The organism is Brumicola pallidula DSM 14239 = ACAM 615 (assembly GCF_000428905.1).
Classification (GTDB): Bacteria; Pseudomonadota; Gammaproteobacteria; order Enterobacterales; family Alteromonadaceae; genus Glaciecola; species Glaciecola pallidula.
The window spans coordinates 1-57671 of record NZ_AUAV01000016.1; the positions used below are offsets into that span (position 1 = coordinate 1).

Genomic DNA, 57671 nt, shown 5'->3' on the forward strand with positions numbered 1-57671 from the left:
CATGTTTTAATGAATTTCCCAACCCATAATCCACCAGTATAGCGTGCTGCCTTCTTAGTTGGTAGTGTATGGTTTGTGCCGATGCATTTATCGCCATAGGACACATTCGTTTCGGGTCCTAAAAATAAGGCCCCAAAGTTTTGCATATTGTCTTTGAAGTAGTCTATGTTTCTGGTCATTACCTGCACGTGTTCGGATGCAAGGTTGTTTGCAGCGTCTAGCATTTCTTCGTAAGTATCGCACAAAATCACCTCACCAAAGTCGCGCCATGCTTGTCCAGCAATCTCACCCGTGGGTAATATCGTTAACTGGCGTTCAACTTCTAACATGGTTTCTTTTGCTAGTGCTTCACTATTGGTTATCAGTACGACTGGTGAAGTTGGACCATGCTCTGCTTGACCTAGCAAATCTGCTGCACATAACTCGCCATCGACACTGTCATCAGCGATAACTAATGTTTCGGTGGGGCCAGCAAACAAGTCAATACCAACACGCCCGAATAGCTGGCGCTTGGCCTCTGCGACAAACGCATTACCTGGGCCAACAATCATGTCTACAGGGGCAATGGTTTGGGTACCAATAGCCATTGCTGCCACTGCTTGCACGCCGCCAAAGCAATATATTTCATCCGCTCCCGCCATGTCCATCGCAACGACTATGGCTGGTGATGGTTTACCATCAAAAGGAGGTGCACAGGCAATAACGCGTTTTACGCCGGCTACTTTAGCGGTCACTACACTCATATGGGCCGATGCAACGAGGGGATATTTGCCACCAGGGACATAGCAACCAACCGACTCCATTGGAATGTGTTTATGACCAAGGGTAACGCCCGGTAGGGTTTCTACTTCGACATCTTTCATCGAGTCGCGTTGGATTTGGGCAAAGTTCCTGACTTGTGCTTGTGCCCAACGAATATCGGAAATAACTTGCTCATCAAGTTCGGAATAACACGCTGCTATTTCCTCTTTTGAGAGACGAAATGAGGTGGGAGACCACTGGTCGAATTTTTCCGAATATTCTCTGACCGCTTCATCACCCTTGTTCTCTATATTGCTAATAATGTCCTCAACAATAGTTTGTACTTTTTTGTTTGACGCTACCTTCTCTTCTTGAGTAGGGCCTTTCTTTAAATACGTAATCATTTTGGTGCTCCAAAGCATAATTATAAACGCGTAATTTCAACAAATTCCTTGCTATTCAAATTATCCTACTCAATAATGACTTCGAATGCAAAGTATAATTTTAAGGTGAAAGGTAAACTGATGTCAGGGTTTAGCAACGATCTATTAGCAGGAAAATCGATTTTAGTCACAGGCGCAGGGAAAGGAATAGGCCGAGCGTGCGCTCTTTTGGCCGCACAATCTGGCGCTCATGTAATTGCGGTCGCTAGAACGCATGCAGACCTTGCTAGTTTGCAACAATTAGCGCCTCAAAATATCGAAATTTGGGAAGATGACGTTACTAACGATTCATTTATTCAACGAGTTCGAAAATTAAGTAAATTAGACGGCTTAGTCAACAATGTCGGCATTAACCGTGTGGCACCAATCCTTGAGCAAGAAGAGCAAGACTTAGACGATGTGGTTGATATAAACATTAAAAGTATGTACCGGACCGCAAAAGCGGCAGCCGCTAAGATGACAGTGTCTGGAGGTGCAATTGTTAATATGTCGTCACAAATGGGGTTTGTAGGTTCACCTAACCGCACTCTTTATTGTATGTCCAAACATGCGGTTGAAGGATTGAGCAAAGCCATGGCGGTTGAGTTGGCTGAAAAACGCATTCGCGTGAATACAGTCGCCCCCACATTTGTACTAACTCCGCTAACTGAGCCAATGTTTGAAAATCCAGAATTTAAAAAGTTTGTTTACGAGATGATCCCCATGAAATCATTGGCTAGCACAGATGATGTAGCGAATGCTTGTGTGTTTTTGTTAAGTAAATTATCGGCAATGATTACAGGTACCTGTATCAAAGTTGACGGCGGCTGGACAGCACGTTAGCTATTAAAAAGAGGAAAAATAATGTCTTTAAAAGAAAGAACAGTTCGTTATGACGAATTGAAAGCGTGTATGACAGCTTTCATAGATACACGCAGCCCAGGTTCAGATAAAAAAGAAAACTTTACGATAATCGGGCCGGGCGTGGCTGAAAATCCAGAACAACATGTGCATATTGGTATTCCCCACGGATTTAATATTGGTGGTGCGCGCCAACCTGCTGGATGTTTAAACTCTCAGCATAGTCACTTAACCGAAGAAGTATTTCTTGTACATACCGGTAAATGGGATTTTATGTCGGGCGTGGCGGGCAAAGATGGACGTATTACATTGTCAGCAGGGGACGTCATTTCAATTCCTACTGATATATTTAGAGGCTTTGAATGTATTGAAGGATTGCTAGACGGGCAACATAAAGGATTAGGGTACTTGCACGCAGTATTAGGAAAAGATGATCCTGGTCGCGTGTTATGGACGCCCGACGTTTTTGATTTGGCCACAGAATATGGACTTGTATTGCTAGCGGATGGTTCTCTGGTAGACACAAATAAAGGTCAAACCATTCCTGATAATAGTGTCCCTATGCCGGTTACATCAAAAGAACAGATTGCCACGCACCGTATAGTGAACAGCAAAGACTTAATTGACATCGTTCTGCATAAAGACGATTTTAGCTGGCAAAGTGATACGTTAATGTCTCAATTTGACGGCGTTGAAGAAGCATCACTGGTTGGTCTCGCTTCACCAAAAGAACATATCAAGGCATCTAAACTAAATTGGTCTCATGGCTTTGTGATGCGTGCTGTTAAGCTGCAGTCTAATGCACTTATTCAAGCACATACACGCTCAGAAGAAGAGGTGATTTTTGTCCATAAAGGTAGCTTGACGATGAAGGTAGACAATGAAGCTATTATGCTCAGCGAAGGTGATAATTTCAGCACACCAATCGGTAGTGTTCGTGACTTTGAAAATACAGGTAAAGAAGACTGTATCGTTTATATAACGAGGCGAGGGGACGTACCCGAGGTTCCTACTTTTATATGAATGAATTACGTGTTGAGCACGATATGGACGGCATGTTGTAATTGCATTGATTGCATCGTATATTAAATTGCTTCACCGCATTATATTAAAACCCACAAGCTTTTTGGTTTGTGGGTTTTTCATTATTAGAGTTCAACATTAATGACGCAATCTCATACTTCTAACGTGTTAGCAAAACGCACACTCCTGCTAGCGGCCGCAGCTATGGGTTTTGCGCAAACAGTATTATTTGCAATATTAGCCCCGCTTGGAAGAGAAATTGGCTTAATTGAAGTGCAAATTGGCGCTATTATTTCTGCCTCATCATTAACCCTTTTTCTGGTCAGCCCTTTTTGGGGACGTGCTAGTGATCGGTGGGGTAGAAGAAAAATTTTGCTGATAGGTTTGTTTGGTTATTCAGCAGGAACAGTGATGTTTGCGGGTGTGTTTCAAATTGCGCTTTGGGGTTACCTTGTGCCCTTAACCGCACTCGTTTTATTAATGGTGACTCGAGTTGCCAATGCAACGGTAATGGCAGCTGTGTCACCATCGGCTAATGCGTACATGGCCGACATTACGACCGTACAAGACCGCATTAAAGGTATGGGAGCTATCGGTGCCGCAGGAAATATTGGCTCGATATTAGGCCCCGCTGTTGGTGGATTACTCGCCAGTATTAGTTTACTAACGCCGCTGTATTTTTCGGTTTTGCTAACGCTAGCCGCAGCAGTGTTAACACTTTTTGCTTTACCGGAGTTGCCAAAAGTTAGCGTAATAAAAAAGCCACCGAGACTCAAATATTCTGATCCAAGAATTTTTCCGCTAGTGGTTGCTGGCGTACTTTTGTTTATGGGCTTTGCCATTATGCAACAAACTATTGCGTTTCGTTTTCAAGATCAGTTGGGCCTCAGTGGTATTGAAACTGCCAAAATTGTTGGGTTTAGTTTGATGTTTTCTGCCGCTGCCGCACTATTTGTGCAACTGCTAGTCATACCTCGCTTGTCTGTGAGGCCCTTCGTGTTACTTAGAATATCGATGCCTATAATGATGATCGCTTTTGCAATTATGGCTTTGGGTCACTCCCAGAGCATGTATATATTGTCTATGTGTATTCTAGGAATGGGTATGGGTCTCGCAGGGCCCGGATTTATGGCTGGCGCCTCTATTGCTGTCTCATCTGAAGAGCAGGGAGCCGTCGCCGGCATAGCTGGTTCCTGTCCGCCTCTGGGGTTCGCAATAGGACCATTACTAGGGACTTATCTATACTCAATAGATGGTGCGTTACCGTACTGGTTTGCCTTTGGAAGTTACTTCATATTGTTCTTCTTTACGCTTAAGTTTAAAGATAAAAATAAACTATAGTCGTTTGTTTAGGCATTATTCGAGATCTAATTTAAAGCTACTTGAGTATTAATTGCACATCAGTTGAAGGTGATATTTATGATTAAAACCGTGTCTGCGTGCGCAAGCTTGTTAATAGAGCAGTATTTGGTTATGACCAGAGACGTAATGCCTAAAATGGCACGTGAACCTACAAATAAGTGGCCGGTAAGACACGATCACTGTTTTCAGCGCATAGTGCTTGATTCAGTATGTCGAGGAGTATGGTATGAGAGCATTAAGCGTCCAGCATACAAACACTTGGATCACGCGCAGGCGAAACTTGCGGTCAATCTATGTAATCAAATTATTGCGGGTCAGGTTGACTTGTCTCGATTAAATTTACAGTCGCTTACTTGGCGTGGCAAACGCTAATTAATGTTTTAAATAACGACGGATAAGACGTTCCTATGCCCAAACGTACTTCACTAAAAGATGCCAAACTAATAGACGATGCCAGTGATGTTGAGGGCGTCGTATCTGATAAACGTTCAGGATGGCGCGCAAATGCGGCAACTGCGCGTCGCCGCCAGAGGCGCTACAAAAAGCGTCTGGTTGGTGAGTTGGTAAACCTAACACAAGAAAACGAGTTTGAACTTGGGGAGTAGTAAGGTCTCTTGTTTTGCATATTCGCTGTGTATATTTGCTGTGCACAATAGTGGCGAGGTCTAGCTTGCTCTATTGAGCAAGCTGTCTTATTTTTAGTGTAATAAAATCATATAGGTATTCGCCAGAAACCAATTTGAAATTTTGCGGTGCCATTGGCATTACATTTCTACCATCTTGCACTACCAGTATGCCTTTAGGAAACCTATCGCCTAGAGCAACACTAACCACTTCAATACCATCCGTTTCAGATACCCCATCAATACCTAAGGCTTTGTTTGCGCTTATCGCAAATACGCCCAACAGCTCGTTGTCAGCATCGATGCGATAAATAGCAAAACGATTATTTCCCTGGCTTGATACCACCAAAAACTTTTCGCCATCTATACTATAAATACCCATCCCTTCAATGTCTGGCTTAACAGGTGCGTGAGCTTTTGCAATAAGAACAGGCTGTTCATTGATGTTATCGAGCTGCATTTTCCAAACACCTGTCGATTCTTCACCAAAAAATAAGCGCTTGGTGTCGTCATCTACTACGCAACCCTCAGGCTGACTGTTGGCTCTGAAATAGTCAATTTTCTTCGCGCTAATATCGCTACTGTCGATGGCTAGTTGGTAGCGGTTAAATTGACCGTCCGTATCGTTAATAATTACCTCTAGCTGACCATCGTGCTGATACAAGCACAGACCATAAACATCATTTAAGTCTGTTGGAATATCGGTCAAGTGCTTGGCAACGCCGAACTCATTGATACTAAAAACCGTCATCGATTGATTTGAGCGATTGCTGGCCACCGCGATGTCTTTGTATTGGCCGTTGATCAATATGTTTTGACGAATATCGATATTATTTATTTTACCCACCGGTAATGTTTGCACCAACTCACCGCGTAAACTATAAATATTTAGTCCATACTTTTTATCGGTGCCAAATATCAAACTTTTGTCGGGTTGACTGGCATTAATCCAAATAGCGGGGTCGTCGGCAGCATCACCAAAGCGTTGCACCGAATCAGTTTCAGCAACAGCATAAAACGTCTCTACTGTATCAAAATCGGTTTGATGGGCTTGCGCCTGTTGATTCGAAAGCCCGCCTTGATTATGCTCTTCAGCCAGCCAATCAATTTCCACAGCGTACAATTGTTGCTTATTTTCATCGTATCCCCCGAGCAATAATTTAGCTGTGTTTGTCGCAATATTAATTGAGTTTAACCGGACATCGCTGGGTAAGCTGATGTCTGGACGGGCAGGTAGTAAATTAGTATCGTCATTGGGATCGAAGGCCCAAATTTTATCACTGCCAGGGCTCGCTGCAAAAACATAACCTGACGAATGCGTACTGATACTTTCCACCTCTCCGGGCGTTGTAAAAGTGATCAATTTACGTTCGTTTTCGCCTTCGCTGAGCGCATCATATTGCCATATTCCAATTTCTTCCTCTGCTATCAATAATTGATGTGTTTTATCTATAACCGCACAGTCAGACATATTAGGACCAATATTTAAAGATCGAATGGCTTGTAAACTGGCGGAAAATTGATTACCGATAAGCTCAATATCAATCGCGTGATGTTGCAGAACACCTAAAGTGTCAATTGAAAATAAAGACAAACCATCACTCGTGTTGCCAAGGCATAAGCCTTCAATATCCGATTCATTTGCATGCAAACTCCCTAATTCATTAAATGAGGCTTGCGCAAAATCATAATGTAGAAGATGAATAGTAGAAGTATCGTTGTCTAAGGCCGCAATTAATATCAGTTCTGGTTGCTGCACTGAAGAACGCCAATCAATAGTTGCCACCTTTCCCGCCCAACTGCTTATTGGCGTAAACTCCGGATCTATCCACGTTAGACCCTGAGCTGCATCGACAACTAACCAACCCTTGTTATCAGGTAAATAGACGGGATGCGCTTCTTGCCCCTGACTATTGATCTGCTTAAATGACAATATCTTGCTGGCCGTGGAATTTTGAACCGTGTTGATATGACAACCACTGAGCAAAATCAAAACTGATAAAAAGTAAATACATTGGGTTATTTTCATTTGGCTTCTCGCTCTATGTCGTAACGGTAAACAACGTTGCCGTTGTCAGCAATAAACTGCATCACAAGAGCATCAGTGCCAATAGACAGAGCTGCAAAACCAGCGCTAGAGGATGAAAATCGAGTGAAATCTACTTTTCCCGTCGGGCGTAATTTTGAGCCAGCGCCTGAAATAAAATGTTCAACGGTTTTACCCTCTACTTGGTTGTGCTGTAAGTCGTGTTCATGCCCTGCAAAATAAGCATGTACTCGGTACTTTTCTAAAATAGGTTCTAGTACTGATTTGATCCCGTCAGTTGCACCATAACGTTTACCACTTGAATACAATGGATGATGTCCAAACACAATGCGCCAGTCCGCTTTACTGCTAGATAAAGTTTGATGCAGCCATGCGAGTTGGGCATCGGCATCTTGTTTTTGAGTTTCTTGGTATTTAGTCTCACCCTGATAGTCAGGATTAAGTGGACTGGTATCAATAAACAGTAAATGTGCCTGCGTTCCGTCATCAAGCGTAATTAGTTTTTCATAGTACTGTGCTGGCAACTCCCAACGTCGACTCACTTGACTGTAGTCAATTTGAGCTTGCCAATTGCCTCTATAATCGTGGTTTCCTAAGGTAGGATACCAATCGATAAATAAATTAGGACCTTGGTAAATTTGTTCAAACGAGGTATTCCAAATGGGGTCGTCAATTGATGCCACTCCGTTATCGTAGAAATTGTCCCCAGTAGTAACTACCATTTCTGCATCTAGATAATGAGATGCAATATCCATCCATTTAGCCACTGAACGTTGCGCATAATGTCCATTTCTACCCCAGTCTCCCAGTATCAATAGATCAACATCCGAGTCGTCGGCATACAGTTGTTTGATTTCATGGGTTTGGTAATATTTATCATCATAGCTTTTTTTATATTGGCCTTGTTTATAATAGCCTTGCTCATTAGTTAATGGCTGCGTGGCAAACGTTGGCGTAATCGTGATCAACTGCCAAAAAGCAATCAATAGGTAAATCGAACATGATTTAGGTATCTGACTCATAAATTCCTCAAAATGATGCAAGTCATCAACTGGGCCGATGACTCGCTATGCTTGTTATATGTTTCGGTAACTTAAATTTACGTCAATTATAATTGCCAGCGAAATCCTATCTCGAAAGTGCGGCCATACTCTTCGAATTGGGCATTTCTATTGCGCATATCAAAGTAGTTATAGAAGCCCTCGTTGGTTAAATTAATAGCATTAACATAAATATTGATGTCGTCGTTAACGAAATATTTACCGGAGAAATCTATATGCTGATAATCATCTTCAATACGCAGCATGTCACCATCAATCTCTTCTAAGTTATCACTCTTATAGGACATAGTTAGGCGTAGAGACCACTTATTATTCTCATATCCCATGGTGAGATTACCTATCTTATCCGATTGGTTCGGTAAGTCGGTTTCAAATTTTTCACCGTTTAAGAAGGTCGTTGCATCTGTACTTGAGAAAGTTGCATTTGCGGCCAGTAATAAGCCATTATCAAACGCTTTTACCCAAGACAATTCCATTCCTGTTAACGTTGCTTTATCTCCATTAAGCGGCTGAAAAACTTCCTTAAAACCGCGCCATTGCTCAGTGCCTGCGACATCCGCAACGATAATAAAGTTATCAATTTCTTTATAGAACAGGCCCGCTGATAATACGCCAATAGTGCCGGGGTAGTATTCAAGTGATAAATCAAAGTTGTCAGACTCATAGGGTCGTAACTCTGGATTACCTACTTCAGCCTCGCGCTCTGTAACAAATTCACCATCATCTTCTTCTGTGTTTGACTCAATAACTTGAAACGCAGCAGATTGTTCAAATATTGGGCGTGAAATCGTTTGTGAAAATGCGCCGCGCAACACCACTTCATCGGAAAAAGCATAGCGGGCATTTACACTAAATAACAGGTAGTCATAATCTCGCTCAGTAACCGAGGGCGTGTTAACGACTTCTTCTACGTCATTTTCCTCATCATTTATTAGTTCGACACGCATACCGGAGGTGGTAAAATCGGTTTTCTCATATCGAATGCCGGCGATAAGTCGCAGTTTATTCCAATCAAATTGGCCCATGGCATAGGCCGCGAAAATGTCTTCAGTGCTGATATATGAAGCGCCATTGGATTCAACTTCTGAGTCTAATGCGTCAAGCTCCAACGAGGGTAGCTGTTGTGCAAAGTCCTCTCTGAGCAGCCCTCGGTTTAAACCAGGGCCGAAACTACCGAGCTCATAGTCAAGTTCATCGGTAGCGAATCTGCTCGCTTCTACGCTATCAAAGTCACCACCATAGATGCTTATATTAGCCCGTGCTGATTTCTCGCGTTGACGGTATTTAAGACCAGATTTAACTAAGGTGAGTCCATTTTTGTTTTCAAAAGACTTAGCGATATTCGCCTGAATGCTGGTCTCAATATCCTTCGCTAGATTTCCTTCAAAACTAATTTCATCAAGATCGTAATTGGCTAAATCGTTAGCCATCGCGTTAACCGAAATTTGTGGTATCTGACGTGCTAAGTTTGCCTCAACACTCGGATTGTCGGACACAAAAACGTAGTAAAGCGCGTTAGGGTCTTTTTCATCCGACTTTGCATAGCCTAGTTGATAATCCAGTAGCCAAGACCCTCGTTGATGCTCGCCGCCGGTTGATAGTGTAAAGATTGTCTGGGTTTCTTTGCGGTCTTTTGATTCACGTTCTATTTCAGAGTCCTCGCCATCCAGCTTAAAAATATTTGCTTGGCGGAATTCGTCGTCAGAAAATTCACTATACAATGTGCGCATGAAAAATTCGTCATTGAAATTGGGACGATAATCGAGGTTTATTGCTGTGCCCAAACGTTCCCTAGTGATACTGTAGTGACGTTGTTCGGCCTCGTCATCGCCATTTGATTCGATGTTATCAGAGCCAAAATCGCGTTTAAAATAAGACACTGCTGCAGCTACTCCAAACGTGTCATCAATCAATCGAGTTAGGGTAATAGATGCTTTGGGAGCAAGCTTATCACGCAGCTGATTTTGACTTAATCCACCTGAGATTATGGTTGTGTCTTGTGTACGGTCAAAAGCGCTAATACTTTTTACATTGATAGCACCACCAACTGCATCCGCATCCATATCCGCAGATATGGTCTTGGACACTTCTAAGGTTTGGATCAGCTCAGAGGGAATGACATCTAAGGCAACAGACCTTACACCTGCTTCTGGTGAAGGAATATTGAGACCGTTAATGGTGACGCTATTAAGGTTAGGGTCGATGCCTCTGATGCCAACAAAACGCCCTTCACCTTGATCTCTCTCAATAGAAATACCAGGCAATCGTTGCAATGATTCAGCGGCATTTTGATCTGGGAAATCACCAATCGCATCAGCTGACACTACCGATATAATATTACGTGCGTTGCGCTGTTGATTAAGAGCGGTCGCTTTGCCACTGCGTTGACCACGAACTATTATCTCGTCAAGCGCTGCTTCCTGCGCACGCAATTCAATTGTGGGTAATATGTTTTCACCCGAGCTTACAATCACCTTTTGAGTAATAGTTTGCGCGCCTAAATAGGTGATTCTTAATTCATATTTGCCTTCTGGCAGATTAGGAAAACGAAACGTACCATCAGTTCGAGATAAAGATGTGCGATTTAATTCTTCTATTTCTACTTTAGCACCTGCAAAAACCCGTTGGTTATTTTGGTCTGTCAATTTTCCAAATAGACTCGCGGTTTGCTGTGCCATTGCCAAAGAACTTACCGCCGCTAGGCCAAATGCCATAGCTAATTTACTCAATTTATTGCGCATACCTTTACCCTTATCTTGTGCATACGATATTAGAAAACGTCGCTCACACTAGAGGTGGATTATTACATTGAGGTGACAGTTATTTGACCGTATTACTACATTCTCTAGTTTATCTTTGATTCGTCCTCAGATTAGCTATCGATGAGCTAGAATGACCCCCTTCGAAAGCTCCACTGTGATTGCTCTACTCATATTTACGCTCAATTAATTGCAACATATTCATTTTTGTGTCACATAGCTGAGCCAATATGACCCTTCACAATGATAATTAAGCAGGTGAGGGTGTTTGCTGGATCTTGCAATAATTTAATTCTGTTAATGTGAGTAAGAAATATGAACGATTAATTCCCAGGAGAACACTGCATGAAGTTTGACCTCATTATGCAACATTCACGTCTAGTTATTTTCCACGTGAGCTTACTATTGATAGCAATATTACTATCTAATATTAGCGGCGAGTTGGTGGTTTTGGCAACGGTCGAATGGTCAGATGTTATAGGCGAAGGCAGCATTGCACTTCTGACCATATTCTGGACGTTTGCGGTTATGATGAGTCGTCCATCGGGTAAAGTAACAAATTTGCTTGTGATAGGACTGAGTTTAGTTACCTTTTCAGCGATGTTAGATTTATTTGACGAATTTATGGACCCTATCAGCTCTATAAACTGGATTAGTTTATTTGAGTCGATCCCTGCGGCTATCGGTATGCTTGTTATGAGTTATGCATTATATCTATGGCATTTAGAGCAATTGGCCCTTAACCAGCAGTTACGCCGACGAGAGCTCGATTATAGATGGCATCAAGAGATTGATGCCATCACCTTGCTTTATCGCGGCAGCTACTGGAAAGAACGCGCAAGAAAGCTTGCCAGTAATAAGGTACCAGCCTCTATTATCGTCGTTGACGTGGTTAATTTTTCATTTGTTAATACGCAATATGGCATCGTCGAAGGGGATCGTATTTTACGAGAAATTGCCCATTTACTCTTAATGAATATTCGAAAAACGGACTTAGTCTGCCGCTATGCGGGTGATCGATTTGTCATTCTGTTGCCAAACACTAAGCTAGAAGATGCCTTATTATTGGTTAATCAAATTCAGTGCAGTATTGAAAGTGTTGCGTTTAAGCCTAGCAGTAAAAAGGTATCTTTATTTACTAAGGTTAAAAGCGTCGTTGGCTGCTTGGCGCTAACTGAAACAATTGAAAATACGCTGAGTCACCTAAATCAAGAACTTGATGAATTAGGCGAGCGAGTAGCCTGATGCTTAGCGGCTGCTTAACTAATAAAACGAAAGCGTTTAACGCAAACTATATGGCGTCTAACTTGTATACACTCGCAACCGCGCGGGGCGCAAACAAAGACAAACTCTTGCATGGTACTGGCATATTTACTGATGACTTTACTAATAATAGATTACTTAGCGCCAAACAACTTTTACTACTTATTCAAAATGTGCAACATTTATGCACAGGTAATGATCTCGCCTTTCAATTTGGCCACAGCTTAGTAAATACGATTGATATAGAGCAGCCCGATTTAGTTGCAGCATTAAAAAGCGCAAGTAATTTTGTTGGCTGCATGAGAGTGCTATCGATAATTAACGCTCAAATTTTTCCCTTTATGTCGGCGCACACGTTTAAAGATCGTGAGCATGTCTATATTGTTCTACAAGATTCGATTGGTTTACGAAAAAACCAACGTTTTATGATTGAGGCGTGCTGCACCGCCCTTGTTGCTATATCGAAAATATGCGTTGGACGGCGTTTAAAGTTTTCATTTTTATTCCCATTTTTACGACCAAAACATATTTATGAGTATGAGGAAAACTTAGGCAGCCGCCTCACTTTTTGTCATCCAATGTTAAGTATAAAGATACCCATCTCGGAACTAGAAATACCCTGTCCTGGTAGGCATCTAGGATTGAATCGTTATGCGCTTAAAACAGTCATAAATAAACGGCTCTATAAATTTAGTCTGATGGATAAGATACGCAGTCAATTGCGCTCCAAACCCAATCTAAGCTTGCCTGAAATAGCAACATTGAACGGTCTTAGCCCAGCATCGTTAAAACGAGCATTAAAAGATCATCACATCAGTTTCCAGCAGCTAGTGGATGAGTTGTGTTGTCAAGAAGCCCTATATTACTTACACATACAGAAGCTAAAAAATGAACAAAGCGCAACTTACATGCGCTTTAATGACGTTAATAATTTTAGACGTGCGGTAAAACGCTGCACTGGCTTAACGCCCAGTGAATTGCGGCAAGCTTAGAACTCGCTAGTCTTGCCGCCATCATAATTACTTTCTAAAATTGATATCTGTAGCCTACTTGCAACGAGCGTGGCTTACCCACTTGCAAGCCTCCGTGCTGGCGGGTAACTGCGTATTCTTTGTCGAACAGGTTATCCACCACTGCATACAGACTTTGCTGGTCATCAATTTGGTAGTTGGCTGATATGTCCACCACGGTTCGTGCGTCTATACCGTTGTTCTCGTCAATATTATTATTGCCCGCAACAACCCGCATTTCATCAACATATTTAATCGCGGCTAAGACCTGCCAATTATCGCCAGCAATACCGCTTTCTAATTGCCAAGTTACTTTAGGCAAATAGGGAATATCGAAACCCGCTTCCACGCTTCCCCAGAGGCCCAATTCAGACTCAAAGGTTTCTCCAAATTCTGCGCTAGAGTACGTATAATTAAATCGAGTAGGCACGGCAAAACTGTCGAATTCGGCGCGGTGATTGATCACAAATTCAACACCTGATATATCTACTTTACCAGCGTTATATTGCTGACCGATTAAGTCAATGTTACATCCTTGGCTAGCAGTGCAGTTACCATGCAGATTATCAAGTTTAGTTACAAACCCAATCAACTCTCCGTTAACACTGTCGTAGCTAAAACGGCCGCCAAACTCATAATTCCAGCCTTCCTCGTTGTCAGCCTTATTGTTACCAGGTGACGGTGGTGCAAACGCTTTTTGTACACCTGCCAATAAAACCCAGTTATCGTTTGCTTGATAAGTGGTGCCGACACTAGGTAAAAATGCGCTAACTTCGTTGTTACGTTCGCTGGGGTCTGCAGAGCGCAGCGGATCAGTTTTGCCCCAATCGTCACGGGCTAAATTCACATTTTCATAGCGAACGCCAGCAGTCACGATGAAATCACCAAATGTCATTTTGTCTTTAACGAAAAAGCTATAGGCGTTAGCACTGTCAATTCGGTTTGAATTGGTGCCAGGGACCCCTGCGCTAAGAACACTCATCGAAAAATCAGCAGCAAGGGCGTATTGGTCAACCCACTGAAATCTATCCATCTCATCGTTATGAACTCGAGCGCCGATATTGATTTGATGATTATTTAAATAGAGCGCGAATTGACCTTGAATACCGCGTGACAAGTAGTCGCGGTTATTGGCTTTTAAAGTGACTGTAATATCGTCAGGTGCGCCACCCATAGAAACAGTAGCATCGAAGTTGCTGGCAATTTCTTCTGCACCACTGCCCAGACTACTGCCATTTATTTTTGATACTTTGTACCAATTCCGACCAAAGTCGTTAATGTACGCAATAACGCTTAAGTCCATATTCTCAGAAATAATATAATCATAATGCACAGACGCATGTTTATGTTCGGTGGACATGTCGTCAAGTTGGGTAGCGGAATAACGTTGATATGGATTTTCATTAAAATCTTGTTGAGTCAGCCCCACATAGGTCTCATCAGAAGATTCATCGGAATACTTGAGCTTAAATTCTAACTGGTGGCGTTTATCGTCATCTAGATAAATATCAAATTTAGTCAATAAATCGGTTTTGTTAAAACCGGTATCTTGACCGGAATTGAGGTTTTTAAATCCATCTGCTTGGTAGTTATAAATTTCTACTAAGCCCCCGCTAGTTTCATTCCGTCCGCCAACAAACGTGTGTAGTTTAGAAAAACCATCGCTTCCAAGTGCTAAATCAAATTTTCCACCCAAGGCGTCTTGCGGAACGGCAGTAGAGACTAAGTTAATAACACCACCGCTGGTACGCGGGCCATATTCAATACTAGAGCCCCCTTTGAGTATTTCAACTGCTTGCATACGGCCAACAGTAGGGAAGTAATACGCCGCCGGACTTGCATAAGGAGCAGGTGCGGCTAGCACGCCATCTTCCATTATAGTAATTTTTTCAGAGCGATCAGAACTTGACCCACGCATACCTATGTTGGGGCGTAATCCGTAACCATCTTCTTCAACAAAATAGACACCGGCGGTAGAGGATAAAATACGCTGAATGTCTGTAGTAGCGTAGGTATCAAGCATTTCTTTGCTGATATATGCGCCTGAACCAGGAAGCTTAGATACGGCCGCGGTAGACCCAAAAATGGTGATTTGCTCAATGCTATCGCTGTTTGTATCAGTCGTTGATTCAACCGCAGAAGAAGTAAATACAACGCCCATTAATATGGAAGAAATACCTAGGGAAAGCTTAGAAAATTTCAAAAAATTGATTCCTTGTTAAATAAATAAGGGTTAGTAAGCGGGCATATAAACATAAACACAAATAAGAATCAAACTCATTTGTGTTTATATTATTTTTGGTGTGCGCTGGTTATTGCACAATAAAGGGCGTGATTGTGTAAAAAACAGACGATTGTGGGTTTATGAAAGCGGTAATTGAGCGGTAAATTAGGCTGCAGTAGCTGTTATTGAGTTAGGGTATTAGCTTGGCAATATCATTCCTGCGATCCCGCTATTGAAGTCAGCGCTGATTTAAGTTCGGTTGTATTTACGCTTTTTGCTGCAATATGCTTAAGCTGCTTGACGCGATCAGCTATTTGGTCAATGCAGGCCATAAATGCCTGTTCTATTTCTGACTCCTTGCCCGCAACTTTTGACGGATCACTTAAGCCCCAATGTACTTTTATGCTGTTGTCGAAATATAACGGGCAGGCCTCACCAGCAGCAGAGTCACAGACGGTGACTACGATATCAGGATGAAAATCCTCAAAGTCATTCCAAGACTGGCTTTGTAAGTTTTGAATAGAATATTCCGCTTGTGCGAGGTATTTGAGCGACAAAGGGTGAACCATACCAACGGGCTGGCTACCGGCGCTTCTAGCGTCAATAAGATCACCTGCAATGCTGTTTGTGATGGCTTCAGATAAAATACTTCTGCATCGGTTGTGGGTACAAATATAGAGAATTTTCATGCGTGTTTTGATATGTAAAAGCCTTTAATTAGCGACAAGAGATGGACGCAGATTGTGATGTAATCAATTTTTGTAATGCAGAATTAAAATAAGCGTCGTTATGCTTAGCTGCACTAACAATAATATCGTGTGCCCATTGAGGTAACTCAGGGTGTAGCTTGTAAAATACCCATTTACCTCGCCTTTCATCAATTAAAATACTGCACTTGCGAAGCTGTGCTAAATGACGAGACATTTTAGCCTGGTCGAGATCAAGCGCTGCCATCAAATCACAAACACAGGCCTCGTCTGTTTTGACAATCAGTAGCAGTGATTTTAAGCGAGTGTGGTCAGCGAGACATTTGAAAAAAAGACAAGGATCCATAAGTCATGAAGTTGCAAAGTAATATATGTGTAATTTCACATATATACTGAATTTAGTCAATTACCATGTCAGTGCAGTTAAAACGAACACGGCATATTAGCGTTTATGGCTTTACCACCCCATAACTACATTGTGTTTATGTCCTTACTAATGGCTTAACCAAGCGTATGCGCCACTGGCATTGGCGAATTATCACCTGATGTTTTTTCGTCTAAGCCACCTGTGCGTTTTTCTCATCATTTAATAGTGCCATAACATGTTGAGATAAATCGGACTGTTGAACAGGGGTTAAGCGAAGCCCCATTTTTGTCCGTCGCCATAGTATATCGTCAGCTGTCATTGCCCATTCGTTATTAACCAAATAGTTAACCTCTTTGTTAAATAAGCCTGCACCGAAATCTTCGCCCATGTCATCTAGCGAACAAACACCGTGTAAAAGCGTGTATGAATGCGTGCCGTAGGTACGGACATATCTTTTAAGTAATGACCTTGGAAGAAATGTGTAAGCTAGCTCTAAGGTGTCAAGTAATGAGTCTTGGCTGTCAAAATCACCACCAGGGATCGGAGCATCTTTTGTCCATGGAGCCGTTGCTTTAGGAAAATATTTACAAATCTGTGTAACTGCAGATTCTGATAGTTTTCTGTAGGTTGTAATTTTTCCGCCGTATACAGACAATAATGGTGCTTTTCCCTGCTCATGTTCCAATTCTAAGGTGTAGTCCCTCGTAATAGCATCAGGAGAGCTGGATTCATCATCCAGTAACGGCCTTACACCACTGAAAGAATGCAACACATCTGCAGCTGAGATCTTCTTTTTAAAGTGCTTGTTAACAATATCTACTAAGTATTCAGTTTCCTCGTCACTTATTTTCGCCTCTAAGGGATTACCCGTGTACTCTACATCTGTAGTGCCGACTAACGAATAATCATCTTCATATGGGAGCACGAAAACGATACGTTTATCTTCATTTTGCAGAATATAAGCTTGGTCATCATTGTGAATTTTAGGCACTACAAAGTGGCTACCCTTGATCAGGCGAATGTTCTTCGGGCTTTTCTTTTTGAGTGCGGTGTCGAAAAAGTTTTTCACCCACGGACCTGCTGCATTTATAATGGCTTTTGCTTTAATATTTGTAATATCACCGGTAAGCGTGTTCTCTAACGAAATTTCCCACTGGTCATTACTCCGTTTCGCAGACACACACTGTGTGCGGGTAAGAATAGTTGCCCCTTTACTCTGAGCGTCAACGGCATTGAGGGTCACTAATCGAGCGTCATCGACCCAGCCGTCAGAATACTCAAACCCCTTATTGATTTGGGAAACCATCGGGCTCTGGTCAGTAAACCTGACGCCACGTGAGCCTTTTAATACATTACGCTTGGCTAAATTATCGTATAAGAATAGGCCCATTCTTATCATCCATGCTGGTCTTAAATGCGGCCGATGTGGCAATATGAAGCGCATTGGCCACATAATATGTGGTGCTTTCTTCAATAAGATTTCTCGCTCCGCTAGCGCTTGTTTAACAAGTCCGAATTCATAATGCTCTAAGTATCTCAGTCCACCATGTATTAGCTTACTGCTATTAGAGGAAGTTGCCGACGCAAGATCTGCCTTTTCACAAAGCAATACTTTTAGGCCTCGACCTGCAGCATCTACTGTGATCCCTGTTCCATTTACGCCGCCACCAATGACGACTAAGTCATACTCTTCGTGTGTTGTTCTCATTTGCATACCTTTTAATTTTGAAAAAACAAGGTCCATCTGAAGCTTGACTGCTTGTTCTTTTAATGTTCTTTTTAATAATGTATCACTCATTAACGAATATATACAAACATTTTCGAACATTATAAGGTGATGCCGGTGAAGATTAAACTTCATATAACAATAAGCGGCGGTTTGTGGCTAGTTAAACTAGGTGTAGATTAACGTCATGGCTGGTAAGAATTGCCTGAATACTTTCTGGTGGTTTGCTGTCGGTTATAAAATCATGCGCTTGATTGATATTGCCCAGACGCACCATGGCATAGCGACCAAACTTTGAACTGTCAGCAGCTAACAATACTCTTCGCGAGTTTTTGATAATGGCTTGGGCAACCTTCACCTCGCGAAAATCAAAGTCTAGCAGGGAGCCGTCGTCCTCGATACCACTGATACCTATAATGCCGAAGTCCATCCTAAATTGATTAATGAACTCTTCAGTGGCTTCACCGATGACGCCGCCGTCTCGATAACGTACTTCGCCGCCTGCAATTAACACCGAAAAGTCTTTTTTTGCGCCCAAAATCCTAGCCACATTTAAATTATTTGTCACTACTTGCAAGTTTTCATGATGTAACAATGCCTTTGCAATTGTTTCTGTAGTCGTTCCAATGTTAATGAACAACGAAGAACCATTGGGTATCATCTTAACAAGATGCGCGGCTATTTTTTCTTTGGCCTTTAGGTCCGTGATCTGTCTTGTATGATAAGAGGTGTTTTCTATGCTAGAAATAGGGCCGGCACCTCCGTGATGACGCCGTAGTTTTTGATTATCAGCTAAATACGATAAGTCGCGTCTTATGGTCTGTGGAGTTACTTTAAAATGTGCCACTAGCTCTTCAATAGCCACAGAGCCTCTTTCTTTAAGAAGTGCCAAAATCGATTTATGTCGATGATCTTGCGTCATCCTTACCTCAGTTGTTGTAATACCCGAGCACAGTATAAGTGAAATTTGATCCAAATAAAATTGTTAGCAAAATCAATTAAGTATACATTTATAGTGAACTAATAGGTAATTAATGTTCGTTCATGTTTGATTATGAACGTTAAAACCGTGTATAAATAACGTTAACGAACATATTCGAATATTAATTTTAGGTAAACGTAATTCATGGCTTATTATATTCTTTCTATCGACCAAGGAACAACCAGTTCTCGCAGTATATTGTTTGACCTGCAGGGCAATATTGTACACGTTGAACAACAAGAGTTTGAACAGTATTTTCCAGAGGATGGCCGTGTTGAGCATAAGCCCGATGATATCTGGCAGTCGGTTTTAAATACGACTAAAGCGGTGGTTGAAAAAATTGACGCTAAGCAAGACAAAGTCATCGCTATCGGGATTGCTAATCAACGTGAAACAACCTTGGTATGGGATAGAAAGACCGGGGAGCCAATTTACAATGCTATCGTTTGGCAAGACAGGCGAACGAGTGTCATGTGCGAGGGCTTAAAAGCGTTAGGCAAAGAAGAGATGATCCGTCGCAAGACGGGTCTATTGATTGACCCTTATTTTTCAGCAACTAAAATTAGTTGGATTTTAAATGAGGTGCCAGGTGCGAAAGAAAGAGCGCACCGTGGGGAGCTGGTATTTGGTACCGTAGACAGCTATTTATTGTGGAAGCTGACCGGTGGCGAAGAACATCGCACGGATGCAACCAACGCATCTAGAACAATGTTGTTTAATATTCATACCCAAACTTGGGATGACGAACTATTAGAGCTATTTGACATTTCCAAAGCCATGCTGCCTGAAGTAATGGACTCGTCTGACTATTTTGGCGTGTGCGAGTCACATTACTTGGGATATGGAGTACCAATTTTAGGCGTTGCTGGTGATCAGCAAGCGGCTTTGTTCGGTCAAACATGCTTTAGAGAAGGCATGGCGAAGAGTACTTATGGAACTGGCTGTTTTATGATGCTCAATACAGGTAAAAACGCGTTAGTATCAGAAAATAGGCTGCTAAGCACGGTAGCATACCGACTAAATGGCGTGCCCACTTATGCATTAGAAGGCAGCATATTTGTCGCCGGTGCGACTATTCAGTGGTTACGTGATGGACTGCAATTAATTAAAAAAGCCGGTGAGTCGGAATCCCTCGCTAAACAAACATCCTTAGAACACGGTGTTTATATGGTACCTGCATTTACAGGGTTAGGAGCGCCGTATTGGGATCCGAATGCGCGAGGTGCCATTTTTGGACTAACTAGAGACACCGGTATTAAAGAGATAGTGACAGCAGGTTTGCAGTCAGTTTGTTTTCAGACAAAAGACTTACAAAAAGCAATGGAGGCTGATGGCGAGCGTCCAGATGTTTTACGTGTTGATGGCGGAATGGTTGCCAACGGATGGTTGATGCAATTTTTGTCTGATATTTTGGGTGCGACAGTAGATCGATCAACCGTAAGTGAGACGACCGCATTAGGAGTAGCTTACTTAGCCGGTCTGAAGGCCGGTGTATTTGAATCACTTGAAGCACTTGAAAAAAATTGGCAATGTGAAGTGCGATATACACCCGCAATGACAAAAGAAAAAAGAGATGGATTTTATAAAGACTGGTGTAAATCGGTCCGTAAAGTACAAAGTCAATAATGCTTGGCTGCTGCGTTTGCTATTCAGTGAGCGCATCGAATTTAACGCTTTCCTTGTTTTTTGTAATGCGTTAATCACTCCAACAGTCGCTATTTAGCGATGTGTATACTTCATATTGTTTATACTTTATGTTGTGCACACTTTATGTTGTTTATACCTTATAAAAAAAAGCCAAACCGCATCTTTTAAATCAACTTACACTAATGATGGCAATTGCAATTGCAATTGATTTTGCATTACAATTGTCGTTCTAAATCACCTACGATATCAGGGACGTGTGTTCGGTTTTCCTTGAGAGCGTATTAGTGCAAGTGTGATAAAACCAATAAACCATGAAAATAAGTCACGTGTGATTGGTTGTGCGGGAGAGAAGGCGTTACATGACAATTCAGCTATCAAACGTGTCCCTTCGAACAGATAAGGGCCAAGTATTAAGTGATATTAATTTAACCTTCGAGTCTGGTTCGATAAATATATTACTGGGGATGCGCGGCATAGCCAGCGGTAAAACGAGCCTACTGAGGGTGATCGCGGGATTAGAAATGTCGCATACCGGCAGCGTGCTTTTTGATAAGGTTGATATCACTAAACTATCAGTACAGATGCGAAACGTTGCTTTTGTTCACCAACAATTTATCAACTACACGCACTTAACGGTAAGAGAGAACATTGGATCTCCTTTGTATGTTGCTAAGTTGTCAGCTACAGACGTCAAATCTAAAGTCGACGCTATTGCTAAACAGCTCAATATTGATGGTTGCCTAGAGCGGTTTCCTAGTGAGTTATCCGGTGGGCAATTACAGAGAACGGCTTTGGCTCGGGCTCTTGTAAAAGATGCTAGAGTTATTCTATTGGATGAGCCCCTGCTAAATCTCGATTATAAATTAAGAGAAGCACTCAGATATGAGATAAGAGACCTGCTGAAAAAAACCGGTACAATTGCGGTTTATGCGACCAACGATCCCAACGAAGCTCTTGCCTTAGGAGGAAAAGTATTTTTACTTGATGAAGGTAAACTTATTCAGGAGGGGGAAGTGTCAAACGTTTACAGAGAACCGGTTAATATAAAGGCGGCACGCATATTAAATGATCCTGAAATTAATTTGTTTAAAGGGCTTATTAACGAAAATGAGGTGGTCTTTGGTTCCGAATTATATTTTCCAAAAAGTTCGCGTTTTTCTAAATTAAGAAAGGGCCAGTATACTTTTGGCATTAAGCCATCGCATTTGAGCTTGCTACCCTCGCATGATGATGATTTTGAGTTTTCAATGCATGTTGAGCTCGCGGAAATAAGTGGTGCAGAGACTTTTTTACACATTGCTAATCGTCATCTAAATTTTCTGGTACATCTTCCCGGTGTGCATGCATACAAGATCGATGCGCCTATCAAAATCTACCTTCCGATCCTTAAGATGTTTGTCTTCGATGAAACGAAACACGCTATCATGTTCCCTATAAACGTATCTTTGCCAGCTTAAACCAAGCAAGGGCAGGTTAGTGCTTATATTTTACTTGATAACATCAGCATTCTTAAGCCTCTTATACACTGTATTTCGACTAACGCTCAGCAGTCTTGCTGTCTTTGAAATATTCTGATGGGTATCATTGTATACACGAATGGTTTCGTTCAAAGGATCGCTTTCTGGTTCTTGTGATGCTTGCGATCGACGTTTTGTTTGCAACAGAGTAGTCGCTGGCAAGGATGAAGTCGTATTCAGATCCGCAAAAAAATCATCTGGTAGGTGCCATTCTTGGATCATGCCCTCGTCGCACATGGCGAGAGCAATTTGAATAACACTGACTAGTTGCCTCACATTTCCTGGCCACGGGTGATTATAAAATAATTCAATTACACGGGGGCTTAATTGAGCCGGTTGATGTTGCTCTTTATACATCTGATTTATTTTAGAGAATAACTGGATCTTGTCCGCTCGCTCACGTAAAGGAGGAAGCTCAATATTGAGTCCACTCACCCGATAATATAAGTCCTGTCTAAATAGACCGTTTGCCACATTTTCACGCAGACTTTTGTTAGTGGCAGAAATGAGTTTTATATCCACTGGGTAACTTTGACTCGAGCCTAAAGGCGTGACACTTCGTTCCTGCAATACTCGTAATAACCGACCCTGAAGCTTGAGCGGCATTTCGCCTATTTCATCTAAAAACAGGGTGCCGGTATTCGCGTTTCTTATGAGCCCTGGAGCACCTTTTTCACTGGCACCGGTAAAAGCACCTTTAACATATCCAAATAACTCTGACTCAGCGAGTTCGCTAGGAATAGCAGCACAATTAACCGCAACCAATGGACATCGCTTACGATCACTAAATTGATGTAAAGCCTTGACGAAAACTTCTTTACCGACGCCTGTCTCACCATGGATCAGTATCGGAATGTCTTTATCAATGACTCGTTTAGCTTGCTCTACACAGCGTTCAATACGCTCATCGCCAGAGGAAAAGTCATCCAATGCAATAAAATTTTTGTCTGTCTTAGGTAATGCTTTCTTCTCAAAATTCGGTGTTTGAATTGAAATAACAGATGGGCTTTTAACAATGGCATGCATACGATATTTACCGATTGCCTGAAAACAAACAGGCACTTGATCAGGTAGGTTTTTAATATCATTTAATGACATATCAAAAATAGAACTTACGTCAACCAAAGCCAGCTGCGTATTTAAGATAAGCTCCGCTCGTTTATTCGCAGAGATGATCACACCGTCTTCGTTAAACGCGATTAAGCCGGACCATTGGCTATCTAAGTTGTCGGCATTAGTATTAAAGGATGCTAGATAATTGGTTTTACCAAATTGCGATACGATTAAGCGATTCTCAATTCCTTGGGCCATTAGCTTTACCATTCCAAATGTATGAGCTTGCGGTAGGTAGGCATCGCTAGATACGTCAAGTACCCCAATTAACTTGCGATTAGCATCATATATAGGACAAGCTGAACCGATCATAAATCGGTAAGTGCGAAAATAGTGTTCGTCGCGTTGCACTTGAACAGCATCACCACTCTCTAATACGGTTCCAATTGAGTTGGTACCCAAGTGATTTTCTGTCCAATTAACACCTTTTTGAAATACGGGAGAATTTTGCTTAGTAAGAAATCGCGGTTTGCCCCAGCGATTTAAGGCATTGCCATGACTATCGGCTAACAGGATAAGACATTGTGTGTTGGATAAAATATTTTCGTAGTACGGCAATACTTCCGAATGAGTTGTATCTATGAGGCCTTTGTATTCTTCGTTTAGCAGTTCTTGATCATAACGAGGCAGTTGCTTCACATCAGGCTGACCGGACTGGTGCAAACCAAGCTGCTCACAACGTGTCCAAGACTGCTTAATAATCTGGCTAAGATCAGATGCCTTCTCTTTCGGGTCTATCGCCATTTAATACCTTTTTGCTGTTGTTATTTTAATAGCCACGGCTGTACAAATCATTAACATTTATGTTCCTAAAAGTAGAATATCCCATGTTGCAACGCCGACTATACATGCTAAACACATGTTAACACTGTTGTTCACATTAAATCATCCTCTGAAATTTATGCTTTTAACAATAATAAATCCCCGTTCAAATTATCTATTTATTACAGCTACTTATACCTAAAATTGAATATAAAAAGTATTTTAATATTTTTACATTGCTGTAACAAATATATTACACAATAATACTGTTCATTAAAATGTGCTCATATTGAACACTAATTTGAACAGTTTTGTGTTCACGTTGAACAGTATGAACAAAATTAAAAAGTGCTTGAGAAGATGGGTTAAAGCCTCTGTAATACCTGCCAAATAAAGGTTATTCGTATATTTATAATATATTACTAAACGTTGGCACCTTATATGCTAGTCGTTTACATATCATTAACTCTTGGTCGTAAGTCATTCTCACTACCGACCGATTTTCAGGGAGCGTTGTAAGTAATGTCGCTAGTTTTAGACAACATAAGCCACACAGTTAACGGTGAATCTTTTTTGAGTAATATCAATCTCACTCTGGAAAGTGGCTCATTTAATGTTTTGTTAGGGCGAACATTAGCGGGCAAAACTACGTTGATGAGATTGATTGCAGGTCTCGATAAATCAACCGAAGGAAAAGTTATTTTACATGGTAAAGACTTAACCGATGTCAAAATTCAAGAACGAAATGTCTCTATGGTTTACCAACAGTTTGTCAACTACCCAAATCTAACCGTCAGAGAAAATATTGCGTCGCCACTGCGCATTGCTAAAGTAAAAGGCAGTGAGATTGCAAAGCGTGTGCAAGAAACGGCGGCAATACTTCAAATAGAGCCGTTCCTAGATCGTTTCCCGCTCGAATTGTCTGGTGGTCAACAACAGCGTACGTCGATGGCCAGAGCCTTAGTAAAAGATGCAAGTATTATATTATTTGATGAACCTCTTGTTAACCTCGACTATAAATTACGAGAAGAATTGAGATCTGAATTAAGAGGCCTGTTCAAAGAACGCAATGCAATTGCAATCTATGCGACTACTGAACCACATGAAGCTATGGCATTAGGCGGGAATACCACATTGCTGCATGAAGGAAGAGTAATACAAAGTGGCGCAGCAACTCATATATATCGTCATCCCGATACGATGGAAGCAGCTTCCTTATATAGCGAACCGACAATAAATTTAATTAAAGGGCGTGTGACTGATAGTGGCGTATCGCTAGAAAATAGAGTGCATTTTGCAATGAGAGCTGAACTCGAAGGCCTGCCCAACGGAGACTATATGTTTGGTGTTTTGCCTAGTCATATCGGCTTAGCGCCGAACAATGATGATGACCTCGAATTAAACATGACCGTTGAGTTAGCCGAAATAAGTGGTTCTGAAACCTATATGCACGTTCATAATGCGCATTTCGAACTGATTATTCAGCTCAATGGTATTCATGATTATCACACTGAAGTGCCTGTTAAAGTGTATTTGCCGACACATAAACTCTTCGTGTTTGACTTAACTGGTAAGACGATACAAGTACCCTCGTCTATACAAAAAGGAGCCTCATAGCATGGCGGAAATACGTCTTAAGTCTTTAGCACATAGCTATAAGTCAAAGCCCACATCACCGGATGATTACGCCATTCGAGAAATGAATCATGTTTGGCATCAAGGCGGCGCTTATGCTCTGTTAGGGCCTTCAGGTTGTGGTAAAAGTACCTTATTAAATATTATTTCCGGCTTACTCGCTCCCTCAAATGGTGACGTGCTATTTGATGGTAAGAAGGTCAACGATATTCCGCCTGAAGAGCGCAATATCGCACAAGTATTTCAGTTCCCAGTGGTTTACGATTCAATGACTGTTTTTGATAACTTAGCTTTTCCATTGCGAAATATGAAAATATCTGAGGATAAAGTGCACAGTCGAGTGATTGAAATAGCAGCTGTATTAGAGCTCAGCGATTTACTTAAAAATAAAGCAAAAAACCTCACCGCGGATGAGAAGCAGAAAGTGTCTATGGGCAGGGGTTTAGTTAGGAGTGATGTATCGGCGATTCTATTTGATGAGCCTCTTACGGTCATCGACCCGCATTTAAAATGGAAACTCAGACGCAAGCTCAAGCAAATACATGAGCAGTTCAATATCACCATGGTATACGTAACTCACGATCAATTAGAAGCATCTACTTTTGCTGATAAAATAGCGGTTATGTATGGCGGACAAATAGTACAATTTGGTACCCCCAGAGAGCTTTTCGAAAAACCCAATCATGCCTTTGTCGGTTATTTTATTGGTAGCCCGGGCATGAATTTAATTGAAGTTAAAAAGACCAAAAGTGGTCTGAAGTTTAACAACACTTTGGTGTCACTTAATCCGGAAATGCAGGTTGCACTAGACCGAGTAAGCACGTCGAATATCAAAATCGGTATAAGGCCGGAATTTGTGCATGTCTGGGATGATAAAGCAGAGGGTGCGTTTGAGTGCGATGTTCTGCATACAGAAGATTTAGGCACTTATAAAATAATCACTATGAAGCTAGATGGCGAAGTATTAAAAGTTAGAATACATGAAGACCGAGCGGTGCCCACTAAGAAAGCCTACATTAGTTTTCCTGAGCAATGGCTAAAAGTGTATGTAGACGAGTACCTTGTTGACATAGAAGAGCCAGAAGATGAAGAAAAGGAGACAGTCTAATGCAACGCAAAGTAAGAGATAACAAAGCGTGGTTTTTAGTCTTACCGGTATTTATTCTGGTCGCGTTCTCGGCCATCGTACCCATAATGACGGTGGTTAATTATTCGGTTCAAGATATATTTGACCAAAACACGGCCTATTTTGTCGGTGCTGAATGGTATCGAGAGATGTTAAGAAACCCTGCTTTACTCGACTCACTAGGTAGACAATTCTTTTTTTCATTCTCGGTCCTCGCTATCGAAGTACCGTTAGGGATCGCCATCGCCTTGGTAATGCCAACAAAAGGAAGAATGGCGGCAGTATCACTGATCCTTGTTGCTATCCCACTTCTGATACCGTGGAACGTGGTGGGCACTATCTGGCAGATATTTAGCCGAGCTGACATTGGATTATTTGGTTACGCCGTTAATGCATTAGGTATTGATTACAATTACACCAGCGACCCCACTGCCGCATGGTTAACCGTATTATTAATGGATGTTTGGCATTGGACACCGTTAATTGCACTTTTGTGTTACTCAGGATTACGTGCAATACCAGAAGCGTTTTATCAAGCAGCACGTATAGATAGAGCATCAAAATGGGCGATTTTCAGACATATACAATTACCGCGTTTGAAAAGTGTCTTGGTGATTGGTGTTTTACTGCGGTTTATGGACAGCTTTATGATTTATACCGAACCGTTCGTATTAACCGGTGGAGGTCCAGGTAACTCGACAACCTTCTTAAGCCAAGCATTGACTCAAATGGCAATTGGACAATTTGATATAGGTCCTGCGGCTGCGTTCTCCCTCATTTATTATCTCATTGTGCTGCTTGTTTGCTACGCATTCTTCACTGCAATTAACCAGCTAGACAAAGCCAAATAGGAGCTTGTAATGGATTATAGTATGCGAAAAAAACTCGGCTTGGCACTATATATTGTGTTTTTGTTCATCCCTATATACTGGTTAGTGATCATGTCCTTCAAAGGAACAGAAGAGATATTGGGAGGCTTAACATTATGGCCTCACGATTTTACTTTTGATAATTATCACACCATATTTACCGATTCAACTTGGTACATGGGTTATGTAAATTCAATGATTTATGTGAGCATGAATATGGCCATAACATTAGTTGTTGCCTTACCTGCGGCTTATGCATTTAGTCGATACCGGTTTATTGGAGATACACACCTATTCTTCTGGTTACTGAGCAACAGAATGGCACCACCAGCGGTATTTCTGCTGCCGTTCTTTCAGCTGTATTCATCAGTGGGTTTATTTGATACGCATATCGCGGTGGCGTTAGCGCATTGTCTTTTCACTGTGCCACTAGCGGTATGGATTTTAGAAGGTTTTATGTCAGGTGTGCCTAGAGAAGTTGATGAAACTGCATATATCGATGGTTATAGCTTTCCCAAGTTCTTTTTGCGCATTTTCCTGCCCATGATCCGCTCTGGAATTGGTGTAACGGCCTTCTTTTGCTTCATGTTTTCTTGGGTGGAGTTGTTATTTGCAAGAACACTAACATCAGTTGATGCAAAGCCTATTGCGGCAATTATGACAAGAACAGTTGGAGCAGCTGGAATCGATTGGGGTTTACTTGCAGCGGCAGGTGTGTTGACTATTATTCCAGGCGTTTTAGTTATTTGGTTTGTGCGTAATCATGTTGCGAAGGGTTTTGCCCTCGGTCGTGTATAACAAAATTAAGGATTAATACTATGAATTGGATGGCTTGGACCGGCGTCACTGCCACGTTCTTCAGCGTGATTGGATGCATACTAATTTTCATGACTATTTTGGAAATAAAATCGCCCACTCTCGAAAAGAAAGGGTTTTTACCAATCGCAACAACGAGAGGCGATAAGCTATTTATTAGCTTGATAAGTGCTGCATACATACATTTAGGTTTTTTGGCACTTGTAGACACTGTTTTATGGGTGGCATTGTGCATCTCTATACTTTGGAGCGCAGTGGTATTTAGGTGGGGTTAATTGCTTTATTAAAAAAAGTAATTAAATACTCTGATAAAAAGAATTTCTCTGATTTAGAGAATTGGACCTCTTTGATGCGAAGATTCGACGCTTGACAGCAAAGAGAGTCCTTCACATTGGCGAAAGCCAACACGAATTGCCGAATGAACATGTACTAGCTCAAAGACTAGCCAAGTTTAGCGGTATAAAAATATAATCTCAATAACAATGGAAATTGATATGAAATTAAAAATGAAACAGACTACCGCTATATTAGGCACTAGTTTACTGCTTATGGGGGTATCTTCAGCAGCACTAGCAGACGAACAAGATGATGCTGCCAAAAAATGGGTAACAGACGAATTCTCTGTGTCCACCTTAACGCCAGAACAGCAAATGCAAGAGATGATGTGGTTTAAAGAGGCCGCTAAAGAATTCAAAGGAATGTCAATTAACGTTGCATCTGAGACCATTGCAACGCATTCGTACGAATCCAAAGTATTGGCACAAGCATTTACGGAGATCACCGGTATTCAAATTACTCATGATCTAATGCAAGAGGGTGTTGTGGTCGAGAAGCTGCAGACGCAAATGCAATCTGGTCGTAATATATATGATGCTTACATCAATGACTCTGACCTTATTGGTACCCACTTCAGATATGGAAAGGCCGTCGCTATCTCAGACATGATCGCGAATGAAGCAAAAGGTCTAACCTTGCCTACCCTTGATCTAGAGGATTTTATTGGTTTAGATTTTACTACAGGGCCAGATGGCAAACTCTATCAACTCCCCGATCAGCAGTTTGCAAATCTGTATTGGTTCAGAGCTGATTGGTTCGAAAGAGAAGACCTTAAAACACAATTTAAAGAAAGTTACGGTTACGAGTTAGGTGTTCCTGTAAATTGGTCTGCGTATGAAGATATTGCCGATTTCTTCACTAACCAGGTAAAAACTATTGATGGTGAGCGCGTATATGGTCACATGGACTATGGAAAAAAAGACCCGTCCTTAGGATGGCGCTTCACTGATGCCTGGTTCTCAATGGCAGGCGCGGGTGACAAAGGCTTACCTAATGGTTTACCTGTTGATGAGTGGGGAATTAGAGTCGACGGTTGCAGACCTGTAGGTTCAAGTGTCTCTCGTGGCGGTGCAACCAACGGTCCAGCTGCCGTCTATGCAACGACTAAGTATGTGCAATGGCTAAAAGACTATGCGCCACCGCAAGCCCAAGGAATGACGTTTTCTGAAGCGGGCCCAGTGCCGGCACAAGGCAATGTCGCTCAACAAATTTTTTGGTATACCGCTTTTACAGCAGGTATGACTGATAAAGGGTTGCCGGTTGTGGATGAAGATGGATTACCAAAATGGAGAATGGCACCGTCACCTAAAGGTCCTTATTGGGAAGAAGGCATGAAGCTGGGTTATCAAGACACGGGTGCTTGGACTTTTCTTAAGTCTACACCTGAAAAACGTCGGTTAGCCGCGTGGTTATATGCACAATTTACTGTATCTAAAACCGTTTCATTGAAGAAAACCCTAGTAGGCTTAACGCCAATACGTGAATCTGATATTAATTCACAAGCAATGACTGACGTAGCCCCACAACTTGGTGGTTTAGTCGAGTTCTATAGAAGCCCTGCGCGCAAGCAATGGACTCCCACTGGCACTAATGTCCCTGACTATCCAAAACTAGCACAGTTATGGTGGCAGTATATTGCTGAGGCAGCAAGCGGCGAAAAAACACCTCAAGAGGCACTCGATGGCTTAGCTGCGGCACAAGACAAAGTAATGAACCGACTAGAGCGCGCCAATGCACAAGGCGAGTGTGGTCCTAAGTTGAACAAACCAAGAGATCCAAACTACTGGTTGAGTCAACCTGGTGCACCAAAACCTAAACTGAGCAACGAAAAGCCTCAAGGCGAAACAATTGCTTATAAAGAATTGCTAAAACAGTGGGACGCCGTTCCTAACTAAGCAACGCTTAATCAACAAACTTGCCCGATTTTCCTCAGTCAATGACTTTGAGGACGGGCAAGCTATGCCCAAAATAAACTTTATTGTGGACAATATTTGTCTACACATAACGGACTAAATCATGAAAAACACATTAAAAAACAGTAATTTTAGCGCTTTTCCCATGAGCAAAGTAGCGTCATTTCTCGGCGCAGCCGGGTTAGTATTTTCACCTCTTGCAGTATCAAAAGTAGCATTAGAGTCAAATAACGGATGGGAAACTTCAATTAGTGGAGCAATTCCTATTTTTGTCGTCGCATCGGATCATGATGATTCAGAGCAAGCGTTTCGAGTTCAGTCAGGATTCAACCCAGCGAACATCAACTTCCATGTAGTCGCACCAAAAACTGATTCGGGTTTGACAATATCGGGTCACTTTCAAGTTGATACCCATTTAAATGGGCCGAATGGTGTACAAAATGGCGGCCTATTTGAAAGCCGCGTTGCCAATATTCAAGTGTCGGGTGACTTTGGTACGGTTACCTTAGGCAAAGACTTTGGCGTATTCAATAGCAATGCAATTGGCGATATTGCTAGTCAAGGCGGTGTCGGCTGGTTAGGCGGTGGAGCAGATACAGGCAATGCAACCGGCGGTCGTATTGGCACCGGTTACGTGTATGCTAATTTCAACCCTCAAATCAAATTCACATCTAACGACATGAATGGGTTTGTGTATAAACTTGCGCTTATTAACCCAGAAGAACCGCAAGATGCGTCTATTGAAACATCGATGCCCCGTTTTGAGGGCCAAGTCACTTATTCGGGTGAAAGCTTTAGAGTATGGACCGGTGCATTTCAACAAGCTGTATCGGTAACGGGTGTTCAAGCGTTTGATTACGATATGCGCGGGTTCGATGTTGGTGCTCACATTCAAGTCAACGGATTTGGCTTAACAGTAAACTACACCGATACAACAGGTATTGGCGCTGATGGCCTATATGGCGGCTCAATTAATGATGCTGATGTGGATGCTACCCAATGGTTTGTTGAAGCAGACTATACGCTGGATAAAACCAGATTTGGTATTAGTTATGGTGAGGGCTCTCAAGATAGTCGCGCAGCGGATGCTTCTATTGGATTGGGTTCAGCAGCTGAGGTTGATAATGAACTAACCATGTTGTTTGTGCATCATCAACTTTCCAAGCAATTTCGACTGGTTGGCGAGTTGCAGGATTATCAATCTGATGTTCAAAATGACTACAATGCAATCATATTGGGTTTTCAGTTTGATTTTTAATTAATGCATTGAACGATCGCATTGAACGATCGCATTGAACGATCGCTATCGTTAGTTAAACAAGACTATCGTCGAAAGTTGCAATGAAGTAAAAGGGAGCGGCGATTGCCGCTTCCTTTTGCTTTCACTTCAAAAAACTTATTTTAGTTGTTGACCTTAGAGTGACTCAAAGGTTTACAATTGCGCCAGATATTCTTTAGTAAAGCACAGTAGAAAACGATATGAGTAACTTTCGATGAGGAAAGTTTTATGAAAAATGCCAATGCCAATAACAATGACAAAGGCGCAAACAAACAGGCTAGTTTTCAGGCTAACAACACCGCAAAAAATCCAGCAACAGTAGGCAGTAAAACTGCAAACCTAAAAAATAACGTCCAAAAAAGAGCACAACATCTCCTCATTATCGACGGCGCAAGTTGTGCGAGTTGTGTAACGAAAATTGAAAAAACGCTGCGTACACTAAAAGGCGTTAAAAGTGCGGAAATGAATTTTGCCCAGCGAACTGTCATGGTAGTTGGTAATGTGCTGGAAAGCACTCTAATTTCAGCTATCGAAATAGCCGGTTACAACGCAAAAATTGACACCAGTGAGTCAGAAGAACAAGCGCTAGATGAAAAAGATGAAGCCGACGCGCAATATTATAAAAAATTAATACGCGATATGTCGATTGCCCTCTTACTCGGTGTCCCGCTGATGATTTATGGGCTGGTCATAGGCGAGATGACGGTAACTACAAGCACCGAAAGGCTGGTGTGGTTCACGATAGGACTATTGACCTTTGGCGTCATGCTGTTTTCGGGGAAGCATTTTTATATTGGCGCGTGGAACTCATTTAAAAATCATTCTGCCAACATGGACACCCTAATTGCATCAGGAACAGCCACCGCTTGGTTATATTCAATGGCAGTGGTCGCGGTTCCGGAATTACTTCCTGAAATGGCACGCCACGTGTACTTTGAGGCGACAGCCATGATCATCGGCTTGATTAACCTAGGCTTGGCACTGGAAGTCAAAGCTCGAGGTAAAACCTCAGAAGCGATTAAAAGGCTGATTGGTTTGCAGCCTAAAACCGCACGCGTAATCCGAGACGGCAAAGACATCGATATTCCGATTGTAAATGTGCTGTTGAATGATTTAATTCGAGTGCGTCCAGGAGAAAAAATATCAGTTGACGGTCTCGTTACTGAGGGACATACCGCTGTAGATGAATCTATGCTGACCGGCGAACCTATGCCGGTTGAAAAAGCTAAGGGAGATAAAGTCGTTGCCGGAACAATTAATAAATCAGGTTCGATTGTATTCAAAGCCACACGAGTAGGCAAAGGCACTGCGTTAGCTTAAATCATCAATATGGTTAAACGAGCACAAAACTCGAAGCCACCTATTGGTCGTTTAGCCGGCATAATTGCGGCCTATTTTGTGCCTGTGATTATGATTATTGCAGTGCTAAGTGCACTCGCTTGGTTGAATTAATACCAGCCATGGGATCCACTAAACGGTGACGTAAAGCTACCTTTCATCGCACGCAGAGTGGCAATTGCGTAACTTTCAAAATAGCCCGTGGTGTCGCCTTGTGGCTCACCATGTAAATCAAAATACAGTGGCGTACCGTCGTGTTCCGTTAGTGCCGTCAAACCCAATGACGATGAATGTGAGGGCCATGAATTAGCCTAGTTCAACACCAATATTAAATGCTGTGACCCCCGGTGAACATGCTTATGTATGAAAGCACAGCACAGCTTCTATATAAAAAGCATATGACGCCTACTAGGAATAATAGGTGGTCGTAACCGCTAAACATGTGTTTTGCGCCAATGTAAATAAAGGGGCCGATTTCGCATGATATTGTAAGGCTGACTAAGAACGGTATCAGCTTTCACTATATCAGCATGTAACTATTTACAAGCTCATGGATCAATTAAACGTCATGGATACTAGGCAAATAGTAATTTTTCTTTTTGGGTATAAATCAAGGTGTCGTCTAATGCTTTTGTTAGTTTTTGAATTATTTCATCTATTTGTGAGTGGCTAATAATTAATGGTGGACAAAGCGCTATTGAATTACCTGCCACGGCTCTGACAATGAGTCCGTGTTCCTGGCAAGCACGTTGGGCGAAAGCACCTACTTTACCATCAGCAAACCGCGTGTTCTTTAGTTTGTTTGGCACTAACTCAAGCGCCATTAATAGACCCTTACCGCGTATTTCACCAACAAGAGGATGGTCTACGAACTTTTCAAGTTGCTTGCGCAAATAGACGCCTGCTTCGGCTGCTTTCTCAAAAATATGTTCACGTTCGAATATTTCTAAGGTTTTAAGTGCAGCAGCGCAACCAACGGGATGGCCAGAGTAGGTGTAACCATGTCCAAAAACCCCATTTGCGCTACTTTGCTCAACCATTGCATCATGCATATAGCCGGGTATGACCGCCGCACTTATTGGATAGTAAGCCGATGATAGTTGCTTGGCGAAGGTCATAAGGTCAGGTTTAATACCCATAGTCGTGCAGCCAAAATCATTGCCGGTGCGTCCAAATCCTGTAATTACCTCATCTACCCAAATCAAAATGTCATATTTGCGCAGTATCGTTTGTACCTTCTTATAGTAACCGTCAGGGGGCACAATTACGCCACTGGCACCAGTTATTGGTTCAATAATCATGGCTGCTATTGTATCTGGATTTTCGTGGAGAATGAGGCTTTCTAAATTGGCTACAATACGATCTACAAACTGAGTTTCAGACTCTCCTTGCAAATGACTTGAAAAATAGTGCGGTGAATCCGTGCGTAGTATGTTTAGCGCATCTATTGGAAGATCGAAATGCCGGTTATTTACGGGTAAACTTGTGAGCGCACCTGAAGCGACCGTAACGCCATGATAAGCGCGCTCTCGAGTAATTATTTTACGTTTTTGAGGCTTATTAATAGCATTAAAATAATACCGTAGAATTTTGTAATGGGTGTCGTTTGCATCACTGCCTGAGGTGCCAAAAAACACGCGGGCATCCTCTATTGGCACCATAGCAGCGAGTTTGTCGGCCAAAGCTACGCCTGGACTATGGCTTTTACCGCCAAATAAGTGAGAGAACGACAACCTATGTAACTGATTGGTAATAGCAGCAATGAGTTCTTCATTACCATAGCCAAGTGCAGTGCACCAAAGTCCAGACATCCCCTCAAGGTATTGTTTATTATTTGAATCATAAACATAAACACCTTTGGCTCTCTCAATACACAATTTGTCTTGCTCGGCAAAGTTCGACGTAGGGTAAATCATTGCTGACATCATGTTCTCTTGAAAGTTAGTTGTAGCGCGTATTATAGCAATACTGCTTAGCTAGGCACAATTCCTAGTTCTTAGCACCACCATAGATTGATTTACACTCAAGATACTCTTCTAAACCAAAGGCTCCCCATTCTCGTCCATTGCCTGACATTTTATAGCCGCCAAATGGCGCGCTGGCGTCTAATCCGGCTCCATTTAAATGAACCATTCCGGTTCTTAATTGGTCGGCAATGTTAACTGCGTTGTCATGGTCATCGCACCAAACAAAACCTGAAAGTCCATATTCTGAGGCGTTTGCAATATCTATAGCTGCAGACAATTCTTGGTATTTCATTAAGCATAAAACAGGTCCAAAAATTTCTTCTCTCGCGATTGTCATATCAGGTGTGACATCGCCAAACAGGGTCGGCTTAACAAAGAAACCTTTTTCCAAATGACTGGGCATGTCGGCGCCGCCCGTTAATAGTGTGGCACCAGAATCAATCCCTGATTGAATGAAACCGAGCACCTTTTTGTATTGGGCTGCATTAGACACGGGCCCTAAATTGGGGGACTGTTGCGGCATGTCCACACTTAGAGCTTGCATACATTGGATGATTTCTTTGCATATTTCATCGTATTGGTCAGATGCGACAAGCACTCTGGTTAATGCATTACATGATTGCCCACTGTTGAGCATCGACGAATCGACAATTTGTTGCGCCACTTTAGATGCATCTACTTTGCCATACACGATACCTGCAGACTTGCCACCAAGTTCTAATGCGACTCTTTTAATGCTAGGCGCGGCAGATTGCGAAATAGCTATTCCCGCTCTAGTTGAGCCGGTAAACGAAACCATATCGATATCTTTATGGCTAGTTAGGCTGTTTCCTATGCTGGCTCCGGTGCCGTGAATGAGGTTGAATACCCCTTTAGGCACGCCGGCTTCATGCAAAATTTCAGCTAATATTATTGCATCTAAAGGGGCAATTTCTGAAGGTTTAAGAACCATGGTGCATCCCGCTGCTAGTGCAGGCGCTACCTTGGTTGCAATCTGGTTCAATGGCCAGTTCCATGGTGTTATTAATGCGCAAGTCCCAATAGGCTCCTTGCGCACAAAAGTGCCATTGCTGGTGGTGCTAGAAGACCTAAATTTTTTCAATACCTCTATCATTTCTGCGAAATGCTGAGAGCCAGACGGTGCTTGTGCATTACGTGCCAGACTTATAGGTGCGCCCATTTCAAGGGAGATAGCATCGGCAATTTCATCGTTTCTTTTGATCAGTAAAGCATTAATATCTTCTAACAGTTCAACACGTTCGTTAAGCGATATTAATGAATAATGTGGAAACGCGTTTTTTGCCGCAGACACGGCAAGATCGACGTCACTTGATGTTGCATTTGCGAGTTGGTAAATAACGTTTTGCGTCGCTGGATTGACAACCTCAATGGTACCTGCGCTGACCGGGTCAACCCAAGCGCCATTAATATAAAATTGTTGAGTATTCATGCTACTTCTCTACCTTTGATTTGTAGTGTTTAGCTCCCTCACCGGTAGCTGCTCTGCGGCCTCTATGCTCCCAGTCTCCGCCCATTGCGGTGGAAATGACTTCTTCAGTCTCTGTCGGCTGTGCGCCACATCTGTCGCTCACTGGTGTAGGACCGGTGACGATCCTGTTGGTTAATTTGCCTAATCCTTCCACTTCTACTTCGCAGATGTCTCCAGGGTAAACCGGACGGCTATTGGCGGGCGTACCAGAAAGCAATACGTCACCAGGTAATAAGGTAATCGTTCTGGCGATGTCCGCAACGAGGTAGTGCATATCCCACTCCATGTTGTCCGTGTTATCTTCTTGAACGACTTTACCGTTAACATAAGTGCGGATCATTTTATTTTTGAAGTCCCAACCTGTTACCAGTCCTGGTCCAATAGGACAAAGCGTGTCAGAGCCTTTTACACGTAACATTGAGCCTGCATCGGTATCTCTAAAGTCGTGCAAGCCATAGTCATTTGCTACCGTGTATCCGGCAATATATTCACCTGCTTCTTCTGGCGTGATATTTTTACAATGCTTACCAATGACTATCGCAATTTCACCTTCATAATTGAGATACTTGCAGCGTTCTGGGCGCACAACATCTGCTTTATGAGTGTTCATTGCAGAAAGTGGCTTATGAAAGTAGGTAGGCGCTGGCGGAAGCTTAGTGATAAATTCATCTACGCGACTATGGTAGTTTAAATGAACAGCGATGATTTTGGTTGGCTCAACCGGCGGCAAATGTATAGCGTCTTCAATTGCCACTGAACGACCATCTTTAGCGACCAATCTATCACCTACTTTTTCAGTTAATATTGGGTAGCCGTCTAATAATATTTTGCGAAATTCTTGTGTCATTACTTATTACTCTTATCTGAAAGATCTAAACCCATCATATGCTGTTAAAGGAAAATTCACTTAGCAATAGCGGTCAAAGTGCGTTTTGCTACTAGAAACTGGGTTAAATAAGAGGGACATTAGTGTGGTCTTAACTAATTTAACAGGAAATAACGATGGCTAACTTTTACTACCCGAGGACGGCATCAGGCAAAGCTGCCATTTTGCCACCCGTACCTTGGCATTACTCGGGTGAACTAATTACACTGGAATACAGGACCGATGTTGAAGCGGTCAGAGCATTGCTGCCTGAAGGCATAGAATTGGCTGACGAGGATCCAGGCGCGGTCGCCATGATTTGGGCTGACTGGCAAAGCTGTTCAGACGATTTCAATGAAATACTTGACCCAGCAAGAGGACAGTACAAAGAAGCGTTCATGGTCGTAAGATGCAAATACCAAGGTAAAACTTATTCTAGGTGTGTATTCATTTGGGTGGACAAAGAATTTGCAGTTATCCGTGGTCAACACCAAGGATACCCTAAGAAGTTAGGTTCCATACAAATGAGTCGCCCCGTAAATGTGGGTAAAGCTGGACCGAGATTAGAGGTAGGCGGCACTTTTGGCGCAACCTTAGCTGCATTTGATCGACGTTTAGCAGAGGCTAAATTTACCATTACCGGTAAGGCCGAAGCTCCGGGTTTCGTCAATGCTCACCCAATGTTGCATCACCGTTGGTATCCAGCAATTGAAACCAATGGAACCGACAGTATTGAAGAAATCGTAACCATGGGTGGATTTGATGTTGATTTTGGTCGTTGCTTTAAAGGCGAATTTGATATGCAGTACTTTGACTCGCCGGTGGAAGAGTTAATGGACCTGCAACCCAAAGAAATCATCGCAGGTTACTGGCATGAAGTTGGCGTATCTTGGAAACAAGGTACAACCTTGGCACGTAAAACGCTGCCTGATTTTTGATTCTTATTTAACGTTAGATTACGAATAGGTGGGCGTATTACTCACCTATTAATATTGTTTACTAAAAGTAGAAACGTAGGTTGGGTTCAAAGCCTGCAGTCACTGCATTACCATTCTTTTTAGGATCTGCCATTGTGCTTCATCTGCCTTTGTATTGTGGCGGCTGGTATCGTCGCGATGACACGCACGTTTGCGTTTCTTACCGTCATTGATTGATTCACTATAAGCACTTCATTTAACCTCCAACTTTCCTTGATCTACGTCTTTCCGACATCGTATAAGCGGACGTTAACGGCTACTTATTTCTTTGTTTGATTTTGGTGCTTTTGCTATGCGTGTTGCTTAAAAGTCTCAGTAACACACATATTACAAAGTAAAATAACAGGCTCTAGCTCATATTTCATCTGCGTTTGATGATAATTTAGATGCCGTTGTTACAATGAATGCATAGTAACAACGGCATTTAATGAAGGTCGTTAAGGTAGGCTATTGTTTTTACTATATTTATGGTGGAAGTAGACGCGGGGTTACTATGAATTCATAGTAACCCCGATAAAAAGCTATGGAAATGGTCACCTCATTAGGGGTAAGCTATTGATATCAATCAAGGAATGGAGAGCTAATTAGATGAAACAACCTGCGTGTTACTATGAAGTCTTCATAATAAGTTGTTATGCGTCACGGATACTTTCAATTTGATTAGCCTTATCGACAATATAAACTCTAATATAAGTGGGCTTCCAATCACTTATGCATGGCGAGGGCACGGCTCCGCTATTTTTATAGAGATCGGCAAGTTAAGCCATAGAAAAAGAAAAAATCACCCGAAGGGTGAGTTTTCAGTAATGTTAGATTGTGAATGGAGAATAGAAAACGACCAATCAATTGAATATGGCAGTTATTGCGAGAAAGGTATAATAGAAGAAATGCTAATGGGTCTTATGGGTGACGATATTGCTCACATAGAAACATTGGGATGTTTGCATGAATTAGTTATCGTTTTAAGGTCAGGTAAGAGAATAGTCTCGTTTACCAATGATATTGGAGATCCAGAATGGTGTGTTTTTTTAGGAAATGGCAAGTATTTGGGTGTTAGAGATGGGGTCGTTGTCAGTGAAAACGCATAACAAAAAATTTGAAGACGGATGTTCCCGAAGAGCACGGGCCCACCGCTTAAATTGGTGTTATATGCAAGGGTTGAAAATTGAGGGCATTTAACGAGACTGTTATATTGCTGTGCGCGGGAATTACTGCAATAGAATTCTTTTATATTCCTTATGAGACTGTAACTGGGCCCATTTCAATTTATATTGTTCCGATAGGGTTATTGTCGGTTTTTACAATATCGTTCTTAGTCTCTAACAAAGCCAGTAGTTTAACGTTTTATAAAATCATTCTCGGATATTGCCTATATTCAGCTGGGTTTGTTGGTGTATTGGTGCCACTATTAACAATGTTGACATGGCTTTTTTCAGAAACTACAAAGCTTTCAGAGTCTTTTTCATTGTATGGATATGCACTGCTGTATCAGGGCTTAGCTGGAATTATATTTGCACTAATTGGCTATCTGACCTTTATAAAATTAAGTAAATTGTATGCAAGCACATAACAATAAAATTGAAGCGGACATTGGCAAGAACGGCCCACACCGCTTAATTTGGTGTTATGTGACAAAGGAAGTCGTATGAAAATTATATCGATAAATATTAGCTCAAAGCCTATCCAATCATTTATATTGTGCGTAGGACTATGTTTTTGGATAATAGCTTGGTACATCACTCAAATCACAGGCAACACAACAAGATATCTTTTTTCATTGTACGACCTTCAAGTTGAGTCTTTTACAAGAAAGGGTATTGATCCGAGTAAGATGGTGCTTGATGGTGAGACGCTTCGTGAAATCGCAATGAGTTATAACAGTTACAGCGACTATGGTGTTATTGGGCTCGTAATTGCCGGAGGCTTTTTTCTATTGATATCTTTTGCTTTGTCAGTCTTTAGTATCACTGTTGATAACAAAGCAAAAGATGGTTTAAGCGAAAAAGCTCTTGAGAAATAATAGAGAAATGTCACATAACAAATCAATCAACAGAGATTATCAGACTATGCCATGCCGCTTGCATTCGCAATCGACACGCCATAATCTGATACCTCATTATTAAAGTGTTATTCGCCTTCAAACACCCCTTGACATGGTACGGCATTGCCGTATTATATTAGTCTTATGATTTTCATTGAAACAAGTCTATTTACCAAAATACTTCCTGAACATTTATCTGATAATGAATATCGTGGATTGCAGTCCTATCTTCTACGAAAGCCAGATGCTGGCGATATTGTTAGAGGTTCTGGTGGCGTAAGGAAGGTAAGGTGGGCTTCTTCAGGGAAAGGTAAAAGCGGTGGTATACGTGCTATTTATTATTGGAAAAAAGCGGAGCATGAAATATGGATGCTTACTTTGTATAGTAAATCCGAGCGTTCAACTATCGCAGGCCATATATTGAAACAAATAGCAGAGGCAATCGACAATGAGTAATCGAGATATTGGTGCCGAAATTTTAGCCGGTATAAATGAGATAAAGGATTATAAAAAGGGAAGGAACTCCCTCAGAACTGTTGAGCTAAGTGAGCCATCAGCGCCACAAGTCATACGTTCAAAATTGAAAATGTCTCAAGTCATGTTCGCTGGACTACTTGGCGTAAGTACAAGAACCTTGCAGGATTGGGAGCAAGGACGAAGAAATCCACAAGGCCCAGCAATTGCTCTGCTAAGAATAGCCGAGCAACATCCTGAAGTTTTCAGCGAACTGAGATAGGTTGTAGTGGCGAATAACAAACGATTGAAGTCGGGCAAAAATCAAAGAGCGGATTTTCGCCGCTTATTCGGGTGTTATGTACCTTATTGCAGCTTATCAGTGTTATTAATTTTTTAAAGTTAAAACCGTATTACTACTGAGGAGGTAGGTATGAAAGAAATACTACAAGAATACGCATTAATAGCTGAAATTATTTCAGCTATTGCTATTGTTATTTCACTGGTTTTTATAGGCTTTCAGATCAAAGATAATACAAAAGCTACTCAAGCATCCATGTTTCAAGAGATTGCTGCTTTAGATATACAAATTCTTTTATCTATGGCCAACTCTCAAGAGTCAGCAAAAATAATTACATCATTTCGAGAGAGCCCAGAGACCTTATCAGAAGTTGAACTAAATCAGGGTTTTTACTTGTTTGCTGCAGAAATTCGCCACGTTGAAAACTTGTTTTTACAACATGAAAATAAAATGCTCCCTGAGAAAGGTTGGGAAGCAAGAAAGGCATTAGTTGAAGGTATAATACAATCCCCAGGTTTTGGAGTTGTATTAAAAAGCCCAAATAGAAAATATTTTAATGGGTCATTTATTAAGTTTGGGGAAACGCTGAGAGCTGAAAGTGAATAATTTTGAAACATCGAGTAGCACTAAATATCTATTGTGGCAGCACATAACAACTACATGAAGTGGATAGTTTTTCCGTTGCACTTCAAAACTACAACTTATGTAAGGTGTTAAGCTGAATGTCTCCTTTCGAGAAATACTAAATAAAAAGCATCATTACTTCACTCTCCAGATTACTACTAACTTCAACTTTCAACATCGACTGCTCTTCGCCTTATATATCTGATGTTTCGAAACCCATTTAGTCGACTTTGTGCCAATTGTGAACCTTAGTCAAAGCTTCATCGACTGGCTGCAATTGGCACATGGCCGCCAGACAACTCTGTCTCTGATTTCAATCCATCAACGAAACATTTTGAAGAGGATAACGACTTGCTCCTCAGAGCGTGAAGCCGACGGTGGGCATCAACCTTGTTAATAGTAACAAAAGTTCCAAAGGTGACTGCTCGTCAAAATCGGTATTGCAAATACTTTAAATCTGTGACCAAAATCACCATGTCTTTTTAATAAGAAATGGGTTAAGAAATTTGTAATTTTATGTTGAAAAAATTACATTGGAGCTCACATTTGTTTAAAAGGTCTCGCCTTCCTAGCGTTGCTAATTCCTAGCGTTGCTAATTCTTAGCAACAATTCGTTTTCCAAAGACAATTCAGAATTAGCATCTTTATTTGACCAAGGCCAAGCGGCAAGAGAACTGGCAAGTACTAAACAGATATTTCCATTTGAACATTGAAATTTCACCACACATGCTTGTTATACGGAGTTTTAGATGGAACTGCAACGTCGTCAAAATACAATTTTCCACTCAATAATAGTGAACGTGCAAATAAGCTTCTTCTTAACGATCATTCTGCGAGTATTTTAAGTACAAAAGTTATATGGTATCCGGAAGGGGTGTTAAATGATAAAATCTTTACTCGCAATACTTTTGTGCATAAGTGCAATTTTAAACTCAAGTGCCCATGCTTACTATGCGCTTGGGTGTGACGACCCAGAATATCATCAACATATTAAAGAGCAATTCGCTCATTTTGAGACACAAAATCGACGTCTACTTGCTGAGACTCTGCGCGACTATGAACGAAGCTTAGCGACAAGTAAAAATCCATACCAGGTGATAGGCGATTTAAGTAGGCACCTCAAATACAGTGCGCAATTCGAACCTATCGATAAGGTCACTGCCAAAATTGACCGCATCTTTGAACATGCAGATAGGCTAAGTGTAGAGCAGCAAATAGCAGGTGACGCGATTGACAGCTTTAGCAGCGAGACACACTCTGTAGGTATAGCACGGGCATGGATCGCATACAGACAAGACAAGCATGAACTAGCCTTTGCAGAGTTATTGAAGTCTATTGAGGTAAGCGATTCAGCGGTCCTAAGCTCTTTTGGTCCTGACTTCGAACTAATTCGCCACATTTATCGTGATGGGCATATTGAGCCTGTTGTTGCCTACATCAACAAAACTGAAGATTTCTGGACCGGCAGACGCCCCGACGGCCTGCGCTATGTGTGGCTCAAGATGATCAAAGCAGGGTGTAAAATACAATTCGATTTTGTTGACACAATAAATGCATTAGAGCTTGGTCTTAGTGTTATTGATGTAAACAAAGACTATGGAGTTAGTCACTAGTCCGATTATGCCATACATGACTAAGTGCAGTTAACATAGAGCATAGTATAGGCTGTTTCAGGTCTATAACGTTTATATTGTGAACCTTGTTCTATATTGCCAGCAACATTGTTTATTCTTGAATACAGCGTATTCAAGTGTGGCAAAAGCAGACGCAATTAACCACTGAAAAGGTATTCTCATCATCTAAATTCGATAAAATGACAGTGTTTCTTTGCCTGTTAAATTCGATGTTGCGAATTTATCTAGTGGTATTTCTGCCTTTGATAAACCCCAGTGTGGACAACGGCAACTATCATTTGGCAATACTTTCATATGCAGGTTACTGCAATTAGTTTTTGCTAACAATTATCAAAACAATGAATGATATTGTGCAAAATTGCACAGAAAGAGATCGTAACGATGGACTGGGATGACTTAAAAATAATCTTAGCTATTTCACGATGTGGAACTATCAGTGGTACCGCAAGTCGATTAAATGTGCAACGTAATACCTGAAGAGCCCTAAGTTTGCTTAAGGAAACATAAAATTCTATCCCTTGGTCGAGTATTTACCAAGCCCGACTGACCGGTTTGCGCTCATACGACTTACTGTAAATATAAGGGACCTCAGAGATCCCTTATTTCATGTAAACTCAACGTAAGCATTTTTATATTTAGTTTTTACTCGACGGAGCCTTCCAATATTTGTAGCATTTTCAAATCAGAATGAAATTCCAATGCATAATGTCCACCTTCTCTGCCCAGGCCACTATGCCCGATACCACCAAATGGAGCAGTTAAGTCTCGCACAAGGAAAGTATTTACCCACACTGTGCCGCCGCGTATTTGTCGACCGACACGTTCAGCTCGCTCCTTGTTGCCTGTATACACAATACCGGATAATCCAAATATTGTTGAGTTAGCTAATGCCACACCTTCATCTTCAGTGGCAAAGGTTTGAAAGGTCAATACCGGACCAAAGATCTCGCTTTGAACCACTTCAGAGTCATTGTTCTTAGGTTCGATCAGGGTTGGTTCATACCATAGTTTTCCCTCTATAAATCGCTTTCCTCCGCGCACAACAGTATCCCCATTAGCGCGTGCTCTTTGCACAAAACTTTCCACTCTGGCAATATGAATTGGATGTATCATGGCAGAGATCGTCGTTTTAGTGTCTCGGCTATCACCCATCACGTGTTGATCAGTAAAACGATGAAAATGGGCTAAAAATTCGGCTTTAACACTTTCTTCAACTATGAGTCGAGTGCCTGCCATACAAACCTGACCAGAATCATCAAATTGCCCTGCCGCTTTCTTTGCCGCCGCTTCAATATCGGCGTCAGCAAAGACTAATAAACATGACTTTCCACCTAGTTCAGCCGTGAACGGGACGATGTTTTCAGCAGCAGCTTTGCCAATAATCCGAGAGGTGGGCACCGAACCTGTGAACGAAATTCGTTTAACCCGAGGGTCATTAACCAATGCATTGCCAACTTCGCTTCCTAGTCCTTGGACAACGTTAAACACCCCTTTAGGAAAATTGGCCTTGGCTATCAAGTCTGCCAGAAGTGACGCAGATAACGGTGACCACTCGGCGGGTTTTAAAATAACTGTATTACCAGCAGCCAATGCAGGCGCACACTTCCATGTGGACAACATAAAAGGCGCGTTCCAAGGAGTAATAATTACAGCAGGTCCCGCGGGCATTCTGATGACTCTATTTAAGGTACCTTTTGAGTGCCAAACTCGTTCTTCATGTTCGGTGGCTAAATCTGCATAGTTTCTAAAGTTCGTAGCCCCCCTTGGTACCAGCCGCAAACGTAAGCTTTCGAATAGCATGGCCATGTCGCTGCACTCAACGTTAGCGATATCCTCTTTGTACTCCTCAATTAAATCCGCTAAGCGATGTAAATAAACTGAACGTTGGTCCGGACTTAATGCAGCCCAGGCTGGAAAAGCTTCAGTTGCTGCATCGACCGCAAGTTTAGCCGTGCTTTTATCACCTCTAGCGACATTTGCTAGCAGAATATCCCAATCCATGGGAGAGCGCGTTTCAAAAGTGTTTGGTGATGGTACCCGTTCTCCATTTATGAAGTGTTCACCTGAAACCATCACCCCATTGACGTTAAATCGATTGCTCATGTTATCTGCCCTATGCCGTGAATTTTATCGGCAAACTTTTGATACCGAGAATAAAATTGGAACGCAGGTAATTGTGTGGTCCTGTCTGTTCTACTTTACTGACACGTTTGGCAATTTCTTCTAATATCACCCTCACTTCCAGCTTAGCTAAAAACATGCCCAAACAGACATGCGGACCGCCTTGACCAAATGATAAAAATCGATTCGGCTTTCTACTTAGATTAATTTTGTAAGGTTCTTCAAATATGCTTTCGTCGCGATTAGCAGACAGGAACCACAAGACTAACTTGTCTCCTTTTTTAACTTTTTTGCCTTTATATTCGAAATCGCTGGTCGCCGTTCTTCTAAAATGTGTTGTTGGCGATGCCCAGCGAATCAACTCGTCGGTGGCACTAATGAAAAAGTCTTTATTGCCTATATTATCTTTCAGTTCTTGCAGTAGCGATGGCTGATTAGCTAAGGCATGTATACAAGCTGTAATACTGTATCTAGTGGTGTCATTACCTGCAGCGATAGCTAAACAAAAGAAGTTTCTAAATTCACCTTCAGAAATTACTTTGCCGTTATTGTCAGGTTGTAAAATAAGATTAATAACACCGACTTGCTCGCCGTTTCGTTCACGTTCGATGAGTTTATTGGCATAATCAAATAGCTCCATAGCTGCGGGCGATCTGAATGGCAGCATTCGGTATTCCTCAGTATCGACTTTATCGAGCACAAAATCGGTGTAATCAGGGTCGGTATTTGATATTAACGCATCGCCTTTTTGCACCAGCCATTCATAGTCTTCTTTGGGGACGCCTAAAATTTTACCAAGCATTCTCATGGGTAATTGAGATGCGATTTGTTTGACTGCGTCAAACTCACCCAATTTAAGAGACTTCTCAATTAGCTCAACAGTGATGTCTCTTATCTCGTCTTCATATTTCGCAATTTGCATGTGGCCGAAGGCTTTATGCATGATGAGTCTTGTTTTTGTATGTTCTGGTGGATCTGTTTCTTGAAAGGTTTTTCTAGCTTCGTATTCTTCTTCAGTTTGATCTTCAATACGTATGCCTTTGCTTGACGTTAGCAAACTAAAATCTTTGTTTAAGGTTTGGATATCTTTGTGCTTAGTGACAGACCAAAAGCCTCGGCCGTCAGCTTCTTCGCACCAGCTTATGGATTCTTCATTACGCAAACGTTCGAAGGTTTTAAATGGCGCACCTTCATTAAATGCATCATAAGACGATAAATCAACAGCGTCATTTGTTGACCCTGAAAATGGGTATTTCCAATTTGTATGTAACATCTATAGTTATCCTTTAATTTGTGACTAAATGTAGTGAGAATAGTAAGTCACTATTTGGTCTGATGATTTACCATCGAGCTCAGCAATTTCAGCTCTTTTTACTGCGCAGTAGTTTTCGATTAGCTCACTGCCTAATGCGCTGGCAAGCTTTTTGTCGGCTTCGAGCATTGAGATTGACTCGCCTAAAGAATCTCCAACATGGCGTGTTGTGCTTACCTTTTCAAAGCCGTCGTTTAGTTCTTCAGGAGGTAACTCATAGCTGTTTTCATAACCTAATAAGGCGGCTTGCAATACTGCAGCAACCGCAAAATATGGACTTGCTGAACCGTCTCCAACACGATGTTCAATTCTTGCACCGGTACCTGTTTCACTGGAAATTCGCACTGCTACGGCTCTATGATCATGGCCCCAATTGGCCCAATATCCACACATGTTGGCAGGTTTTAGTCGTGCATATGAGTTAACCGTTGGCGCAATAACCGCACTGAGAGCTTCATGGTGTTGCAGCAATCCAGCGATACAGCCTTTGGTTAAATCCGAAAGGTTGTTCTTGTTTATGCCGTCGGCTAAGGCATTATTTCCATTCTTATCGGTAAAACTGATGTTGATATGCAGACCAGATCCACTTATTTCAGGGAACGGTTTGGCTAGGAAAGATAGTAAATATCCTTTTTTATACAGCACTTCTCGGGCTAAATTTTTAAATAAGAAAAAGTTGTCGCAAGCGCTGAGGGCATCTGAGTAACGCAAGGTTAATTCGAATTGGGGAGAGTCAAATTCTGCATTTAACGATTCAATAGGGATATTGCATTTAGCCGCTTCATCCCAAATTAGATCCATTAACCCTTCTGGGTCATTGAAAATACCGGTCCCGTATACACACGATCCTGGCGCATCATAGGGAACCAGTTTCGAGTCTCCTTTACTGACCACATAAGCTTCGCCTTCCAAGCCAATCATGGGGTTCAAACCGTGTTTTTGCCATGCTTTAATTGCTTTTTTTAATGCACCTCGGCCACACAGCCCAAAAGGACGCTCATGCTCATATACATCAGCTAAAGCAATAACAGAGTTTGGCTCCCAGCTTGTGCGATAATCTTGGGGATCGAATTTCATACACACATCAGGTAAACCTTGGTCATAACCGCCATGTGGTGCTTCTACTATTTGCTTCGAATAAGTAACTGAATAAACACCTTTACACAGCATTGCTTCGCCTTTCGAGGCAAAGCTTCGAGGAAGATACTTTCCACGCGCCAAGTTAAGTTGGTCACAAAATAAAACCCTTATTTTTTGCTCTTTTGAATTATCATGTTTGCTCATACGGGGGCCTCTAATATTATTCACTGTTAAGTTATTTGTTTCTGACACGAATGTCTTAGCAATAGAGGACAACCTCCTCGTTAAGCATTCTCTTCTGCTAATTTATGAATATGATGTAACTCTTGGAATTTTTTAAAGAGTAAAAGATGATGGGTGAAATTGTTGGTGCTGGACTTATATCGCATGTCCCTACTATTATGTTGTCCAAGGAAATTAGGTATGAATTGAATGAAGGAAAAGAAATTTCCTTGGTACCTGGTTTTCATCGAATTAGAAAAGAGGTGCTTGACGTACTCAAGCCGGATGTCGTTATCGTGCTTGATACACATTGGGGTACGTTAGTAGAGTATGTTGTTACCTCACATGCAAGACGCGCAGGAAAATACACATCAGAAGAATTACCCAGAGGCATGTGTCAAGTTCCATACGACTTGAAAGGTGACCCTGATTTAGCTAACGCCATGGCTGAAGAAGTCAATAAAGAGGGGGTTCGATGCAGTGCTATCGATGACCCATATTTGCCCATACATTATCCAACTACTAATCTTGCTCACTACCTCGAGCAAGGGGAAGCTTGGATATCGGTCTCTTGTGCTATGACAGCGGGTGCTGAAGAAAACCTGGCAGTGGGAAGAGGCATCGCTAACGCAATCGCTAAGTCAGGCAAAAAAGTGGTGATACTGGCCAGTGGTTCTATGAGTCATACTTTTTATCCGTTTAACGAGTTGCACTTACATGAATCAAGTGACCCAAAACATATCTTTAGTGATGGTGCTCGGGAAGCAGACTACGAGAGATTGGCATGGTTTAAACAAGGCGATCATGCGTCGGTAATCAATAACATGGATGACTATTATCAATACAAACCTGAGGGACGCTTTGCTCACTATCTTATGATGGTTGGCGCATTAGGCTCTGATAAATGCAAGGCCATAGGAAGACAGTTTAGTGACTATGAAAACTCTGTTGGAACAAGTCAGGTGCACGTTTGGTTTGACCGTCCTGAAGATGGCTGGTCATAAAAGGCTGAGTTACCACTAGCGACTTCTAGACCGGTATTTAAGTCGTCGTTAGCAAAAACCCGATAGAGGCTCTTTATGTCTTTATCGAGTTTTATTTTTTACTGCGATTTAATTTACCCTATGGACTTAATATAATTCAACCAATTTAGTATTTCTAGTCCCCGAATATTGCCATCGGTAAGGTCGGTATCTATACCAAGTAGCCAAGCCACCGCTTTATTAGTAGGTTCCAATTCCAATGCTTTCATTTGCTTAATTAAGCGGGTGTGTCCTTCATCGTTTTCAACAAATTTGTCATTTAACATATCGTTTTTGTAGAGTTCAAACAGCATTCGTAGTTGTGCAATATCAAATTCAGGATGATATTGCACGCCCCAGACTTCAGACTTTTCTACCGGAATAATCGCTCCTTGTATCTCGCTATGTGCATTACTGCATAACAAGGTAGCGTTTGCTGGCAATCTAGTGACTTCATCGTAGTGAATGCAGGGAGCATCATAAAACCATGGCTTTTGCTGCATGAACGGGTGGGTTTGAGCAGCGGTGGTAAGGCTAATTTTTCTTGCAACACCCAGCTCTCGACCATTGCGGCACGGCGCAACAGCGCCGCCGGACGCAATTGCCGCAATTTGCAGTCCCCAACAACTTCCTAATATTGGTTTTCCTGTTTTGGCAAATTCAATTAATGCGTCAACTTGTTTGATAACCTCCGGTGTTTCGTCAAATGCGCGCAAGCTAGAGCCAGAAATAACTAGCCCAGCATAATTTTCAAAACTTTCACCTTCAGGCAATACGTCACCTTCAGCAGCATTGACCACGTCAATACCGATATGCTTGTCAAAACATCTGATTGCATTTATGTAGACATCGGAGGCAGATATAACCCCAATTTTTTTCGCTTTTTGTTGAGTTTCGATGGTGTTTCCTTCCATCATCAATATTTTCACTTATTCAATCCCCTTAAATAGATGGCACTTCGCCGGTCATGATCCTTCTATACGTGCGCGGGCTAACGCCAAACCATCTTAAAAATGCCCTCGAAAATGTACTGTGTTCGGAATAACCCAGTTTTAACGCCATTTGCGCTAATGAAACACTTTTTGCCAAAGTAAGCTCACATGAAGCTAGATTCATTCTGCAATCATCAAGTAAGTTTTGGTAAGACTTGCCTTCAGCGGATAATTTTCTTCGTAGTGTGCGTGTCGACAAACAGAGCTCTTTGGCTACAAAATCTTGGCTAATATCAGTTTCAATTAAGCCCCGATATATTAGATATTTAGCTCTATCCATAAACGCCATACTGCGATTTTTTGACGAATAAATTTTTGACAACTCGGCAATTTCTGTTTGCGATGTTTCTCTGTTCTTGGGTAATGCTCTGGATAGAAATTTAGCGGGAAAAATAATCTCATTTGCATTTGATGAGTAGGTTATTGGTGCATGTAAATATTGATGGAGTTCTGAATTTTTAGGCGTTTTTGGCGCCTCTATCCCAATCCTAACATGAGAAAATATATCGGGAGAGACAGATTTAAGGAAATTCGCGAATATACTCAGCGTATATAAGGCATCCTGTTCTCGCGGCCAAATTTGGGGATCTAGTATCTTGTAACTCAATCGCGCAATATCTTCATTTACCTCAAGCTTCATTAACGTAGCGTCTTGGATTAGTGGATAAAAACGACACAACCAATGCAGACCCATACCGAGTGTTCTAGATTGCATGGCAACTTTACCCAAAACACCTCGTGATAGATAATTGCATGAGGTGCCCACTAACCAACCCAATTCGGGCTTGTTTGCTTTCGCTGCCGCTTCCTCCAGAGAATAAACAAATGTTGACAGTGGTAATTGCGATTCATTTTTAAATGTTTCTACGTTTTCTGGCATCCATACCTGCCAATCCTCAAGCACTGCTGATGTTATGAAGGGGGTAGTCATAATTATTACCTTTTGTGCTTTTCAGGCGTTTTACCGATTTAGAATAAAATATAATAAAAATAAACGTAAAATATTTACCTATTGTTATCGATATGTTACCTATAAGTATCAAATTGTAAGGTTTGTGATCGTTTTGTTGCAAATAGTCCTAACATGCCAAGTTTTCTAATACTGAGTGTGACAACTTAATTCAAAAAGTTAAGGTGTTTGTCATTATGCACAACGAAGTCGATTTTAATTCTCCCACTATTGTAAGAACCGGTGTTTTGCTGGGCACAATAGGGGTCTTATCGTTTATTGTTCAACCAGGGCTTGTTCAGGGATTTGTGACCCAAATGGGCTTATCCGAAGCTAGTGCTAATGCATTGGCGTTTGATGAGATGTTAGGGGTCGCTATTGCCACCTTTGTTACGTCATTTCTTAAATCCAAAATTAATTGGCGGCATATTCTCACCACTGCGCTTGCATTCGCTGTTTTGGGAAATTTTTTCTCTGTATTCGCAATGTCATCTCTGGATTTCTTATCAGCCGCTCGCTTCATTACTGGATTGGGAGAAGGGGCAATCATTTCACTTAGTTTTACCATAATTGGCCTAACTAAACGCGTCGAACGAAATTTAGCAGCGTATCTCGTGTTATTGCTAACCTATGGTGCTTTTGGCTTGTGGATTATGCCACAAGCATTCAGCACAGTTGGCTTGGAAGGGATCTTTATTATATGGGGGAGCATCACTGCATTATGTTTTTTTGTAGTAAAGCACATTCCCGCATCGTCAAATCAAGCAGTCAATCCTGAAACTAGCGCTATTAATATGCCGATGTCTACTAAATTGACTGCGCTGTTGGGCGTACTTTTGTTTAATTTGGCAATAGGTGTTGCTTGGGCCAATTTATTTTTAATAGGAATGGAAATAGAACCCAACGAACAAGCGATTGCTAACGCCTTACTAATATCGCAATTCTTCGCTATTTTAGGCGCTTTGATCCCCGTCTTCATGGAGCAAAAGTTGGGCCTGTTCAAGCCGATCCTGCTTACTATTTTTGGTAGTATTATCTCTATTTCATTATTGATGAATGATCCTACGCTGACCACGTTTATTATTGCAGTAAGTTGTTTCAACTTTTTATGGAACTTTGGACTTCCTTTTGTATTGAGTGGTGTTGGCAATTTAGATAAAAACGGTCATATGATCAGTCTTGCTATCGCCCTACAAATGACAGGCTTGGGTTTTGGACCTTTCTTCGCTGCCATTGTGTTAGGCAATGAAGGTAGCTTTTACGATGTTCAAATACTCATTGTCTCCTTATATTTATGCTGCTGTGTGCCATTAATGTTAGCCTTAAATGCGCATCGAAAAAAGTTAAAAAAGGCGCTTGTGTAACCTAATTTTTGTGTTGCTAGGGGCTGGTACTAAGACTTATTATTAACACCAATTTACGCCTTACCTTACATCGTAGCAGGTGGCAAGTAGCGCAATCTTGGATGTCGATCAATTGCAAATAATAGGGTATGGTCTATTAAATTCATTAGTTTAGTTATCGAGTAAAAATGAGGGGTCGATTGTATAATCGCAGTGACGGACTTGAACCTCAAATATGGTCGAGCGTGCTGCGTAGTCTGCAATTTCATCTTGCTGAACATAATATTGATACCCCGCATTTGTTGCATGAATGCGGTATCGCGATTGATGATTTAGAGCATCCCCATGGACAAATCCCACTAAACCGATATCTGAACTTTTTAAACAAAGCAGCAAAAGAAGCTGATGATCCGTTGATTGGCATTAAGTTATCAAAGTCTATAGGGCCGGAACTATTGGGCGCGCTTGGTTTCTTATTTCTATCCTCAAGAACTTTATATGATGGGCTAGATGCGATATGCCAATATCAAAACCTATTCCAAGAATCAACTCAGCTATCGTTGGACAGAATGGGAAGTCACTATATTCTGGGATATCAAGTGTATGGCATGGGCAATATAGACACGCGTCTTGATGTCGAATTCAGTATCGCCTATACCGCTCGGTTGATTCGCTTGTTCTCAAACAATCAAGTTAAATCAGTTAAAATGCTTTTTAGGCATTCGCCATCAGTGTCAGTTTCACACTATCTTAGGTTAGCGGGGCTGCCATGTGAATTTAATCAAGCGGTCAATGGGGTTTCGATTAAGGCTGAGGATATTAGCTTTAAAGGCGCCAGATTTGATCCTGATCTCACCCAGATTTTAACCGATTACTTGGATGCTGATTTAGCCTCGAAAAATCAAGTAAACAGCTTTTCCGACCAAGTCAGAACCGCGATCATGAGTGAGCAAGGTCAAGAAACAGTTACCGCTAAGCTCATTGCACACAGACTAGGCGTTTCTATACCAACATTTTTTCGTAGATTAAAGCTAGAAAATGAGTCATTTAAGACCATGTTGGACAATGTGCATTATGAATTGGCATGCAAATATTTATCTGAAACACAGCTGAACATCTATCAAATAAGTCATTTGCTGGGTTTCTCATCGACACCAAGTTTTACTAGGGCATTTAAAAAATGGACCAATGGAATCACTCCCAGCGCCTATTTAACTCAACTTAAGAGAAACCAAGGACTGTAGTTTTAGTTCCCCGCTTAAACACTTTGTCCTCATATGCTAAGTACAATCCTGTCAGAAGTGAGTATGTTGATCCTATTAACAAATACGTAACAGGGATTAAAGGCACTTACATGAAACTAAAAAAATCATCAATTTATATAGCGCTTGCATTGGGTTTAACCGTTGTCGGGCAGGCTCATTCGCAACAAGAAGCACAAGAAGAAAAGAAAGATAAGCTTTTTGAAGTCATTGAAATTACCGCAACTAAACGCTCTGAGTCAATTCAAGAAGTGCCGGTTTCTGTATCAGCGTTATCAGGCCAACAGTTAGATGCTTTAGGCATCAGCGACAATGCCGAAATCACTCAACAAATTCCTAATTTCCAAGTAAACGCCTGGTCTCCTCAGTTAACTATTTTTAACTTGCGAGGGGTTTCACAAAATAACTTTGTAGATAACTTAGAAGCGCCAATTGCTGTGTACCAAGACGAATCTTACATTGCCAGTATGAATGCAATTTCAGGCCAAATGTTCGATATTGAACGAGTTGAAGTGTTGCGAGGCCCTCAAGGAACCTTGTTTGGTCGAAACGCAACAGGAGGCTTAGTTCACTATATCAGTCGCGGTGCCAGCGATGAATATACAAATGGTTTTGTTGATGTATCGGTTGGTTCGTTCAATCGTCAGAGCGTTGAAGGTGCAATTGGTGGCGCAATATCCGATAATGTTAGAGCTCGTTTTGCCTTTAGACATGAAACCGCAGATGGCTATATAGAACCGATGGCAGGCGTTCCTGATGTTGACCAAAGAGCGATTGGTGGTGCCGATGGTTATGGCTTAAGAGGTACCATAGAAGTCGACTTTTCGGATACTTTGCTTGGTGAATTCATCATTAAATATTCTAAGGATGATGACGTACCGACGGGTGGATACGTATTCGAAAATTGTGATTTTGATGCCAACGAATTATGCCCCGTTGATGCTTCAGGTCGTGCAATTGTGACTGGGGGCGTGGTCTCTGGCGACGAGCACAAACACATGAACGATACTCGCGGTTTTTTAAACCGAGAAGTAACTAGCTTGACTGCCAAGTTAACTAAGCAATTTGATGAGTTTGAATTGGTCAGTATTACTAATCATTTGAATATGGATAAGTCTTATTTGGAGGATGGTGATGCTTTTAACGCACCTATCGTTGTATTTGGACAAGATACTGACTTCACTCAATTTTCACAAGAGTTGAGAATGTCCGGCGATACGGACCGCTTAAAATGGCAAGTCGGCGGTTACTATATGGATATCGATATGGATACTGACGCTTTAACTATAGGGGCTCCGAATATTGATTTATCATTCGGGTTATTTGAGGCCGGCATTATATCAGCTCCGACTGTTTTTGATGATTTCCCTTTCGATGGCCGTTCAGATAGAGAATATAATTTAACCGTTGAAAATGTCTCCGTGTTTGGTCAAATTGATTATGACCTTGCGGATGACATGATGTTAACTGCGGGATTGAGATACTCAAAAGATACCAAAAATATTAATTGGGTTGCCTTCTTCAGTTCGGATCAACAAGCCGAGCGTATTCCATATGCAGCTACTGAAAGTAACCTAAATGTTGAAGCTGCAAGCATATTTAATCGGTTTGCTGATGACAGTATCGACTATTCAGACTATGCAGCAAGACTGTCGTTGAAGAAACAGTTTTCAGATTCAACAATGGGTTTTGTGTCTTGGAACAGAGGCATAAAAGGAGGCAACTGGACTTTATCATCGGGTGTTTCTCCCGAGCGTTTCCGGCACGAGCCAGAAGTCTTGAATTCGTTTGAAGTAGGTATAAAAACAGAGCTAGCCAAGGGTACACGCTTAAATGCAACCACTTACTACTATGATTATGATGACTATCAAACGTTTGTTGCTATTCCTCCTGGTGAAGTTTCGCCCAATCCACAAATTGGTAATTCCGATGCAACCGCCTACGGTGCAGAATTAGAACTCATTAGTTCGTTAACCGATAACTTTGATATGATGCTTGGCTTAGCATTTAGTAATTCAGAAGTTGAAGCTATTCAAGCAGGTGCTTCGCCGGTATTAAACGCAGAGTTTCCTAATGCGCCAAGCGTGTCTGGTAACTACCTATTTCGTTATTATAAGGAGTTAGGTGAAAATACAGTCGTGTTCCAGTTTGATGGCGCGTATTACGGAGACCAATTTTTAGAAGTAACTAACGGCCCGGGTACGCTGCAAGAAGCTTATAATATATCCAACCTAAGTGTGACTTATGAAACCGAATCTTGGAGCTTTAGTGTGTGGTCAAAGAACCTATTTGACGAACGTTACAAAGCCTACTCTCTTGACTTAGGCGCATTGGGCGCGACGACTTATTATGCGCCGCCTCGTACTTCTGGTGTATCTGCAAGATATGAATTTTAAGTGTAATAGGAGTAGTAGATGACAATTATTAAATATGTAGATGCAGAAAATAACGTAACTGAAGTTGAAGCGGAGACTGGCGAAAGTATCATGTCATTGGCCGTAAATAACATGGTTGATGGAATTGTTGGTGAATGCGGCGGAGCGCAAGCTTGCGCAACGTGCCATTGTTATTTGGACAATAAATATGCTAAACACTTTTCTGAAATGAGTGAAATGGAAGAAGCCATGCTTGAATCAGCTCCTCAACGGACTGAAACGAGTCGCTTATCATGTCAGTTAATGCTAAAAGACGATACACCTGATATAGAAGTGTCGCTTCCTTCGTCTCAATACTAAGTACGGCTGTTAAAATGGATAAAGATATGAATTTGGTAGTGATAGTTGGTGGTGGTCATGCTGCCGCTGAGGCTGCGATTGCTTTGCGCATTCAAGGTTGGGAAGGCGACATAAAGCTTATTAGCGATGAAGACGTTCTACCCTATCAACGCCCGCCTTTGTCAAAAGGGTATTTTCATAAAACGGTTACGTCCGCACAGCTGTTAATTAAAAAACAAGCGTTATATGAAAAGGCTAATGTGGATGTAATGCTAGGTTTGTCGGTGGTCGCCATCGACAGATTATCTCAAACCGTTACTGTGTCATCAGGCGCCATAATTGGATACAGCCATTTAATTATCGCGACAGGTGCACAAGCTCGTATATTGAACATTCCGGGTGCTGAACTTCCTTGTGTGAGTTACCTTAGAACCTTGAATGATGCCAATAATATTATCGCCAATATTAAAAGTAACTCGCACTTGTTGGTTATTGGTGCGGGTTATATTGGTTTAGAATTAGCCGCTTCTGCGAGGAAAATCGGTGCTAGAGTGACTATTTTGGAAAGCTTTGAAAGGGTCCTTTCACGTGTCACTAACGAGCAAATGTCGGGGTTTTATCAGGGCTTGCATAAAGACAATGGCGTTGACCTAAAGTTAAATATAGGGATTGAAGAAATTCATACAACGGAAGACGGCTATGTGGCTACGTTAAATGACGGTAGTAATGTTGCCTTCGATCATACGGTTGTGGGTATTGGGGTAATTCCAAATA

Annotated in this window: 48 protein-coding genes and 2 pseudogenes (1 of these 50 running past the window's edge); 30 read left to right on the plus strand and 20 right to left on the minus strand. The window is 41.7% G+C overall.

The features are described 5' to 3' along the window. Positions 1 to 1145 (minus strand): histidinol dehydrogenase (gene hisD / locus G399_RS0107065; RefSeq protein WP_026843543.1); only part of this gene is annotated, 1145 nt, incomplete at its 3' end. Positions 1146 to 1265: 120 nt separating this feature from the next. Between hisD and G399_RS0107070 the strand changes: the two genes are divergently transcribed. The 5 genes from G399_RS0107070 to G399_RS0107090 all read left to right on the plus strand — a co-directional run bounded on the left by G399_RS0107070 (position 1266) and on the right by G399_RS0107090 (position 5014). Beyond that, positions 1266 to 2006, plus strand: a complete 741-nt coding sequence (locus G399_RS0107070) for an SDR family NAD(P)-dependent oxidoreductase (RefSeq protein ID WP_006008591.1) — start codon at positions 1266 to 1268, stop codon at positions 2004 to 2006. A 21-nt stretch (positions 2007 to 2027) separates the two neighbouring features. Continuing rightward, the gene (locus tag G399_RS0107075) at positions 2028 to 3047 is read left to right on the plus strand and encodes a cupin domain-containing protein (RefSeq protein WP_006008593.1); all 1020 of its coding nucleotides are present in this window, start codon (positions 2028 to 2030) and stop codon (positions 3045 to 3047) included. Between the two features lie 141 nt (positions 3048 to 3188). Further along, positions 3189 to 4388 carry an MFS transporter gene (locus tag G399_RS0107080; protein ID WP_006008595.1) on the plus strand — a complete coding sequence of 400 codons (1200 nt, stop codon included), beginning with the start codon at positions 3189 to 3191 and terminating at the stop codon, positions 4386 to 4388. Between the two features lie 78 nt (positions 4389 to 4466). After that, complete coding sequence (locus G399_RS0107085) at positions 4467 to 4781, plus strand: hypothetical protein (protein ID WP_006008597.1); 315 nt, start codon at positions 4467 to 4469, stop codon at positions 4779 to 4781. Positions 4782 to 4816: 35 nt separating this feature from the next. After that, positions 4817 to 5014 carry a hypothetical protein gene (locus G399_RS0107090; RefSeq protein WP_006008599.1) on the plus strand — a complete coding sequence of 66 codons (198 nt, stop codon included), beginning with the start codon at positions 4817 to 4819 and terminating at the stop codon, positions 5012 to 5014. A 70-nt stretch (positions 5015 to 5084) separates the two neighbouring features. Here G399_RS0107090 and G399_RS0107095 read toward each other — a convergent pair whose 3' ends face one another. The 3 genes from G399_RS0107095 to G399_RS0107105 all read right to left on the minus strand — a co-directional run bounded on the left by G399_RS0107095 (position 5085) and on the right by G399_RS0107105 (position 10881). After that, positions 5085 to 7061 (minus strand): phytase, encoded by a 1977-nt coding sequence (locus G399_RS0107095; RefSeq protein ID WP_006008601.1) that lies wholly within the window; start codon positions 7059 to 7061, stop codon positions 5085 to 5087. Continuing rightward, entirely contained in the window at positions 7058 to 8101 is a 1044-nt protein-coding gene (locus G399_RS0107100) for a purple acid phosphatase family protein (protein WP_006008603.1), read from the minus strand. The genes G399_RS0107095 and G399_RS0107100 overlap by 4 nt, the downstream gene beginning before the upstream one ends. An 86-nt stretch (positions 8102 to 8187) precedes the next feature. Then, positions 8188 to 10881 (minus strand): TonB-dependent receptor, encoded by a 2694-nt coding sequence (locus G399_RS0107105; protein WP_006008605.1) that lies wholly within the window; start codon positions 10879 to 10881, stop codon positions 8188 to 8190. Positions 10882 to 11244: 363 nt separating this feature from the next. On the opposite strand from G399_RS0107105, the gene G399_RS0107110 reads away from it, so the two are divergent. Together G399_RS0107110 and G399_RS0107115 are read left to right on the plus strand one after the other, a co-directional pair. Further along, a complete protein-coding gene (locus tag G399_RS0107110) occupies positions 11245 to 12144 on the plus strand; it encodes a GGDEF domain-containing protein (RefSeq protein WP_006008607.1) in 900 nt (299 codons plus the stop codon). Then, on the plus strand, positions 12144 to 13154 hold the full coding sequence (locus tag G399_RS0107115) for a helix-turn-helix domain-containing protein (RefSeq protein WP_006008610.1): 1011 nt from the start codon (positions 12144 to 12146) through the stop codon (positions 13152 to 13154). The genes G399_RS0107110 and G399_RS0107115 overlap by 1 nt, the downstream gene beginning before the upstream one ends. 34 nt (positions 13155 to 13188) lie before the next feature. On the opposite strand, the gene G399_RS0107120 is transcribed toward G399_RS0107115, so the two are convergent. From G399_RS0107120 to G399_RS0107140, 5 genes are all read right to left on the minus strand, one after another. Then, the gene (locus G399_RS0107120) at positions 13189 to 15375 is read right to left on the minus strand and encodes a TonB-dependent receptor family protein (protein WP_006008612.1); all 2187 of its coding nucleotides are present in this window, start codon (positions 15373 to 15375) and stop codon (positions 13189 to 13191) included. Between the two features lie 233 nt (positions 15376 to 15608). After that, a complete protein-coding gene (locus G399_RS0107125) occupies positions 15609 to 16085 on the minus strand; it encodes an arsenate reductase ArsC (protein WP_006008614.1) in 477 nt (158 codons plus the stop codon). Between the two features lie 28 nt (positions 16086 to 16113). Next, a complete protein-coding gene (locus tag G399_RS0107130; protein ID WP_026843544.1) occupies positions 16114 to 16449 on the minus strand; it encodes a metalloregulator ArsR/SmtB family transcription factor in 336 nt (111 codons plus the stop codon). 211 nt (positions 16450 to 16660) lie between these two features. Next, a complete protein-coding gene (gene glpD, locus G399_RS0107135) occupies positions 16661 to 18178 on the minus strand; it encodes a glycerol-3-phosphate dehydrogenase (protein ID WP_006008618.1) in 1518 nt (505 codons plus the stop codon). 181 nt (positions 18179 to 18359) lie between these two features. Beyond that, a complete protein-coding gene (locus G399_RS0107140; RefSeq protein ID WP_006008620.1) occupies positions 18360 to 19118 on the minus strand; it encodes a DeoR/GlpR family transcriptional regulator in 759 nt (252 codons plus the stop codon). 204 nt (positions 19119 to 19322) lie between these two features. Between G399_RS0107140 and glpK the strand changes: the two genes are divergently transcribed. Continuing rightward, positions 19323 to 20804, plus strand: a complete 1482-nt coding sequence (glpK, locus tag G399_RS0107145) for a glycerol kinase GlpK (RefSeq protein WP_006008623.1) — start codon at positions 19323 to 19325, stop codon at positions 20802 to 20804. A 380-nt stretch (positions 20805 to 21184) separates the two neighbouring features. Then, positions 21185 to 22282 carry an ABC transporter ATP-binding protein gene (locus G399_RS0107150; protein WP_006008625.1) on the plus strand — a complete coding sequence of 366 codons (1098 nt, stop codon included), beginning with the start codon at positions 21185 to 21187 and terminating at the stop codon, positions 22280 to 22282. A gap of 30 nt (positions 22283 to 22312) precedes the next feature. Here the strand turns inward: G399_RS0107150 and G399_RS0107155 are convergent, their stop codons facing one another. Continuing rightward, positions 22313 to 24199, minus strand: a complete 1887-nt coding sequence (locus G399_RS0107155; protein ID WP_006008627.1) for a sigma-54-dependent Fis family transcriptional regulator — start codon at positions 24197 to 24199, stop codon at positions 22313 to 22315. Between the two features lie 540 nt (positions 24200 to 24739). On the opposite strand from G399_RS0107155, the gene G399_RS0107160 reads away from it, so the two are divergent. The 8 genes and pseudogenes from G399_RS0107160 to G399_RS20315 form a co-directional block, all read left to right on the plus strand. Then, entirely contained in the window at positions 24740 to 25834 is a 1095-nt protein-coding gene (locus G399_RS0107160; RefSeq protein WP_006008629.1) for an ABC transporter ATP-binding protein, read from the plus strand. Position 25835: 1 nt separating this feature from the next. Continuing rightward, positions 25836 to 26960, plus strand: a complete 1125-nt coding sequence (locus G399_RS0107165) for an ABC transporter ATP-binding protein (RefSeq protein ID WP_006008631.1) — start codon at positions 25836 to 25838, stop codon at positions 26958 to 26960. Beyond that, positions 26960 to 27829, plus strand: a complete 870-nt coding sequence (locus G399_RS0107170) for a carbohydrate ABC transporter permease (RefSeq protein WP_006008633.1) — start codon at positions 26960 to 26962, stop codon at positions 27827 to 27829. The genes G399_RS0107165 and G399_RS0107170 overlap by 1 nt, the downstream gene beginning before the upstream one ends. Before the next feature lie 9 nt (positions 27830 to 27838). After that, positions 27839 to 28645, plus strand: a complete 807-nt coding sequence (locus G399_RS0107175) for a carbohydrate ABC transporter permease (RefSeq protein ID WP_006008635.1) — start codon at positions 27839 to 27841, stop codon at positions 28643 to 28645. A gap of 20 nt (positions 28646 to 28665) precedes the next feature. Then, on the plus strand, positions 28666 to 28938 hold the full coding sequence (locus G399_RS0107180; RefSeq protein WP_006008637.1) for a DUF2160 domain-containing protein: 273 nt from the start codon (positions 28666 to 28668) through the stop codon (positions 28936 to 28938). 219 nt (positions 28939 to 29157) lie between these two features. Beyond that, entirely contained in the window at positions 29158 to 30894 is a 1737-nt protein-coding gene (locus G399_RS0107185) for an ABC transporter substrate-binding protein (protein ID WP_006008639.1), read from the plus strand. Positions 30895 to 31015: 121 nt separating this feature from the next. Then, positions 31016 to 32170, plus strand: a complete 1155-nt coding sequence (locus G399_RS0107190; protein ID WP_006008641.1) for a porin — start codon at positions 31016 to 31018, stop codon at positions 32168 to 32170. 249 nt (positions 32171 to 32419) lie between these two features. After that, positions 32420 to 33640, plus strand: a pseudogene (locus G399_RS20315) (heavy metal translocating P-type ATPase); the annotation flags it as partial. Here the strand turns inward: G399_RS20315 and G399_RS22265 are convergent. From G399_RS22265 to G399_RS0107215, 5 genes and pseudogenes are all read right to left on the minus strand, one after another. Next, positions 33640 to 33804, minus strand: coding sequence for a hypothetical protein (locus tag G399_RS22265; protein ID WP_154658914.1), 165 nt, complete (start codon positions 33802 to 33804; stop codon positions 33640 to 33642). The pseudogene G399_RS20315 and the gene G399_RS22265 sit on opposite strands and share 1 nt — an antisense overlap. 56 nt (positions 33805 to 33860) lie before the next feature. Continuing rightward, positions 33861 to 34043: pseudogene (locus G399_RS22335) on the minus strand (HupE/UreJ family protein); the annotation flags it as partial. Positions 34044 to 34104: 61 nt separating this feature from the next. Further along, positions 34105 to 35457 carry an aminotransferase gene (locus G399_RS0107205; protein WP_226988906.1) on the minus strand — a complete coding sequence of 451 codons (1353 nt, stop codon included), beginning with the start codon at positions 35455 to 35457 and terminating at the stop codon, positions 34105 to 34107. A 61-nt stretch (positions 35458 to 35518) separates the two neighbouring features. Then, complete coding sequence (locus tag G399_RS0107210) at positions 35519 to 36946, minus strand: aldehyde dehydrogenase family protein (RefSeq protein WP_006008646.1); 1428 nt, start codon at positions 36944 to 36946, stop codon at positions 35519 to 35521. Position 36947: 1 nt separating this feature from the next. Next, on the minus strand, positions 36948 to 37832 hold the full coding sequence (locus G399_RS0107215; protein ID WP_006008648.1) for a fumarylacetoacetate hydrolase family protein: 885 nt from the start codon (positions 37830 to 37832) through the stop codon (positions 36948 to 36950). A gap of 155 nt (positions 37833 to 37987) precedes the next feature. Between G399_RS0107215 and G399_RS0107220 the strand changes: the two genes are divergently transcribed. The 7 genes from G399_RS0107220 to G399_RS0107260 all read left to right on the plus strand — a co-directional run bounded on the left by G399_RS0107220 (position 37988) and on the right by G399_RS0107260 (position 43859). Next, the gene (locus G399_RS0107220) at positions 37988 to 38788 is read left to right on the plus strand and encodes an acetoacetate decarboxylase family protein (protein WP_006008650.1); all 801 of its coding nucleotides are present in this window, start codon (positions 37988 to 37990) and stop codon (positions 38786 to 38788) included. Positions 38789 to 39633: 845 nt separating this feature from the next. Continuing rightward, positions 39634 to 39915: a hypothetical protein gene (locus G399_RS0107225; protein WP_148277339.1), complete on the plus strand. Its 282-nt coding sequence runs from the start codon at positions 39634 to 39636 to the stop codon at positions 39913 to 39915. A gap of 557 nt (positions 39916 to 40472) precedes the next feature. After that, positions 40473 to 40847, plus strand: a complete 375-nt coding sequence (locus G399_RS0107240; RefSeq protein WP_026843547.1) for a hypothetical protein — start codon at positions 40473 to 40475, stop codon at positions 40845 to 40847. A gap of 144 nt (positions 40848 to 40991) precedes the next feature. Then, positions 40992 to 41324: a type II toxin-antitoxin system RelE/ParE family toxin gene (locus tag G399_RS0107245; protein ID WP_026843548.1), complete on the plus strand. Its 333-nt coding sequence runs from the start codon at positions 40992 to 40994 to the stop codon at positions 41322 to 41324. Beyond that, positions 41317 to 41604, plus strand: a complete 288-nt coding sequence (locus G399_RS0107250) for a helix-turn-helix domain-containing protein (protein WP_006008662.1) — start codon at positions 41317 to 41319, stop codon at positions 41602 to 41604. Before G399_RS0107245 ends, G399_RS0107250 begins: the two co-directional genes overlap by 8 nt. Positions 41605 to 41754: 150 nt before the next feature. Further along, positions 41755 to 42228, plus strand: coding sequence for a hypothetical protein (locus G399_RS0107255; RefSeq protein ID WP_006008663.1), 474 nt, complete (start codon positions 41755 to 41757; stop codon positions 42226 to 42228). Between the two features lie 899 nt (positions 42229 to 43127). Continuing rightward, positions 43128 to 43859, plus strand: coding sequence for a hypothetical protein (locus tag G399_RS0107260; protein ID WP_006008667.1), 732 nt, complete (start codon positions 43128 to 43130; stop codon positions 43857 to 43859). Between the two features lie 663 nt (positions 43860 to 44522). Here G399_RS0107260 and G399_RS0107265 read toward each other — a convergent pair. From G399_RS0107265 to G399_RS0107275, 3 genes are read right to left on the minus strand one after another with little or no spacing between them, the layout of a single operon-like run. Next, the gene (locus G399_RS0107265; RefSeq protein ID WP_006008671.1) at positions 44523 to 45983 is read right to left on the minus strand and encodes an aldehyde dehydrogenase; all 1461 of its coding nucleotides are present in this window, start codon (positions 45981 to 45983) and stop codon (positions 44523 to 44525) included. Between the two features lie 10 nt (positions 45984 to 45993). Beyond that, on the minus strand, positions 45994 to 47274 hold the full coding sequence (locus tag G399_RS0107270; RefSeq protein WP_006008673.1) for a cytochrome P450: 1281 nt from the start codon (positions 47272 to 47274) through the stop codon (positions 45994 to 45996). Positions 47275 to 47298: 24 nt separating this feature from the next. Next, the gene (locus G399_RS0107275) at positions 47299 to 48597 is read right to left on the minus strand and encodes a type I glutamate--ammonia ligase (protein WP_006008675.1); all 1299 of its coding nucleotides are present in this window, start codon (positions 48595 to 48597) and stop codon (positions 47299 to 47301) included. Positions 48598 to 48743: 146 nt separating this feature from the next. Here G399_RS0107275 and G399_RS0107280 point away from each other — a divergent pair, with 146 nt between their 5' ends. Continuing rightward, entirely contained in the window at positions 48744 to 49619 is an 876-nt protein-coding gene (locus G399_RS0107280) for a DODA-type extradiol aromatic ring-opening family dioxygenase (RefSeq protein WP_006008677.1), read from the plus strand. Between the two features lie 113 nt (positions 49620 to 49732). Here the strand turns inward: G399_RS0107280 and G399_RS0107285 are convergent, their stop codons facing one another. Together G399_RS0107285 and qhpR are read right to left on the minus strand one after the other, a co-directional pair. Beyond that, positions 49733 to 50566, minus strand: coding sequence for a type 1 glutamine amidotransferase (locus tag G399_RS0107285; RefSeq protein WP_006008679.1), 834 nt, complete (start codon positions 50564 to 50566; stop codon positions 49733 to 49735). Positions 50567 to 50579: 13 nt separating this feature from the next. After that, a complete protein-coding gene (qhpR, locus tag G399_RS0107290; protein ID WP_006008681.1) occupies positions 50580 to 51560 on the minus strand; it encodes an AraC-like transcriptional regulator QhpR in 981 nt (326 codons plus the stop codon). A gap of 215 nt (positions 51561 to 51775) precedes the next feature. Between qhpR and G399_RS0107295 the strand changes: the two genes are divergently transcribed. The 5 genes from G399_RS0107295 to G399_RS0107315 all read left to right on the plus strand — a co-directional run. Continuing rightward, positions 51776 to 52942 (plus strand): MFS transporter, encoded by a 1167-nt coding sequence (locus G399_RS0107295; protein WP_006008683.1) that lies wholly within the window; start codon positions 51776 to 51778, stop codon positions 52940 to 52942. Between the two features lie 179 nt (positions 52943 to 53121). Further along, on the plus strand, positions 53122 to 54165 hold the full coding sequence (locus tag G399_RS0107300) for an AraC family transcriptional regulator (RefSeq protein WP_226988907.1): 1044 nt from the start codon (positions 53122 to 53124) through the stop codon (positions 54163 to 54165). A 110-nt stretch (positions 54166 to 54275) separates the two neighbouring features. After that, the gene (locus G399_RS0107305) at positions 54276 to 56579 is read left to right on the plus strand and encodes a TonB-dependent receptor (RefSeq protein WP_006008687.1); all 2304 of its coding nucleotides are present in this window, start codon (positions 54276 to 54278) and stop codon (positions 56577 to 56579) included. 18 nt (positions 56580 to 56597) lie between these two features. Then, positions 56598 to 56918: a 2Fe-2S iron-sulfur cluster-binding protein gene (locus tag G399_RS0107310; RefSeq protein WP_006008689.1), complete on the plus strand. Its 321-nt coding sequence runs from the start codon at positions 56598 to 56600 to the stop codon at positions 56916 to 56918. 26 nt (positions 56919 to 56944) lie between these two features. Continuing rightward, positions 56945 to 57671, plus strand: the 5' portion of a protein-coding gene (locus tag G399_RS0107315; RefSeq protein WP_026843550.1) for an NAD(P)/FAD-dependent oxidoreductase. Its footprint extends 479 nt past the window's final position; 727 of the gene's 1206 nt are visible here — the first part of the coding sequence; the start codon lies at positions 56945 to 56947; its stop codon lies beyond the right edge, outside the window.

Excerpts from the sequence above, each read along its gene's own strand:
- G399_RS0107070 (WP_006008591.1), top strand. The coding sequence starts at position 1,266 with ATGTCAGGGTTTAGCAACGATCTATTAGCAGGAAAATCGATTTTAGTC.
- G399_RS0107075 (WP_006008593.1), top strand. The coding sequence starts at position 2,028 with ATGTCTTTAAAAGAAAGAACAGTTCGTTATGACGAATTGAAAGCGTGT.
- G399_RS0107080 (WP_006008595.1), top strand. The coding sequence starts at position 3,189 with ATGACGCAATCTCATACTTCTAACGTGTTAGCAAAACGCACACTCCTG.
- G399_RS0107085 (WP_006008597.1), top strand. The coding sequence starts at position 4,467 with ATGATTAAAACCGTGTCTGCGTGCGCAAGCTTGTTAATAGAGCAGTAT.
- G399_RS0107090 (WP_006008599.1), top strand. The coding sequence starts at position 4,817 with ATGCCCAAACGTACTTCACTAAAAGATGCCAAACTAATAGACGATGCC.
- G399_RS0107095 (WP_006008601.1), bottom strand. The coding sequence starts at position 7,061 with ATGAAAATAACCCAATGTATTTACTTTTTATCAGTTTTGATTTTGCTC.
- G399_RS0107100 (WP_006008603.1), bottom strand. The coding sequence starts at position 8,101 with ATGAGTCAGATACCTAAATCATGTTCGATTTACCTATTGATTGCTTTT.
- G399_RS0107105 (WP_006008605.1), bottom strand. The coding sequence starts at position 10,881 with ATGCGCAATAAATTGAGTAAATTAGCTATGGCATTTGGCCTAGCGGCG.
- G399_RS0107110 (WP_006008607.1), top strand. The coding sequence starts at position 11,245 with ATGAAGTTTGACCTCATTATGCAACATTCACGTCTAGTTATTTTCCAC.
- G399_RS0107115 (WP_006008610.1), top strand. The coding sequence starts at position 12,144 with ATGCTTAGCGGCTGCTTAACTAATAAAACGAAAGCGTTTAACGCAAAC.
- G399_RS0107125 (WP_006008614.1), bottom strand. The coding sequence starts at position 16,085 with ATGAAAATTCTCTATATTTGTACCCACAACCGATGCAGAAGTATTTTA.
- G399_RS0107130 (WP_026843544.1), bottom strand. The coding sequence starts at position 16,449 with ATGGATCCTTGTCTTTTTTTCAAATGTCTCGCTGACCACACTCGCTTA.
- glpD (WP_006008618.1), bottom strand. The coding sequence starts at position 18,178 with ATGAGAACAACACACGAAGAGTATGACTTAGTCGTCATTGGTGGCGGC.
- G399_RS0107140 (WP_006008620.1), bottom strand. The coding sequence starts at position 19,118 with ATGACGCAAGATCATCGACATAAATCGATTTTGGCACTTCTTAAAGAA.
- glpK (WP_006008623.1), top strand. The coding sequence starts at position 19,323 with ATGGCTTATTATATTCTTTCTATCGACCAAGGAACAACCAGTTCTCGC.
- G399_RS0107150 (WP_006008625.1), top strand. The coding sequence starts at position 21,185 with ATGACAATTCAGCTATCAAACGTGTCCCTTCGAACAGATAAGGGCCAA.
- G399_RS0107155 (WP_006008627.1), bottom strand. The coding sequence starts at position 24,199 with ATGGCGATAGACCCGAAAGAGAAGGCATCTGATCTTAGCCAGATTATT.
- G399_RS0107160 (WP_006008629.1), top strand. The coding sequence starts at position 24,740 with ATGTCGCTAGTTTTAGACAACATAAGCCACACAGTTAACGGTGAATCT.
- G399_RS0107165 (WP_006008631.1), top strand. The coding sequence starts at position 25,836 with ATGGCGGAAATACGTCTTAAGTCTTTAGCACATAGCTATAAGTCAAAG.
- G399_RS0107170 (WP_006008633.1), top strand. The coding sequence starts at position 26,960 with ATGCAACGCAAAGTAAGAGATAACAAAGCGTGGTTTTTAGTCTTACCG.
- G399_RS0107175 (WP_006008635.1), top strand. The coding sequence starts at position 27,839 with ATGGATTATAGTATGCGAAAAAAACTCGGCTTGGCACTATATATTGTG.
- G399_RS0107180 (WP_006008637.1), top strand. The coding sequence starts at position 28,666 with ATGAATTGGATGGCTTGGACCGGCGTCACTGCCACGTTCTTCAGCGTG.
- G399_RS0107185 (WP_006008639.1), top strand. The coding sequence starts at position 29,158 with ATGAAATTAAAAATGAAACAGACTACCGCTATATTAGGCACTAGTTTA.
- G399_RS0107190 (WP_006008641.1), top strand. The coding sequence starts at position 31,016 with ATGAAAAACACATTAAAAAACAGTAATTTTAGCGCTTTTCCCATGAGC.
- G399_RS0107205 (WP_226988906.1), bottom strand. The coding sequence starts at position 35,457 with ATGATGTCAGCAATGATTTACCCTACGTCGAACTTTGCCGAGCAAGAC.
- G399_RS0107210 (WP_006008646.1), bottom strand. The coding sequence starts at position 36,946 with ATGAATACTCAACAATTTTATATTAATGGCGCTTGGGTTGACCCGGTC.
- G399_RS0107215 (WP_006008648.1), bottom strand. The coding sequence starts at position 37,832 with ATGACACAAGAATTTCGCAAAATATTATTAGACGGCTACCCAATATTA.
- G399_RS0107220 (WP_006008650.1), top strand. The coding sequence starts at position 37,988 with ATGGCTAACTTTTACTACCCGAGGACGGCATCAGGCAAAGCTGCCATT.
- G399_RS0107225 (WP_148277339.1), top strand. The coding sequence starts at position 39,634 with ATGTTAGATTGTGAATGGAGAATAGAAAACGACCAATCAATTGAATAT.
- G399_RS0107240 (WP_026843547.1), top strand. The coding sequence starts at position 40,473 with ATGAAAATTATATCGATAAATATTAGCTCAAAGCCTATCCAATCATTT.
- G399_RS0107250 (WP_006008662.1), top strand. The coding sequence starts at position 41,317 with ATGAGTAATCGAGATATTGGTGCCGAAATTTTAGCCGGTATAAATGAG.
- G399_RS0107255 (WP_006008663.1), top strand. The coding sequence starts at position 41,755 with ATGAAAGAAATACTACAAGAATACGCATTAATAGCTGAAATTATTTCA.
- G399_RS0107260 (WP_006008667.1), top strand. The coding sequence starts at position 43,128 with ATGATAAAATCTTTACTCGCAATACTTTTGTGCATAAGTGCAATTTTA.
- G399_RS0107265 (WP_006008671.1), bottom strand. The coding sequence starts at position 45,983 with ATGAGCAATCGATTTAACGTCAATGGGGTGATGGTTTCAGGTGAACAC.
- G399_RS0107270 (WP_006008673.1), bottom strand. The coding sequence starts at position 47,274 with ATGTTACATACAAATTGGAAATACCCATTTTCAGGGTCAACAAATGAC.
- G399_RS0107275 (WP_006008675.1), bottom strand. The coding sequence starts at position 48,597 with ATGAGCAAACATGATAATTCAAAAGAGCAAAAAATAAGGGTTTTATTT.
- G399_RS0107280 (WP_006008677.1), top strand. The coding sequence starts at position 48,744 with ATGATGGGTGAAATTGTTGGTGCTGGACTTATATCGCATGTCCCTACT.
- qhpR (WP_006008681.1), bottom strand. The coding sequence starts at position 51,560 with ATGACTACCCCCTTCATAACATCAGCAGTGCTTGAGGATTGGCAGGTA.
- G399_RS0107295 (WP_006008683.1), top strand. The coding sequence starts at position 51,776 with ATGCACAACGAAGTCGATTTTAATTCTCCCACTATTGTAAGAACCGGT.
- G399_RS0107305 (WP_006008687.1), top strand. The coding sequence starts at position 54,276 with ATGAAACTAAAAAAATCATCAATTTATATAGCGCTTGCATTGGGTTTA.
- G399_RS0107310 (WP_006008689.1), top strand. The coding sequence starts at position 56,598 with ATGACAATTATTAAATATGTAGATGCAGAAAATAACGTAACTGAAGTT.